The organism is Leptospira ainazelensis, assembly GCF_016918785.1.
Taxonomy (GTDB): domain Bacteria; phylum Spirochaetota; class Leptospiria; order Leptospirales; family Leptospiraceae; genus Leptospira; species Leptospira ainazelensis.
In genome coordinates, this window is sequence record NZ_JAFFPT010000038.1 from 57672 (window position 1) to 115342 (window position 57671).

Genomic DNA, 57671 nt, shown 5'->3' on the forward strand with positions numbered 1-57671 from the left:
TGGGCTCTTATATCGCAGGACAACTTCTAATCCAGATGAACGAACCCGGCAAATTGATTTTGGTGGAAAAATCACAATTGAATCGTTTGATCGACGAGCAGACGTTTCAAAAATCGGGTCTTGTACTTTCCGATAAGTCTTTGGAAATCGGAAAAATTTCCGGCGCGGATTTGATTCTTCTGGGATCCGTTCAGTTTAGCGACCAGACGTTTGTTTTACAACTTCGGGTAGTCTCTTTGCAATCCGGCGAAATACTGGCGTTAGGCGAGGGAGTTTTCGATTCGAACGACGCGCTCTATGATCAGTATCGTATCGTTCAAAACCCTAAAAAATAAAAGTCGACGTTAGGCGGGATTTGGCTCGATCAACAATTGTTCGAAAAACGATCCGAACTTTTTCTCCGTATTCACAAAATGAATTTCCAAAATCCAAAATCGCTCCTTTCCTTCGAATGGTTTCTTTAGATCGAGGAAATTCTCCTCGCAGATATAATTGATTTTGTTTTTAGAGTGATTCTTTTTGTGGGGAAATTCGTCGATGATATGTCCGGCAATCTCGCTCCCGAAAAGATAACCGTCTTCCAAGGCGATTTTTTTCGCGAAGTCGAAAAGTTCCTTACCCGTGACGGAATCTTTGGAAAAATAATAATCTCTGCACCGATTCCATGCGCTCTCAACGCAGGATCGAATGCGTAACTTTTCAGGATCGTTTCCCAGAACATAAGTCCTTCCAAAATCGGCTTCCATAGTTTCAAAAACCGGCCCCAGATCGATCCAGAGAATATCATCCTCTTGGATCAGAAGATCTTCCGGATCAAAATCATAAGGAAGAACCGTGTTTTTACCGGTGCGAACGATTTTTTTGTGCCAATATTTGGAGACTCCGAACTCCGACTTTGCCAGCTCATAGATGAGTGAGCTTGTTTCCTTTTCGGAATTGCCCGGTTGAAGGATCTTATTTTTTTCGATTTGTTGAAACAAATGCGAAGCTTTTTTCTCCGCCAATTTCAAATTCTTTAATATCTCCGATCCTTTCATGATGATTCTGTCGCCGCCTAAATTGTTTTCGGAAGAATGTCGTTTAACGTTTTGTTTTCTTTTTAACCGATTTTTTAGGGACCGGCTTCGGCTTTTTTTTCGGAGTTTTTGAAATCCGTTTTTTGGATGTAGGAGCTGTTACAATTTTCTTTTTAACCGCAGCCTGCGTTTTTTTCTGAGACACTAGTTTTTCGTGAAGAGCCGCCATGGCAACCCGTTCCGATTCTTTCGCGACGGCGCTCGGATAATGAAAGACCAGAAATTCTAAAATCGTACGAATGTTTTCGGCTTTACGAACCTGATTGTAATTTCCGGGAATATCAAACCAGAGATCTCTTTCCTCTCCGTAGATCGAAGAAGAAGCCGGAAGAAAAATAAATTCTTTCATCGGAGAAAGAGGATGAAAACGATCCATAAAAAGAAAGGTCTTAAAAAGTTCCTGAAGATACGAAGAACCGTAGCTCAGGCCGAAACCCGGAAGAATCGAAAACAGATAACTTCCCCGAAAAGGAGTTCCTAAAGTCACAAGACCTCGGATCTTTTGACGACTTCGATCCGGAAGCAGAAGTGTAAGAAGCCCTCCGGTATTGTGAGCGATCAAAACCGACTTCGAAGGAATCTGGTCCATCTGTTTTGCCAAAGTTTCCACCGCCTTCTTTGTATTCAAAAAAAACGGAGGGACTTTCAACACTCTCGGTTGATATCCTTTAGCCTCCAGGGCTCTACAAAGTTTCCAATAGAACAAAGGCCCCGAAAGAAAACCGGTCACGATATAGATATCACCTCGGGAAAGATTGGGATCTTTTCCCGAAGGAATCAAAGATGAAATTACGGAAAGAATAAATTCTAAAATTTCGGAAAGGAAATAGAAGAATGTTCTAAAAGCGGAGATGATTTTTTTCATGAGAATGGCTTGAAGTTATGGAGTGATAAGACAAGACTGTCAGAGTCTTTCATGAAAACAAAGAAGCTAATTGTTTCCCTTGGGATTTTTTTCATCCTTCCTTCGGCTGTCTATTCAAATATACCGACTCACGCGGGTATGGAGAAAATTTTCAAAGAGGTCTGGGGAAAATGGTTTCCGGTCGCCTATACGAAAATCCTAAAAAAAGATCTAACTGGAAAAGGAGTTCTGGTCTATAAAAAAACTCCGGAGCGAATCGTTTATATTTATACATATTTGGTTTTTCTTCCCCTTTATACGGAAAACGAAGAAATCCCAAAGGAAATCCCGGGCAAGGGAAGAGAGATCCGAGCAAAACTCATTTACGAACCGGCTCACCCGACTGAAAAATATTCGATTGAGTTTACCGAGTTCGACGAACAATACAATAACAAATCGGTGGTGCGATGGATTCGTTAAAATCTAAATCGGAAGAACAGATCAGACAAAAGATGATTTCGGAAGGAATGTCCGAAACGTTCATCGAAGATTTTTTAAAAAAAGTCGATCAGGTTCGAAACGGAGAAACGGGGATCGTTCGCTGGGAAGAAGTCGGCGATCTCGACCCAAAAAAAGACGAAATCGCACTCGAAGAAATCGAACGACAAACCTCTCCCGCTCCGGAAATTTTAAAAAATCTCGTCGTCATCAAATTGAACGGCGGACTCGGAACTTCGATGGGACTTTCCGGTCCCAAGTCTTTGATCGAACTTAAGGACGGAATGTCCTTTTTGGAGATCATCGCCAAACAATCCGAAATCATTTTAAAGAAGTATAACGTGTCCGTTCCGCTCATCCTCATGGACAGTTTCAATACGCAGGAAGAAAGCCAGGCCGAGCTCAAAAGAATCGGATTCCAACAAAAGTTTGCGACTTCCTTTTTACAACACAAGGTTCCCCGTCTTTTAAAGGAAAACCTAACGCCGATTACATGCAAGAATTCGGACGAAGAGTGGTGTCCACCCGGACACGGCGATATCTGGATCTCCCTTTTGGAAACCGGACTTTTAGATACTCTGATCGCGGACGGTTACAAAGTGGCCTTTGTTTCGAACGGAGACAACCTCGGAGCAACGGTTCATCCCGGAATTCTGGAATACCTTCTCAAAGAAAATCTCGAGTTCTGTATGGAAATGACCCCGAAAACATTGGCGGACAAAAAAGGGGGGGCAATCTACAAAAGAATCCTAAAGGGAAAACCCGAAAACTATCAGCTTTTGGAAACGGCTCAGGTTCCATCCGAACACATGCACGAATTCGAAGGACTGGGAAAGTTTAGAAGTTTTTCGACAAACAACCTGTGGATCAACCTCGTAGCCCTTAAGGAAAGATTACTCCAAGGAAATTTTGAACTCTCTCTCATCGTAAATCCGAAAAAAATCGACGGAAAAGAAGTGTTACAATTGGAAACTGCGATGGGTTCCGCGATCCGAAACTTCAGTCGTATCAAAGGAATCATCATTCCCAGGGATCGATTTGCGCCCGTAAAAAAATGCGAAGACTATCTCGTAAGGAGATCGGACGCATATCAGCTCTTAGGCGATTATTCGATTACGATGTCAGACGAAAGGAAAAAGTTAGGCCTTGGTGAAGTATTGATCACATTGGATGAACAATACTACAAAAAAATCCAGGACTTCAACCGATTGTTCCCGGAAATACCGTCTCTTGTGCGCTGCACTTCATTTGCAGTCCAAGGAGAAGTCCTCTTTGATCGCAAAATAGAAGTAAACGGAGACGTCGTAATCCAAAATAACGGCTCCACGTTGCGTAAAATTTCAGAATTAAAAATCACCAACTTCGAATCCGGAAAATACACCTTTTAGGCTTTACAAAGAGAATCCACAATCGAATCTTTTTATAAGAACGATTCGCAAGTGGTTCTAAATATCTCAACTGTTATGATGGACTCGGGGTCCGGAAACGGACTGATCTTTTGCAAACAAAGGCTGAAATGACAACTTCTAAAAGTCCGAAGATCCGCTCCTTTGACGAAGGAGAAATTGAACAATTTAAGAATGTTTTTATCAATGAGAATCGCGGTAAACCGATCGTCCTTCTCCGATTCCAAGATATCAAATCCCTTTCTTTTCTAGACTTTTTACAATTGGTTCCGATTAAAATTTCGGAACTGCATCCGGGCGCGGAAAATCACTATTCTTACTATTGTTACGGAGATAAGAAGAATCTTCTGATCGGAGTCGCTCCGGTTCAAATCAACGGGTCCAACGGATTCTTAAATTTTGATTCCGTATTGGGAAGATTCCGCGAGGTTTCGATCAAAAGCGGATCGATGAACTTCGACTTCGGAATCGCAAGAACTCAGTGCAATTATATCTCTTACGTGGACGAAATTTTTCACGAACTGGAAGTTTCTTCCCTTAAAAATCTCAAAGACAATCTCATCCGTTGGAGTTGGACCTATCTCAATCGGGTCAACGATTACTTTGCGGGAGAAAAGGCCGACGCGGTTATCCAACCGATCATTCATTTTAATCACAAAGCGCATACGTATTCGATGAAGGGTGGAGAGGTTTTTGTGGGCGGAGAAGCTTACGCCGGTTATGCGGATCTGATTCGGGACATTCCTCACGATCAGGATCTCAATCGGATCGAACTTTTGATTTTGGAAAAGCTCACGATGTGTTGTAACGGGGCTCCCGGACTTTTAAAATTCAATATTTCTCCGCAGACTCTCATCGATACGTTCGACACCGACGAAAAAGTAACTCGTTTTCACAATCTTCTTCTCAACCAAAATCTCAACCCGGCTCTCGTGAGAATGGAACTGATCGAAAAACCTTACGAAGAAGCTGAGATCACTCTCAAAAGTGTCTGCAAACGTTTTTGGAATTTCGGGATCAGTTTTGCGGCCGACGACTTCGGAGTCAAAAGTCAGAGTCACCAGATCGTATTGGATCTCGGGGAGATGATCAAAGAATTCAAACTCGATCCGATCAGCTTTAAGTTTAAAGCCGATCAAGACTTGACGAAGTTCTTAGACAACCTCGCCTTTATCGACTATTGTAGAAGACTCTCCGATAACAGAGAGGCGATCATCACCGCGGAAGCGTTGGAAGACATCGATTCTCTCAACTTTCTTATCGCTCACCAAGTCTATTACTTCCAAGCCAATCTTTTCTGTACGAAAATTTCCATCGAAGAATACAAAGAAATCTATGAGGAAATGCAGGATCTTCCGGAATCGGTGGTGAATAAAATTTTGAATTCGGAAGAACTGCTTCTGAAGTTGAAAGCAAAAGGAAATATCTTTAAACTTTCAAAAGAATTGGGTCTGATTTCCTAAGAGTTCAATTTTTCTCGCTCCTCAACCTTTTTTGAACGAACCTTCCCGACGCGACGCCGACTACGGACGATACGATCGCTACGAATAACGGAAGAATCCTAAAAAGGAAAGGGATAGGCATCATCCAAGAATAGAAACTAAGAAAAGCGATTCCAAATACGATCGTCCATTTTGAAACACCAAGCCAACTCGTTGTAAAAAAAGTCAGAAACGCGGAGATTCCCCAGATTCCGGATGTTAGAAGAATATTCGGAAGAGGAAATTTAAAATATACTCCGAGTGTATGGCGAAATCCAAAAGGGAAGCTACGACTTGTCAAACCGGGTAGTCGGATATCGGGGAACAACACAAAGGCAATCACGTCCAAGGCTTCGACGAGAATCAACTCAAGTAAAATCGTTCCGAGAATATATGATAAATTTCTCATGCGTCGTTTTGAAAGGCTTTCAAACGGACCTTCAAGAATTCGATCGAATTCACGGAAAGGTTCAGATTTCTAAAAAATCCGCTAAGAAAAGCGTAAGACGACTGGTTATCAAATCGGCCTTACGCTTTTTGTTTTAATCTTCTTTACTCTTTTAAGAACGAAAGATTGGATTTTTGACTGACGATCGTTTGATCCTTCATCGTCACCGAAAGCGCGTCTCCGGTCTTTTCGATCTCGATCTTAAACTTTCCGTCCTTGTCGATAATCGGAGATTCTTCCACGTATTTTCCTTCGAAGATTTTCTTCTTATTGAACTTTACTACGTAGTTTATGTTGTCCTGACTTTCGATTTCCAGAAGAACCTGACTGACTCCGTTGTTTCCATCCCAAGCCATCGCGGTCCAAGGCCCTTTGAATTTTTCAAGGCTGGAATCTCCTCCAAACGTTCTCTTTTTCGGAGCCACGACCGCGGAAGAAAGAACCGCAGACGCAGGAAGAGAATTTCCGCTTTCTCCTCCAAGATCCGATTTCGAAGTCACCGAATACAAAAAGATAGTTTCTTTTGCGGGAACATCGGCTACATAAGAATTCTTATCTCCCGAAGAACCCAAAAAAGTCCAAGAAGATTCCCCTCGTTTCTTGCGAAAAACGTAATATTCGGAAGCCTCTTTTACCTTGTCCCAAGTTAACGAAATTTTAGCGTTTTTCGCGTCCAAAACTCCTTTTACGTTTTCGGGAGCAGCAAGTTTCACACCTCTTTGTTTGTTCGGGTCCGTAAAACCGTAAGCAAAACTGGAAAAAGGACCGTTCTTTCCTTCTTGATTTACGGCGGTCACTGAGTAATACGCATAACGTGCGGGAAGATTCTCATCGATAAATTCTTCGGAGCCGGTTTCCGAAATTTTTTCCCAAGCGCCCCCGCCGATCCAGCCTGATTTCACATAACGGAAAACGAAATATTTCGAAGCCCCGGAAACTTTTTTCCATCGGAGCTCGATCTTGCTCTGATAAGCGCCTCTCGTCGCCACCAAACCCAGGGGTTTTGCCGGAGGAGTTTTCGGTTGTGCGGTGAAGCCGCTCGCTGCGTCCGAAGGTTCTCCCGTTTTACCGTTGAGTTTTGCGGACACGACATAGAATTCAACCACTCCTTTTCGAGCGGCGGAAGTATCGGTATAACTATTCAATTTAGAATTACCGATCGAATTGTATCTCTTCTGTGTTTTGTTGTATTTGAATACTTGATATTCTGCGGAAGCGTCAGCCGGTTCCCAAGCGAGTTCCACCTTATTGTCATACTGGCCTTGGGTCGCCTTGAGTCCTAAAACTTTCGGAGGAGGTTTGAGTTCTTCCGTTTTCGCAAAGCCGATCACTTCTCCGGGGGAAAGATCGGAAGAGGAAGAATCCGTAAGCGTAAGGATTCTATATTTATACGCGAGATTCGGTTGAACACCGTCGTCGTTAAAACTGTTAGTGGAAGAAAGACCGATCTTGGAAAAACCGGAATCTCCCGGGGCCTTTCTATGAACTTCGTAACCGACCGCTCCGGGAACAACTTCCCAGTTGATCGTAACCTTATCGCTAAAACTTCCTTGGGAAGCCGTGATCGAAGAAGGTGGAAGCGGATCGTTATCGCTCGTAACCGAAGCGGGGTCCGGTGTGTTGGAATCAGGTTTTCCTTGATCCGTTACGACTTCCACTTGATCCACCATCACAAAAGCTCCCTGGCAAATTCTTGTAAACCAACGGTAGTCGATATATCCGTAACCTTGATCTCCCCAGTCCTTTCCCCAAGAATTGATAAACTTCACCGCGTTTTTAGAATCATCATAACCGACGAGAGCAATTGCGTGACCGCCGTAGGTTTTGCCCACACCTTCTTTATAAACCGCGTTCCCCTTTAAGTTAAAGAAATTCTCATATACTAATATACCTGCGACAACCGGCTTCCCTTCAGCGAGTTGGGCCTTGACTTCGGAAAGATCGGTGGTTTTTACTCTTAAATATTCCTTTGCCTTAAATCGAGAGGCGGCGGCGATGGCGGCCTGCGAAGGACGAGCCCTGTAATCCGCGGGATTGTAAGGCATTTGATCCCAAGGCGCCGCGCCCATTTCCACCATTACCCGCATCGCATCGGAGATCAAAGAACCGTTGTCTCTTCCGCCGTTGATCTGATTGTAGATAAACGCGGGAGAAAATACCTTACCCAAGTTCGGACTTCCGTCCTGAGTACGAAGTGACCAATCCTTGGAACCCTTTCTTTCGATGTATTCCTGAAAACTTTTTGTAGCGTAAGCGGTCGACCAAGCGACACAACTTCCTTGTTCTCCCTGATTACCCACCGGAGGCATAGAATCCGAAAGATCCACTCTGGAAGAAAGCCCTCGATGAGAGATTCCGTACGGATTGGTTTCCTTTAAGGAAGAAAGAAGTTCGGTGGACTCTTGTTTCATTCCCAGAGATCTTGTAGAAGGTTGGGAAAAAATTGAAGTCTGAACCGATAAAAAAAGAAATAAAATTACTATAGAATATCTTGAAATTCTCATATACTTAGCTTAGTTTCCTTTTTGAGATTGGATAATTTCTTTGATCTGATCTTCGGTTTCTCTCGCGTATTCCTTGAAAGCGAACGGATGGGGCTCGTAAAGCGCGATCAATTTGGATTCGTTTCCTTTACTGTCTTTTACCGTTTTTTGAATTAAGAATAGAATGTAGTCCCCTTCCGGAGGAGCGGCTTTCAGCCATTTACCCAACAATTCCGGAAAGATCATAAATCCGATCTCGAATTTCACCGGCAATTTTTCAGCGCCCTTCCACGGTTTTAGAATTTCGACGGTTGCGGTAACCGACATCGTCGTTTCGGAGATTTTTTTTTCGCGAACGTTCGTGATCCGAGTAAGAGCGATATAATCCGAATTTCTAATTTGATTTTCAAGAGTCGGAGGAGTAGAAAGCGGCAAAAGCGGCAAGGTTAAAAAAAGAAAAGCGATAAAAGCAAATCCTTTGAATTTCATCTTTGTCTCCATCTGTGTCGTGTTACAGTCAAGGGTGCAGTTTAGGTCTTGGAATCGGATCCGCAAGAATTTTTTAATTTTTAAAAAGGGCGGCTTCCTGTCCCAGATCACCGGAGACTTCCTCGCAGGTTTTTGCGATCTCGGACGACTCGATCGCCAGTTTATGAATAAACTGCGTAGCGCCGACGATCGAAACCGAAGAATGTTTTACTTCTTGAATAACTCCGGCTTGTTCTCTGATTACGGCTTCCAAATCCCCCGAATTTCGAATCACACGATCGAAAATACCGCTCAACTTTTCTCTGACCTTTGTTTGATCCTTTAAGGTTTCAAAAAAGGATTCGGTCACTTTCATGATTTCGTTTACGTCTTCGATTACTTTGGAAACGGTTTGTGTTCCTTGTTGAACGATCTCCGTATTCTTATCCATCGCCTCGTTTCCGGTAAGAATCAAACGGTGAATCTCTTTGATCGTCTTCGCTGTTTGATCGGCGAGTTTTGAAATTTCATCGGCGACAACCGCAAAACCTCTTCCTTGTTCTCCGGCGCGGGCGGCTTCGATGGAAGCGTTGAGAGAAAGAAGATTCACTTTTTCGGCGATATCGTTGATTACCCTGAGCCTCTGAGACATTTCCTGATAACTCGCTGAAACTTTTCGAATCGAATCGTCCATCTTCTGTAAAGATTCCTCACTCTGTCTTGTGTGTTGTCCGGCCTTGTCCAGGATGGTTTTACTGTTGACGATCTCGTCTTCCAAAACCTGAAATTTTTCCTCAAAGGTTCCGTATAAGGACGCAAATTCTTTGTGGGAATCCGATTGTAGTTCCGCGGCTTTCGAAACTTTTTCCAAGTTTTCGAGAGCGTCGTCCATCGCCGCGTCGATCACTCCGATATTGGAAATTTGTTCATCCGAGTTTTGAACCACGCTGAGCGCGCTATTGGCCATAGAAGCCATATTCTCCCTTAAAAAATCAACCTTGGATTGAACCGATTTTTGGATGACGAGGTTTGCCGAATGAAATTCTTCCCTTTTAAAGTAGGTTTCCCAATATTCCAAATATTCGTTTTTGAGAAGAATCGAGTAATAGATAAGTATTCCCGCTTCAAATATTACAAAAACTGCATGCAGCAGGACGACCTGCAATCCGGAGCCGGTGCTGAAAACGACAATCGGTGTATCGTTCCATTTGATTCCGAACTCCTGACAGTAGTTTAGAATTCCGTGATGAACCGCGATATAACCCGCCGCAGGAACGACCGCTCTCCAATCCTTGTAGATAAGAAGAAAGGCTAAGGCGCCGAATATATGAAAGTGCATTTCGATTCTTCCGAACTCGGATTGGATAAAAATTCCGGAATAGAGCATCAACAATAAGGAATTCAGGATTCGACTAAAAAGGGTTCCGCGAAAGGAAATATAATTAAAAGTGCCCGCGACCCCAAGGGCCAAAGAAGAATACAAAGCGAACTCCCAGGTTCCAAAGCCGATGGAAAACAAAACGGCGGCGGGAATATGAGCCAGGAGCAGAATCCAAATAAAACGATCCGCCGCTTTCATCTCGGCCTTGAGTTTTTCGCGAGCGTTTTGTTGCGGAGAAATCCCGAATTGAATCCATTCTTCCGCGGAAGGGGAGTTTTCTAAATTTTGCTTTTTGTTTTCCGACATACTTTACAAACCTCTAATAAACCTTAACTTCTAAGTTTCGAAAAGACTCTTCCGAAAACGCTGTCAAGTCGGGATAAACGATCCGAATTCTCCCTTTATTATCCGTGATAAAAAGCGGATTCCGATGTAGAATCTCCTCATTGAGACCTTTGTTTACGCCGACCTGAAATAAACCCGCGATCTTTTCGGCTTCCTGCCGGTCCTCGGGTAAAAGAAGAATCGGGCGCCGTTTCCAATGAGAAAGATAATTCCTCATCCAAGACCGGTTTTTTCGATCTTCCTTAGGCGCCAGACTGATCAATACTAAGTTCCAGGATTTATATTCCTCCTTAGAAAGAAGGGTATTCAGTTTGGAGAGCCCGGTTCTGCAAACTGACATACAATCCCCGTAAGCAAAGTAAATAAGATATTTCCTATCTTGTAGATCCGATTCGGCAATAAAAACGTTTTCGTCGTTGCGAATTCTAAACTTTGGCAACTCTCGATCGACTCTCAAACCGGAATCAGGACGTTGTCGATCACCGATTACAAATGGATTGGCCGCGAGTACAAAATATAGACAAACAATGATAATCGAAGCGGAAAATAATTTGGAAATTATAGGATGAAAATTCAAGCTATAATTTTTTGACGAAAAGAAACGAAAAAAGACTGAGTAAATTCAGGAACTTTAGTCTTCGAGATTAAACGAAATCGGAACTCTGTGAGACATTCTTGTAGGCCGGCCTTGGACATAACCCGGACTCCAACGAGCCATCTTTACGATTTTGATCGCGGCCTCGTCGAATCCAAATCCCGCTTTCCCCGAAGCTACCTTGGCGCCCTGCAAATTTCCCTGTTCGTCGATCTGAACGATTACGACGACTTGTTTGGAAACGATTCCCGCAGACTTGGCCTGTGCAGGGAAAAAATCCCTTAGATCAAAGTCGATGATCGGAGTCGGAGTTTTGTCTCCGTTGTAAGAAAAAAGATATCCGTCCTTATCGGTTCCGTTTCCGGAAAGTGCGTTCGGGTTGAGATCCTCGTCGATCGGGTCGTCCGCGTTTTGGTTGGAACCTTCCACCCATTCCTGCTTTTCAACGGGAGCGGGCGAAGAAGTGCCGCCGATGAGTTCCGGTGGAATTTCTTCCAAATCCACTTCCACATCCTGCGCCTCCAAATCCTCCGAAGAAATTTCGGAATCGGGAATATAGGTCGCGATAAAATAAGCTCCGATCGTGACCGTATGCAAAACAAAAGACACAATCAGACAAAATTTGAATAGGCCAAACTTGAGAATCTTCTGTTTGATTTCGGGAACGCTTACCATTCTTATTACCTATTTCGCCTAACGTTTAACCGAAAGTGCGATTTTTGTGACTCCCGCTCTGCGGATCACTCCCATCGTCTCTGCGATCTTTCCATACGGCAAAGAAGAATCCGCAGAAAGGGTAAGACGCATATTCGGTCTTATCTTAGAATCTCTTTCCAACTGAGACTTCAATCTTTCGATCGTCGTGTCTGCCCCTTCCAAAAGAATTTTTCCGTCCTTGGTCAAAGCCACCTGAACCGATTGCGCGACGTTTGGATCCGCGGCCGCTACTTTCGGAAGATTGATATTGATGGATTCCTTTTTTAAAAAGTTCGCGGTTACCATAAAGATAACTAAAAGAACCAAAATCACGTCCACCATCGGAGTGATATTGATATTGCCTATTTCGTCTCCGTCGCCGGATGGAGTAGTTCCTGCCATAACCCGATCTCCTTTTAACTACTTCTTACGAGACAGGCTTGCGAGAAATTCTCTGGAAAGAATTTCTAAATTTGCCTGTATGATTTTCAACTTACGAGTAAAATAGTTATTGGCCATAACGACCGGGATCGCGACTCCCAAACCCGCCGCGGTCGCAAGAAGCGCCGTGGAGATACTTCTCATCACAAACTCGGCGCCTGTACTTCCTAACGTTCCCAAACCGTAGAACGCTTTGATCACACCGAGAACCGTTCCTAAAAGACCGATAAAAGGAGCGTTGTTTCCCAACGTGTTGAGAATGGAGAGATGGTTTTCCAGTTCGATCCTTTCTCCGATGATTCTTCCTTCCTGAAGTTCCGAAAGACTTTCATGTCCTCCGTTGAAGTTTTCGACGGAGAATTGAGAAAACTTAGCGTAGATGTTTCCGGGGTTTTCCGCAGCGAGAGATTTTACCGAATCCAGGTTTCCGTTTCTAATTTCAGAGGTAAGAACGGGGAGAATGGCTTCCGTATTTTTTAGATTCTTACGAAAGATTAGGATTCTTTCAGTTCCGACTGCGAGGGCGACGATACTTGCAATCAGCATAATAATAAAAATGAAAGTTTCGCCGTATTCAACTAAAAACATGGTCATGATGTGGATCCTCTAATATCTTTATTTTTTAAATCTGGCGACGAAGTCACTCAGTTTTCGATCGTTTATAAATCCTTATTCGCCCGAAATGCTCACGCAGGTTTTTGTACAAGCAAACGTTCCGGTGGAAAGTCCCGTTATCTGAGAAAGCCCGCTTTGGTTACAGGTTCCCGATGAATTTCGATTTGTCCAATAAGATCGGTTACAGTCCATAAGACAAGCCTTGGCACGATCCGTAAATTTTACGAAGGTCGCCGAGTTTACCAAGGAAGTACAGTAATTCTGATAAGTCCCGAGAGTAGCGCTCCCGCTAAACAAGGTTACGATCCCGATTTCCGAAAGTGGAGTGGGGAGATCGGGGGCTTGATCCAAACAAGATTTTGCGGCGTGTAATGACGCGATACAGGATTGGATCGGATCCGTGGGAGGCAACAAAAGGTATTGAAGAATCACACGCTTTTCGTTGTCTCGATTGAAACTGTCGTCGTCGTTTGGCAAGTTATTACAATTCAAAACCCAATTCATTACAAAAAGAATCACGATCAGATTTCCGATCCATTCTTTCCATTGCGAGAGCAGATTTTTTTTCATCAGAATTTCACCTCGATCCCCAGGTTGAAGAATGGAATCACCATACCACCCGGTAAAGTCAGGGTACCGAACGTTTGGTTCGGTTTCGGATTCGTAGCGGAGTAAGGGCGCGTAACGTCGAAGCTCTCGCCGGAAACGTTCTGTCTCATGTAGACGTTGATGACTTCGAAGAACGTGTTTACATAACCCCATTCGTAGTTTAAGAATCTATCAAAACGAATATCCAATCGATGATAATCCGAAAGACGTTTTGTGTTTGTGTGATCGGCGAGATAAGGATTGTTTGCGGATTGAGAAACCCAAATGATCTGTCCGTTTGCAGGATTTGAAAAAGCTCCGCCGTCGTCCCCTACGATCGGAGTGATCGGAGTGGAAGTCAGATAAGACCATCTCGCACCGAACTGCCATTCCTGACTGAATCTCCAACCGAAAACAACGTTCATGATATGAGTCCGATCGTAGTCATACAAAGTCTCTTTCGAGTTGTGATAGGATTGAGCGAGAAGTCTTTGTTCCGGCCCGGTGGCGACGGGAGCCATCAAACCGTCCGGTTTGTATAGATTCGGATTTCTGAATGTTTGGGACCAGGTGTAAGAGATCCAACCGAACCAATCTCTGGTTCCGGGGGCCGCGGTTTTACGGAGTACGAATTCGTAACCGTGGGAACGACCGCTTCCGTTATTGGAATAATTCAGAGGTTTGTTAAGAATGTAGGGTTGAGCGACTTTCCCGTACTGGTCGGGATTGGTTCCAATAAATTCCGTAATATAAGGATCGGATACGATCAAGTTGGAGAATTCCTGTTTGAAAACTTCCCCTTTGACCTGCCAATCGGAAGTGATCTGTTGATCGATCCCTCCGCCGTATTTTACCGCTTTTTGAAATTTTAGATGAGGATTCCCACTCTGTTCGGAAAATTGAGTGCTCAGAGGAAAGTTATAATGTTCACCTCCGCCTCCAAAGATCGTAGTTCCCTTTCCGAGTCCTTCAAACTTATAGGAGATTTGTGCTCTTGGACCCAAGGCCCCATTCTTAATATAAGGAATATAATCGTATCTGGCTCCGGGTTCTATGAGTAAACCGCCGAACTTGATTTTCAAAGTTGTATAAGCGTTATAGTTTTTGCTGCGGACGCGATTCGTATCGGGAACGGTTCTAAAATCAGGACTCGCCGTATCGTAAGGGTTCGGATCCGGATTGTTAGGATCGGATTGTTGAATCGTAGTTCCGGAGGTTTTGTAATTGAGAAAACGAACCTCGGAACCGAATTCGAGGGAAAGGTGTTTGTTCGGATCCCAATACGCGTCTTGTCGAATTCCGTTATAGGCTCCGCTTGCCCTTTGTTTTGCCTTGATAGAACCCAAAGCCACGTTAAAATCCGTAAACGGATCATAGCTGATCACTGTGATACGATTGGAGAATTTTTCGGAAGCTCTCCAAGTATAACGAAACGCCTGCGTTCTATAACCTTGACCCGCCGAAAGATTTCCACCGGCAAACGCGGCTAACTGATCTTTGGTGGGATCGTTCTGAGGTTTTGCCGGAGGATTTAAGGCAAAGTCGTCCTTTGCGGTCAAAGAATAGAATGAGATCTGGTGTTGATCGTTGAAGTTATAGACCATCTTTACTTGAGAATCGGTATAACGGGGAAGACGAACTCCGTCGGGGAGCAGACTCCCGCCGGAAAGATTGCCTAACGTTTCAAACGTTTTGTCGATATACCCGACCTTAACCGCGCCCAGGATATAACCTTTTCCGCCTGCAAATGTGGTTTGGTAGTTTGCGGAAGCCGCCCAAAGAGAAGTCAAAAAATTTCCGGAAGATTTTTGGACCTTATCGGGGGATTCGATTTCGATCACCCCGCCGAGTGCGTTGTTAAAATTCGAAGGAAGAACTCCGGTATAAACGTCCATGGACTTGATCAGGTTTCCGTTGATCGTAGCGGTCAAACCGTCGAAGTGAAACGGATAGAGAATCGGAAGATCGTCATACAAATAGAGATTTGTGTTAGGATCGGCTCCGCGGAATACGTAGTTGCTCGCGCCCCCGCCAAAGGCGGAAACGGGGACCACGCCGGGAATGGTTTCGATCGAACGAAGAGGTTCCCCAAACGTTCCGGGCATACGTTTGATTTCTTCAAAACGAAGTTTGGTCCGGGACATGAGTTGTTTTTCTCTTTCACCGGTGACGTTGATCCCGCCCTTACTGCTTACGCCGCTGAAGGAGGCCGGGTCCGTGTAGATCAAAACCGTGTCCGAAGATTCTCCGATTTCCTGACGAATCTCCTGCATTCCGGTATCTCTCAAGATCCGAAACGTGTAATTCCCGGAGGAAGGAACCACACCTTCAAAATAACCTTCCGCGTCCGTTTGGTAGAATTTTTTAGTTTCAGAAACACGGACGCTCACGTTCGCCTCTCCTGAATTTTTACTGCGAGAATAAATACGGGCGCGAAACGAGACTTCCGCAAAAAGTTCTCCGGCGGGGAAGGCAAGAAGAATGACCAATAAGTTTCTAATGAGTTTCATCATCTGCCTTTCTATAATTTAGTTTTTACGAAAGTTTCTTGGAAGTTGAGATACCAAGGAATATCGTCCAGAGGTTTATCAACATAGAGCAAAACGCAGGCAAAGGGATACGAAATAAAAGGGCATTCCGATCTTGTGATCGCAATCGTACAGAGATCGAGATTCTTTTGTTGGACGTCTTCGAAGACGAGCGGAAAAGGCGCAGGAATCGGAGTCCCGCATTTGTTGGCCAAATAATTCGCCGCCGCATAGATCTGACTCTGCGAATCGTTGGGATGAACCACTTCGGGTCGAACGCAGTTTTGCGAAAGGAAAATGATTCCCATCATCCAAACAAAGAAGAATGTTTTGAATTTCAGTTTTTTATTATATTCAAACATATTAATTCTTTTTACCACCAACCGAAATTCCGCCCGATTCCGGCGGAGGATTGGATGTTTTTTTTCCACCAACTGAGATCCCGCCCGATTCTTGGGAAGAATCCGAAGATTTCTTACTCCCAACGGAAATTCCTCCGGAGGAAGGGGAATCCGATTCCGCTCCGGCCGAGGATGGATTTTTCGCGGCTTCAGCGTCTTTCTTTTGTTGTTCAAGTTTCAGTTTTTCGGCTTCTTCCCGATTTCCGATGACGTTGCCTTTGACTTTCAAAACGGAAACGGTTCCCAAAGGAAACATAACGTGAGTTTCGTGCCAGACTTTGATGTTGACGATACTTCTTCCGCCCGGAACTTTTTGGACCGCTTGACTAAGGGCGTAGTCGATGCTGATCGGATTTGTGATCGGAATCATACCGAATACAAAAAATGTCGAGGATTCTCCGATGGATTCTTCCAAAACGTCGTAACCGGAAGTTCGAATGATCGTCGCGGAATCATAGATTCCCGGAGAACGTACTCGGCCGCCGGGAGAAAAAAGCGTGGCCCCCATACAATTCGCAAAAATCGTAAGAAGGAGAATTGAAAAGATTCCGTTTCCGAAAAAACGAAAGAGCTTTTTATTTGGTTCTCTTTTTACCGGATTCATTGAGTTGATCCTCGAATTTTATCGCTTCCGCATTGATATGCAGTCTGTTCACGGTAATAAAAAGAAGAATGTATTTATCAGTCCAGTAACGGATGTTTATCAGCGCGTCCGCTTCTTTTTCAGCTAACATCGAATTGACGAGCTTGTCGATCGGAGGTTCCGAAAGTGGAACTCCCACGATCGCCATGTCGAAGGTGTTCCAACTTTTATGACCCTCGACCGGACCGATGACCTTGTATTTGCGATCGGCGACTGGAATATTACTAGTAGCCATTCCTGCGGACGAAGTAGCGCAATTCGCAAGAATGAATAAACAAAGAATAAAAGCGAAAATCTGAAACGATCTCATGATACCTGCCTGCAACCGGGGTAAAATCAGTATCCCTTGAAAGACCGATTTTTATATAAAATCTTCCAATCGGACAATATATCTACCAGATACTATCTGCCAGATATACGAGCAAGAATAAATTCTTAACCGAAAATTACGAACCGAATTCCTTTGATAATTGTAATCTGCATTTTTGGGAAAGAATGACAAGCTCATAGAAAAAAAGTTTCGTTTCGCGAAAAAATACGGCTCAAAAAAAGAAAAATCAGATCGAATTCAGAGGGATTTTTGGGAACAAATTCGGAACTTGTTCGGTCCGGTGAGGGTCACTTTTGATTTCGTTTTCTATATTCTTGGATCAATTTTTCGGCGGCTTGGAAGGAACTGATTTTATGTTGGCTTACCTTGTCTTCCATTTCCTGATAGAGATTTTTCATCCGAGAATAAAAGTCTCCCATCAAATGTTCCGCAACGGTTTCTTCCAGCCAATATTTCGCCTGATCGGTTCTGCGGATCTCAAAGTATCCGTTGGACTTTAGAGTTTTCTCATATTCTAATATTTGTGTCCAGATTTCGGAGATTCCTTCCTTGGTTACGGCGGAACAGGAAAGCACCTTCGGGATCCAACCGTTTTCGTTCGAAGGAAAAAAATGAATCGCGGATTGTGTTTCGACTCGGGTGAGTTCCGCCCTTGTCCTGTTTTCTCCGTCGGCCTTGGTTACGGCGAAAAGATCCGCCATTTCCATAATTCCTCTTTTGATCCCTTGGAGTTCGTCTCCGGCGCCCGCGATCAATAAAAGCAAAAACAAATCGACCATGGAATGCACCGCTGTTTCGGATTGTCCGACTCCGACCGTTTCCACAAAGATCGTATCAAAACCCGCGGCTTCGCAGAGATAGATCGTTTCCCTTGTTTTACGCGCGACTCCTCCCAAAGAATCTCCGGAAGGAGAAGGGCGGATAAACGCGGATTCGTTTTTGGATAACTCAAACATTCTCGTTTTGTCTCCGAGAATACTTCCTCCCGAAATTTGACTCGAAGGATCGATCGTAAGAACCGCGAGTTTTTTTCCTTGAGAGAGTACGTGCATCCCGAAGGCTTCGATGAACGTACTCTTTCCGACTCCGGGAATTCCGGTGATCCCGATTCTTACTGAATTTCCGGAATGAGGAAGACAGGCGTCTACGATCTTTTCTGCGAGTTCCTTGTGGGCGGGTAGAGAGCTTTCGACGAGCGTGATCGCGCGAGCAAGAATCATCTTGTTTCCGGAAAGAATTCCCTTTACGAATTCTTCCGCCGAAGGAAGGGCCTTTCTTCGAATTCCGGTCGATCGGACTCCGCCGGAAGAAACTCCCGATGATTCTAACCCGCTCAAAAGATTCTTCCTAAACTTTTACTTTAGAAGATTCTAAATCTTTAATTAAAAGTTCTAAGATATCTGCGGCAGCCTTGGAAATTTTTGTTCCCGGTCCGAAGATTCCGGTAACTCCCGCTTTGTAAAGAGTATCGTAATCCTGTTGCGGAATGACTCCTCCGGCGATGACCATGATATCTTCTCTTCCGAGTTTTTTGAGTTCTCCGATGACTTGTGGTACGAGAGTTTTGTGACCCGCGGCTAAACTCGAAACTCCAAGGATGTGAACGTCGTTTTCCACGGCTTGTTTCGCGGCTTCCGCAGGCGTTTGGAAGAGAGGTCCTATATCGACGTCAAAGCCCATATCGGCAAAACTCGTGGAGATAACTTTGGCTCCTCGATCGTGTCCGTCCTGACCCATCTTCGCGACCATGATTCGAGGACGTCTTCCTTCGAGAGACGCGAACTTGTCCGAAAGTTCTTTGGCTCTTTTGAAATCGGGATCGTCTTCGATTTCGGAAGAATAAACTCCCGAGATCGAGCGGATCGTTGCTTGGTATCTTCCGAATACTTTTTCCATAGCATAGGAAATCTCCCCGAGGGTCGCTCGTTTTCGAGCGGCGTCCACCGCCAATGCGAGAAGATTTCCTTCTCCGCCTCCGGCGCATTTTGTGATCGCATCCAACGCGGCGGTCACATCGGCTCCGTTTCGATTCTTCTTTAACTCCGCGAGTCTGCGGAGTTGCGATTCTCTCACTGCTGTATTATCGATATCTAATATGTCTAAGGGTTTTTCCTCGACGGCCTTGTAACGGTTGACACCCACGATCACGTCTCGTCCTGAGTCGATCTTCGCTTGTTTGCGCGCGGCTGCTTCTTCGATTCTCATCTTAGGAATTCCGGTCTCGATCGCTTTTGCGATTCCGCCTAACTTCTCGACTTCTTCGATGAGTTCCCAAGCGCGGTGAGCGAGAGAATGGGTTAGAGATTCCACGTAGTAGGAACCTCCCCAAGGATCGACGACGCGGTGAATGTTAGTTTCTTCCTGCAAAAAGATCTGAGTGTTTCTCGCAATTCTCGCGGAGAAATCGGTGGGAAGCGCAATCGCTTCGTCGAGTGCGTTTGTGTGAAGGGATTGTGTATGTCCCAAAGAAGCGGCCAACGCTTCGATACAAGTCCTCGCAACGTTGTTAAACGGATCTTGTTCGGTCAAACTCCAACCGGATGTCTGACAGTGAGTTCGGAGCGCGAGCGACTTTAAATTCTTAGGATTGAATTGTTTTACAAGTTTGGCCCAAAGAAGACGTCCGGCTCTCATCTTTGCGATTTCCATAAAGTGATTCATTCCGATCGCCCAGAAAAAAGAAAGACGAGGCGCAAACGTATCCACGTCCATTCCCGCTTTGATTCCGGTTCGAAGATATTCGAGTCCGTCCGCAAGAGTGTAGGCAAGTTCTATGTCTGCGGTTGCTCCGGCTTCCTGCATGTGATAACCCGAGATCGAGATCGAGTTGAACTTGGGCATAAAGTCCGAAGTGTATTTGAAAATATCCGCGATGATTTTCATCGATGGAAGAGGAGGATAGATGTAAGTATTCCGAACCATAAACTCTTTCAGAATATCGTTCTGAATCGTTCCGGAAAGTTTGTCCGCGCTCACACCCTGTTCTTCCGCGGCTACAATATAAAACGCTAATATAGGAACTACGGCTCCGTTCATCGTCATCGAAACCGACATCTGATCCAGAGGAATCTGATCGAATAGAATCTTCATGTCGAGAATCGAATCGATCGCGACCCCGGCCTTACCGACGTCGCCGACGACACGTTCGTGATCGGAATCGTATCCTCTGTGAGTCGCCAAGTCGAATGCAACCGAAAGACCTTTTTGTCCGGCCGCCAAGTTTCTACGATAGAATGCGTTGGATTCTTCCGCCGTAGAAAATCCCGCGTATTGACGGATCGTCCAAGGTTGTTGGACATACATCGTGGAATAAGGCCCGCGCAAATAAGGAGGAATTCCCGCGCCGTAGTCGAGATGTTCCATTCCCGCCAGATCTTCCGCGGTATAAACCGGTTTTACGGGAATTTTTTCGGGAGTGTTCCAGATCTTCGGATCGATCGAGCCAAGACCTAACTCATCCAACGCGGCCTTTTCCCAAACGGATTTGGAAACGGTTTTGTTTCCCTGTGGCGTATAACGTTTTGAATTAAAACTCGGACGTTTCATTGGATGCCCAGCCTTTTCTGAATGGTTTTCAGAGTTTCTAAATGTTGGGATTTGACGTGGATAAACAATTCGATTCCTTTTGTTTTGATGGAATCGATCTGTTCCACGGGATTTCCCGCTACGATTCCCAATAGATTTGAGTTTTGTTTTTTGAGAACGCCAAAGACGGAATCCACAAGACCGGGAATTTCTTCGTCACTGGAACAAAAAACTACCACGTCCGCGTTGTGCTCTTTCAAACCTTGCAAGGCTTCTTCCGGTGTCGTATAACTTCCCGGATCGACGACTTTGTAACCCGCGCAGGCGAGAAAGTTTTGCGAGAAGATGGCTCTTGCCTTTTTCATCTTCAAGTCTCCCATCGGAAGCAGAAGCACCGTGGGAGTTTTCCCGTTCTTTTTTGCAAAACTTTCGGTCTTGATTCGAATCTCTTCGATTCCCGCTCCCGCTCTAAACTCCGGGATGACTTCACACGTGATTTCTCCGGCGACCGATTCGATCGTTCCCGGAAGCCCGTGCACGTTGAGTTCGCTTACGGGAATTCGATCTTCTCCATTCGGATATTGATTGGTTCCGAGAAGAATTTCTTTACGGATCGCGAGATTGTCTTCTTTCTTCTTTCTCGACTCGGAGATTTTCTTTTGGACAATCCCTTTTTTTACGGCTTCTAAGAATCCGCCGGCGGATTCGATTTCGCAGAAAATTTCCCAGGCTTTTTTTGTGATCGAATCGGTGAGCGATTCGATATAATACGAACCCGCAGATGGATCGACGACCTTGTCGACGTGCGATTCGTGTTTCATGAGGAGCTGGATGTTTCTCGCGATTCTCAGAGAAAAAGAATCAGAAGTTTTTAATATACTATCGTAAGGAGAAACGTTGATCACTTCACAACCGCCGATCGCCGCGGACATCGCTTCCGTAGTCGCACGAAGCATGTTTACATTCGGATCGTAAGCGCTGTAGTTGTAACGGCATGTGTGAGCGGATAAGAATGCGTGCAGGGAAGATTCTTCCTTTGGTTCAAATTCTTTCAGAATTTCCGCCCACAAAATTCTCGCGGCGCGAAACTTTGCGATCTCTAAAAAGTAATCGGGACCGATGGAGAATTCGAAGATCAACTGAGAAGCGATCGTATCCACGGACATTCCCGCTTCTCGAAGTTGTTGGACATACTCCGCGGCGGCGGATAACGTAAAGGCCAATTCTTCGGAGATCGTGGAACCCGCGTCTCGGAAACTGGAAGAATAGACGCTGAGTCCTCGGAAATGCGGCCAAGTCGAAGCAAAGGATTCTAAGATTTCCTTGAGCGCGGAAGTCGAATGTTTTCCCGATCGTCCGTGTTTGAGAAGAATCCGGAACGGATCATATCCGAGTCCGCCTACAAGAACCTTGCCTTTGGGAAGCCAGGAGAAAATCTCCGGAGATTTTTCTTCCGCGATGAAGTGAAGCGTTACTTGGTCCAAGGGAAGCCCTTCGATCAACGCTTCTAAGTCCTTGGAAGAATTTACCGGAATTCCCTTTTGTGGGGAAGTTTTGTTTTCGATGATAAATCCGATTGCGGTTACGCCGTTTTTCGCCGCGTCTTTTGCCAGACGATTCGCTTCCGCGACGGAAGAAGAATCAAAGTCCTGACGGATGCTCCAATCTTGGACGAGTTTTCTTGTGGATCTCGCAAAAGGGAACGTTCCGGGAAGATTGGAAGTCAGCCATTGTTTATCGTTGATGTCTTCTTTTGTATAAACGGGCTGGATCTTAAATCCTTCCGTAGTTTCCCAAACCAGTTTTTTCTCAAAGTCCGCGCCCTTGAGATCTTTTTGGATGACCGCCATCCACGCTTCCCGAGTGACCGGGGGGAAGTCGGTAAATAATTTCTCGTTTGCCATTTTGAATGTTTCTCTTTTTTGAAAAGGCCCTACAAAGTTCTCTTTCTAGGGAACCTTGCAAAACCCTGGTGTAAAGTCAAAAACCCCTTCTCAATTTCCATTTTTGGTTTTGAGATAGTGGGGAACGGACGCTAAAATCGAAAGTGTAAGAGTTCCTACGATCACTCCTAAAGAGACAAGGATTGGGATATGAATCTCGTGTCCGAAAACGTAAGGAGAAAAAAGAGGAAGAAGAAGTTTTACTCCGACGAACGCGAGCAGAACGCTCACCCCTTTTTTGAGAAATACAAAAAGTTCCATCACACCCGAGAGCATAAAGTAGAGGGAACGAAGCCCGAGAATCGCAAAGATATTCGAAGTATAAACGATAAAGGCGTCCGTCGTGATAGAAAAGATCGCAGGAATCGAATCCAAGGCGAACATGATATCGCTGAACTCGACGACGAGCAACGTGATAAAGGTGGAAGTAAAAAGATAATTCCCGTGTTCCTTAACTACGAACTTCTCCGGGTGATGCACGTGTGTCATAGGAAGAAATTTTTTCGCGAACTTGATGATCGGAGAAGATTCCGGATGAAAGTCTTCCTCTTCTTCCTTGTGAACATACATCTTCACGGCGGTATAAAGAAGAAGAATTCCGAAAAGATATAGGATCCAACTGAAAAGAGAAATGAGTTCGGCTCCGACAAAGATCATAAACGCGCGGAAGATCAAGGCTCCGATGATTCCCCATTTAAGAATCAGAGGTTGATACTGAGGTGTGATCCGAAACTTCTGAAAAACCATGATAAAAACAAAAAGGTTGTCCACGGAAAGAGAATATTCCAAAAGATAACCGGTGATAAATTCAAGAGCTTTTGTTTTTCCCGCTTCCGGATCGTTCGGACCGTGGTCCATGACAAGAATCAAAATACTGAATGAAATCGCGAGACTAAACCAGAAAAGAGACCAGTAAACCGATTCTCGGAGAGGAATTTTGTGAGCTCGTTTGTTGAGAACAAAGAGATCGAGATAGATGAGCAGTCCCAAAACCACCGTAAAAATTCCAATTAACGTCAATTCTCCGGAGTTTACTTGGTTCATTTATCCCTCTTGATTTTTCCGATTCTGGATGACAGAATCCAGGCTCTGTACAAAATTACAATCCCAATTCCCAAGAAGAAGGTTCAGATGATTCTACTGTTATTTTCCGTCGCTTCCATCGCACACTTGCTCGCACTCTACTTTGCTCCGGGAGAGATCGCGCTTAAAATAGGAACCAAAGTTATTCCCATTTTGATCTTATTACTTTTCTCTTTTTTGGAAGGGAACTGGAAAGATCGTTCCGGAAAATACATTTTTATCGGTTTGATCTTCTCGCTTTTTGGAGATACATTCTTAGCGCTCCCGGGAAATTATTTTGTCTTCGGGCTCGGTTCTTTTCTTGTCGCACAGATTTTATATTCGGTCGGATTTTCGGCGGGGAATCCGGTGCATCTCGTCCGACTGATTCCTTACGCTCTATTCGGAATTTCATTCTACATTTGGATTCTTCCGGGAATGGGAGCGTCTTTGTATATTCCCGTAGCCGTCTATGTAAGCGCGATCTGTGTGATGGGCTGGAGGGCCGCTTCCAGAGAATGTCCAAGACCCGAGTATTGGAAATCGTTTTTCGGATCTTTGATCTTCATCTCTTCGGACAGTTTGATCGCTATGGGAAAATTTTTGTCCCTTCCGATTCCTTGGATCGGAGTTTGGATCATGATCACTTATTACGCGGCTCAGTTTCTGATCTATGAATCCGTGGAAGAAAATTAAATAATTATTGATTCAGTCTGTAACTTCACTAAGATAGCAAAGAAATCGGGAGAATCTTTATTATGAATATTAAACCCTTAAAAGAAACTACATTTTTAGAAGCGGTCGCCGCCGCGATTCAACACGAAAAGGATTACTTCGAGTTTTATATGAGCACGTATGAAAAGCTTCCTCCCGGAAATACGAAAGAGCTTTTCGAAAGACTCGCCGAAGAAGTGGACGATCATATCAAATTTATTACGGAATTGTACGAACAAGCCGAAGGTTCCGAACTTCCGAATTTAAAACAGCTCACCGCGATTCATAAGTTTCACGATTCTACTCTTCAGAGAATGATGAACAAGGTGGAGAGAACGATCTCCGGTCCGGGAAGTAAGGACGCTCACGAAGCTCTGGAACTCGCGATCCGGGAAGCGGAAAACAGCGTTTCTTTTTATGAAAAACTCGCGAACAAGTTCGAAGACGTAAATATCAAATCCCTTTTCACAAAACTTAAGGATTACAATCATAACTACCAGTCGCTTCTCGAAACTGAATTGAACGGCCTGGATCAATCCGGGTCCGGACAACAAGGAACCTTCTTCTGGGATGAACAGGCGGAAGAGGTCGCAAAAGCTGAAACAAAACCTGCGAAAAGTTCTGCGGACCCGGCTCCAAAAAAACCAAAGGCTCCCGTTGCAAAACCAACCCCGGTCGTAAAACCGGCTGCAACTGCGAAAAAAACGGCAACTCCCGCTCCCAAAAAAGCGGAGAGTAAACCCGTAGCCAAAAAGGCCGCGCCTAAGAAAAAAGCCGCCGTGAAAAAGTCTTCACCGAAACCGAAAAAGACGGTTAAGAAGTCCGTTCCTAAAAAAGCGGCTCCGAAAAAAAAGGTAGCTCCCAAAAAGAAAGCGGCGACGAAGGCTAAGAAAAAAAGGTAACCGTAAGAATGCAGTCCGCCGCGATCACCGATTGGAAGGAAATCCAAGATCTTTATCCCGTGAACCAGGAAATGATCTGGTTGAACAATTGTGGAACCACTCCTTGCAATTCCGACACGATAGATACGGTTCAAGAATATTTGGAAGGTTACGCCAAAAAAGGGGTATTGACCGAAGTTCGCAAGTATTCAAACGTAAAACATTCGATTCGAAAGATCGTGGCCGGACTGATCAACAGTGATCCGGAAGAACTCTGCGTCATTCACAACACAAATGAAGGAATGAACTTTCTTTCCCTCGGGTTTCGTCTCAAGACAGGGGACGAAATTCTTCTCTTAGAAAACGAATACCCGAGCAATATCTATCCTTGGGAACACTGGAAGGAAAAAGGTGTGAAGATCGGAACCATTCCGATGGCGACCACACCGGATCAATTTCTGGATAACCTCAAAGCTGCGGTTTCTTCGCAGACAAAGATCGTAGCGCTTTCCGCCGTACATTGGTGTACGGGAATGCCGTTCCCGCTCGAAGAGATTGGAAACTTCCTGGATTCCAAAGGAATCGACTTTGTCCTAGATGGCGCGCAGGGAGTTGGCCTCGTTCCGATCGACGTAAAAAAGATGAAGCTGAAATACATCGCCTTTCCCGCGTGGAAATGGTTACTCGGTCCTTTAGGACTCGGGATGTTGTACATCCAACAAGATAAGATCGATACACTTGCGTTTCCGTTTAAGGGGACCGGTTCCGTGACAAACGACGAGATTTATCTGCCGTATCGTGCGGAAATCAAACCCGGCGCGGATCGTTACGAAATTTCTACGGGGAATTTTATAGACTGGGTTTACTTTCAGTCGACTCTGGAGATGCTTCAGAAAATCGGATTTCATTCCGTGATGGAAAGAATCTACGAACTCGCCGATTATCTTTCGGAAGGAATGAGAGGAATCGGATTCCAGATGGAACTTGACCACTTTCCGGATTATAGAACCGGAATCGTAGTCGGTTATAAAGAAGGAATTTCGATGGAAGAACTCGTTTCTTATCTCAAGAAGAATGGAGTGATGTGCGCCCTTCGTCTGGGAAAAGTTCGATTCTCACCGCATATCTACAACCGAAAAGATCAATTGGATCGGGTGGTGGAATTGCTTGGAAATTTTCCTCAGTAAAAATAAAAGTTTGTCCAGAGACCTAAAATGTAGGAGCTGTAACAAAAAATTCCTATCAGCGCTTAATTTCGAACTCTGAAATAAAAAGACCTTTTTATCTCGTAGAACTTCAAACAAAAAGAAAACGGAATTCTTCGGAAGTTACAATTTCATTGGCGACAAACAAATTTCAAAAAATCAGCGAGGTAGGAACTTTACTGTTCCCGGTCTGGGTATTGACCGGTTCGACTCTTTCCTTCTTTTATCCGCATTGGTTTACCTGGTTCACGGGCCCGTGGATCACATACGGACTCGGAGCGACGATGCTCGGAATGGGAATCACACTTTTACCCCAGGATTTCAAAGACGTTTTCAAAACCCCGATTCCGGTCTTTGCAGGGGTTATCCTTCAATATACGGTGATGCCATTGTCCGGGTGGGGAATCGGAATTCTTCTCGACTTGCCTTTGCCTCTCGCAACCGGTCTCGTCGTGGTATCCTGTTGTCCCGGAGGTGTTGCGTCTAACGTGATCACATATCTCGCAAAAGGAGATCTGGCTCTTTCCGTTTCCATGACGGCGACCTCCACAGTTCTTTCCGTCTTTATGACTCCCTTGCTTACCTTGTTTTTGATCGGGCAGGGAGTAAAAACTTCCGCGGGCGGCCTTTTTTTTGATACGTTTCAAGTCGTGATTTTTCCGGTCGCTTTGGGAGTATTTCTGAATTCTTATCTGCCTAAAATATCTAAAAAAATCCAAGTTGTTTCCCCCTTGGTAGCGGTCATTTTGATTACGATGATCGTGTCCTCGATCCTCGGATCCGGAAGAGAAAAAATTCTTCAGTCTGCGGGAATTTTGATCTTGGGGGTTGTGAGTTTGCACGTTTCCGGATTTTTCTTTGGTTATTTGTTTTCTTGGATTCTTATCAAAAATCGAAAATCCGCAAGAACCATTTCCATCGAAGTCGGAATGCAAAACTCCGGTTTAGGAGTGGTTCTTTCGCGGAATAACTTTTCGGATCCGTTAGTCGCCATTCCGGCGGCTATTTCGAGTTTGGTCCATTCCCTTATCGGAAGTATACTCGCGGCTTACTGGAGAAGATCGAATCCGGAAGAAAAGAAATGATTGTCTTGTCTCAAGGAATCGATCGGATCGACTGCTTCGGATGAGGGTCCTCTTTTAAAATCAAATTCTCAACCTAAGAAGAATTCAGCTCGTTTGAAGTCGAACGATCAACGATCGAGAAGAATATCTTTTACTAAGGACTTCGCTTAACAAAAAACTGAGTTCTTTCTCCGTGACTTGCAGTTCATTCTCACCCGTTCCACAAACTGTCGTCTTCTCGGCGTCGGGAACTTCGCTTCCTTCTTTATAAACTAAAAAAACATTACAAATGTCATGAAATACAATTCCGATCTATGACAGATGAGAGTTGAAAATGCTCCCGTAAAAAGGTTATAATGATGTTAGATAGGACATTGAAAAAGCCATGAATAGAATGAGCCAAATCGCGGTTCTACTGCTGTTTGCTGGATTCAATACAAACGCGGGCAGCCCGGAAATCAAAAAACGTTCGATCGAGAATCAAATTAAAACCGCTCCGCAAAATCCGACAAACGGTTTTTTTTCCGCAAACGAAGACGTTCTCCGAATCGTACGAACGCAGTCGAACAACGACTCGCGATCCGAAAAAAGAAACTGTGTTTTCTGTCATTCCGGATCGGAGAAAATTTGAAACCAAATTCCGTCAAAACTCGCACTACGTTTCAAAGTAAAAATCACAGGGAATCCAGTTCTCGTTTTAAAATCCGTTCGAACCGGCTTCTCCGGATTAAAGTATTTTCCCGTTTTCTATCCGCTTTGAAAGAAAGATGGTCAACCTTTGCAGCTGATCCTTGGAAGTGGATTTGGATTCCGGTAAAACTTTGGCGTAAATATTCTTCAGGTGATTTCTCAAAGTACCGTTTGAAACGTTCAGAATCAGTTGGATGAAAGTTCGACTGTGACCCGCCTCTATGAGTTCGCAGATTCGAATCTCCTGTTTAGAAAGCCCGTAACCATCCAAACCCAAATTCGGAACCGATATGAGTTCTTCGGTTTTGTAAGAATGGAAAAGAAGAAATGCCATAAACGAACACGCGCTAAACGATGATATCGCAGCGACGTAAATCTCCCGGAACGGAACGGATTTAAGAATCGACCAAAAAAACATTCCGATCGTAACTCCGATCGCGATCGAGATAAGAATGTTTGCGCCGATTCTAAACAGACTTGGTCTTCCCGCGTTGTATCGATTCAAATAAACGGAAAGAATCACCGAAAGAGCGGCGTCCGCCACCGGATGCAGGGGAGGAAAATCCATTCCATACAAGGGCAGAAAATTCGTAAAAAGTGCGGACCACCAGAAAAGAAACACACCCACAAAAAACCGCTTTTCAAAGAAGACGTTCCACTGCACGGGTCTTAGAAAAAAGTAGATACAAACACACATCGAAAGGACGTGAATCCCGATCCCGATTGTGCCGCCGATCGGAGAAACGAGCGGCGCCAAACCGAACGAAAACGATTTAAAACCCGCAATAAAAACCCGGGGAAAAGAGGCGCAGAGAAAATCGAAAACGAGAGCGATCACAAAAACAAAAATCGTAAACCGATTTAGAATTTTTCTCCCCGTACAAAAACTTGCCATCCCGACAAGCACCGGGGAAAGGATAAAAAAAGAATGGCACTGAAAAATCCACCAAGCCAATCCTAACTCTTCCGTGGAAGCGGTACACAGCGCGGCGGTTGAAGCATTCTGAACCCCGATCGCGAGATAAAAAACCGTCATCAGTTTGTGAAATCGGTGATCCCGACCGATATTTTCGATCAAACAGCTCACGTTCGCAAGAGCTGCCATAATCGGTACTATGAAAAAAATTTCCAAAACAAGTCCATTTTGAGCCCCTGAGAATTTGGGCAAACGAAATCGAAAAAAACTACGTCTCGATTCTAATCTTCATTTTACAACAAATTTCTCGTCCTTTTTCGAGAATTTAATCTAATCCTCCTTGATTTTTAAGCCCTTTCTCTTTTTCTAGCAGAATACAACCTCCAGTACGACATTTTCAGGACTTAAGAACCAAATTTTAAATCAAATTGGACTGATCATCCGGGATTTTCCGTCTTACTATGAGGAATTTATTGAAATCGAGACAGTAGCGCCATGAGAGAAATTATCAAGCTCGTTTGTCAGGAACCGGGTTGTTCAAAGGGAAAGAGTACTTATCTCCTTACTAAGAACAAAAAGGCTAAAACCGAAAAACTGGTAACTAAAAAATTCTGCAAATTTTGCAGAAAACACACCGAATACAAGGAAACTAAGGTCTAAGATTTCCAGGAAATAGGTATGACTGCAAAAAAACCAGCACCCGCGTACGACAAAAAAGCTCTTCAAGAAATCAAAGAGCTTCTCCTAGAGAAAAAAAATACTCTCTTGGAAAAGTACGCCCACTGGGAAGATAACAGTAAACCTTCCGGCCTAAAAGAAATGGGAGATATAGCCGATATCGCTTCCGAGATCAACGAAGAGACCCTGAGTTCGGTTCTTTCCGAAGCGGAAATCGAAACGATCCGTGAAATTGACGTCGCTTTAGACAAAATCGAAGACGGAACCTACGGAATCTGCGAAGGAACCGGAAAAAAAATTCCAATCGCACGTCTCAAAGCAATTCCTTGGACTCGTTATACCGTTGAATTTGCAGAAACTCTTTCCAGAGGGAAGGGTGGTTTTATGCGCAAAAGCAACGCCGGCAGCCTCACTGGCGCCTATAAAATTCCTACCGACATGGATTCGATGGACGACTGATTCGTCTCTCGTTCTTTCCATTTTCACTCTTTATACTTTCCCAAACCTTATTTTTTTATAAAAGAAGAATTCCATCCGTCCGAACCGGCAAATGTAGCTCTTTAGGAATTCTTCTCTTATCAATTTCTTTCCAAAAATCGGAAAGCTTTTTCAAAAACGTTTTTTAGATTGAAATCTGACTCTTTTTACAAAATCCTCTTTATTCGTGCCCGGATTATTCAATAAACTCAAGCCTCTTCGGACTCCTACTTTTTTCGGACTCATCCTTTGTTCCATTCTCTCTTATATTCTTTTTCGAAGTTTTCTTTTTGTTCGAGAAACGGAAGGGTCCGGGATCGTAGCGATCGGTTTGATCCAATTTTTGTTCGGACTCATTCCCAATCTTTATCACCGCAAACCGGGAAGACTGTTCACGATGGCGGGAGCTCTCATCCTTCCTGGACTTCTGTATGAAAAGGAGGCTGTTTTCGGTTCTTTGAGCGGTTTGTTCGCGGGCGCGACTTTTGGAATTTTTTTGAGGCAATATATTTCCACGTTTCATTCTCAAACCGTAAACGAAGAGGATCCTATATTCCGTTTTTTTTATATCAATCGTCCTTATAAGTCTTCTCTTCCTTTTTATCAAAATCCGAAAACCGGAATTCTCGCGTTTATCGCGCTTCTTCTTTTGGAACGTTTTTTTGTCTATTTCAACGCTCCTCCATTTAAGGGTTTTGGAATCTTAGATACCGTATTTCTTCCGGGTGTGAGTTCGAGATACGCGTTCGGTTTGAGTTTGGATTTTTTCGGATCCTGGATGCTCGCGATTCTTTATTTTTTAGCGGAAGAATCCTCGTCCCACGAAAGCGATTCTCCGATTAAGTATTGGAGACAGGGGATTTTTGCCGGAGTATTTTTGAATATTCTAATGTTCTTAATCCAAGGATTAACCCGTAGTTCGGCGCTTCCCTTTACTCCTATGATCGGAGATTCTTATCTTGTCTCGGGGCTTTTGGGAGAAGTAGGTTCTCTCAACTGGTTTTTTCCTCTTTTGATCTCTTATTTCTTCTATTATCTCCATTCCAGAAGCTGGCGAACTCCGACAACGATTCTTCTCGGTTTTGGTCTCATTCTTCCCTTTGTCGTCTTAGGAAAACATTTTAGCGCGGGAGCTTGGATCTTACTCTTTAGTTCCTTACTCTACGCTTTTTCTATAAGTTATTTTCCTAAAATCCGAAACAAATGGTGGAGATGGTCTTACATTCCTACCTGCGTAGTCCTCTGGTTTGGATGGATCGTTTTTCTAATCTGGCTCGGCTCCTTCTCTTGGTCTTACGAACCTTGGCAAGAATTCCATTTGGCTTGGAGTAAAGGTTATCGCGGCCCCGCAGGCAATCTCGGTCGTTTTCTGGATCTTTTTTGGGGGGAGGGTTGGATTCAGACAAGGGCGGCTTGGAACTGGGCTAAACCGTCTCTCTGGTTTGGAAACGGAATCGGAAGTTTTGCTCTCAACTGGATCGATTCCAGATCGGTGAACTTGGTTCCTCCGGGCGGAATCCGGGAATTCTTTCTTTCCTCTTTTGTCTTTTTGTTTCACGACGGCGGAATTCTTTTCTCCCTTGTTTTTTTGGTCTGGATCGGTTTAGAGATCGCGTATCGAAACCACTGGAAAGTCCTGATTCTTCTTTTGCCGATCGTATTTTTCTTTATGCCTTGGACCGGAAGTTCGGGAGCCGCGGCCTTCTTCTGTCTTTGGTTGATTACTTCTTCCGCACCTCTGAGTCGACAACTTCATCGAGGATTTGGGGGAGGCTTCAATCTGTTAGCCCTGATTTTGGGTTCCGTCTTTTTATTCTATTCCCTGATTCAGATCGCTCCGAATTTGAGAGGTCCGGAGTTCCGTTATGCGGAATTGAAAACCTATCAATTGATGGCAAAAAAACAAAATCAAAATCAGAATGGAATCCGCTTTCATGAATTTTCTTCCGGCGCTACTTGGGTTTTGGGCGGAAAGGCTCCGATCAATTTGCGCGCCTTTGTCCCCGCTTCGCAAAAAATTTCGAAGGAAGATAAAACCTATGTTCGTTGGTCCTTCTTGGATCCGAACTGGATCGAGATCCAATCTAAAACTTTACCGCTTTTTCTGAATCCGAGTGCGGTCGGCCTAATTGTTCCCGATAGAGCGAAGTATTTGAGAGCGGAAATTCTTTCCGGATCCGTTTTTGAATCTCAGATAGAAACGTTCGGAATTTTCGCGGAGGATTTTGACGGCTTAAATCGAGTGCGTTGATCCGTTTCGCTGGTGTCGTATCTGAGCTGCTATATTCTGTAATTGTTGTTTGACCCTTATAAACAATCTCCAGAAAAGAAGTTTCCAAGGCGGGCTTACAAAAATAAATACGGCGCCCGATTCAAACTCGGGGTCGTCTTCCCTTACGTTCATCCAGACGGGAATCGCTAATATATTCTGAAATTCTTTTCCCGCGACGTAAAAGGTCACATAGACTCGATCTCCGATCCGCAAAGATTGATCCACCGGAGAATAAAACCCTTTTTTGGAAAGCGAATAGGCCAACGAATGATACTCTCTCTCCTCCTGAACGATAGAAACCGCGATAAACAAGGGAATCCTCAAAATTCTTTCGCGAAAAAATCTAGGATTCAGAATACCTCTGGATAAGATCAAAATACAAAGCCAAATCGGATAAACCAGAAAAAGCCCGATAAATTCGGAAATTCTAATTCCCCCCAAAAGGACCGGAATTTTTTCAGGAAACATTAAATAAATAGAATATAGAACCGCCGGAATCGAAAACAAAATCGAAGATACTACGATTTTTCCCGTGGATAAATTTCTAAAAAAAGGAATCGATATTTTCTTTTGTTCCAGACTTTGACTTGCCCGCAGCCAAGAATCGTATCTGGTGAATTTGGAAACAACCCTGTAGTCGTCCTTAAAAAGCCCGATCGACTGTAAAACTTCTATGGGAAGAATGTTCTGTGAAATCGTTAACAAATATTCCAAGATAAAAAATCCGGATGCGAGAATCAAAGGTAAAAGAAGGATCGAGTCTCCGTCTATCAGCAAAACGTAATTGAAGATTCCGTGTAAAAGAAAACAACCTGCGAGACTGTAAAAAAGCCCTAAAAAATTAAAGGAAGAAGGTCGGGATTGATAGTATTCCAAAACTGCGTAACCGTAAATTCCGCCGGTAAACGTATGAATCGGAAGCGAAGTGACCGCGCGCAAAAACAGGGGCCAAAAATCCAAGATCGGAGAATAAAAAAGATTTTCCAGAAGACCGAATGTTACGCCTAACGTAAGTCCGAAGTAAATTCCGTCGGAAGTGTTGTAGACCTTTTTTAAACCCTTAAAATACCAGAGGATCACGAGAAGTTTCGGAACTTCCTCCAAAAAGGAACTTCCGAAAAAGGCTCTTTCGAGATAAGAGGTTTCATTCAAATATTTCTGAGAGAGGATTTCCGGAAAGATAGCGAGCCCAACGGTGAAAACTCCGGAAAATACGGCGGAAAGATCAAAGCTGATTCGTTCCGGGTGATAGTAAGTGTTGCGATAAAAAAGCCAGTAGAACACGGTCGCGAAAATCGCAGTCCCGAATTTGAGAAAGGTGAGAAGGAATTCTTCGATTCCAAAAAAGAGGAACATATTCCTTTTGATTATCGGAATATGTTCCTCTTCTGTTGAAGTTTAGGCTCTGGAAAGAGTTCTTCTTTTTAAAAGAAATGCGGCGGTAGCGCCCGCGGCCATCAGAAGAATTGCTACAAAAATTCCATTCTCCTTTACTCCCAAAAACAAAAATCCTAACAATCCGGAATCGTCTTCAGGTACCGGGAAAACCTTGGCTTGGTTTGTGATGTGTTTGTACCAATCCTTATAAGAAGTTCCGTTCGAAGCGACCCAGAGATTGAACTCGCTATATCCGCTCTGAGAATCCTTTCGGATATCCAGACCTTCGTAAGGATATTTCCAAGCGCCAGGAACCAAAATCGCCCAAGGAAACTGATTCGAGTCGAGATACAGATCCGTTCCGTTCGAATTTTTATAAAGACCCGAAAAGTGAATTTCTTTTCCGGTGTTGATCACCTTGATAAAAATATCGTAAGGATAGTTTCCAAGCGAGATTTTTTTAACGGGAGAATCAAAGACGATTTCTATCGTCGCGATATGACCCGGTTTGAAAACGCCGCCCGGATTTACGTTCGGATTGGAAACGGTTTTGTTCGATTCTTCATGGATTTGAATTCCTTGATTTAGATCCGAAGCGGTAACTTTTTTTGTATTCAGAGTAGTGACTTCTTTTCCGTCTTCACGAACCACTTTTCTGGAAAAGGAAGCTCCTACTGCGACCGGAAGTTTGAGATGAAAGGTATGTCTGTAACCGGCTCCTCTCGCAACGTGCTGATAGGTTCCTCTCAGACGAATCACATCACCCGCCGCATTGAGGTCTTCCTCGTTGTGGATGTGAAGAACGTAGTCGTTTAAGTCTGCGTCTCCCGCACTCGGATAAAGATCTTCATAGGCAACCGTACTCACACCTTCGGAGGGAATACGAATGAGAGAAGCGCGGGTCGGATCTTGAGGATAAGAATCCAGAGTATCGGGAATCCCGTCTCCGTCCGAATCCGTAGGAGCTGCAACAACCGGTAAAAGGATCTCATACTTGATTTCACGATTGATACCGATCACGTTGATCAGATTGATGACATTGGAAATCGATTCTCCACCAGCGCTGATTTCGAGTGTGATCTGACCGACCGAAGTTTCTACGGTAATCGTTCCGGAAACTTTGCCGACGCTATCGGAAACTCCTTGGAACAGAATGTTTCCGTTATTGTCGGAGACGATTACTGTCGCTCCGGGAATCGGTTGTGATTGGTTGTCCACGACGATAAGATTGAGCGGAATCGTCTGAACTGTATTGTAATTGAATACGGGAGTTCCCACTTGATCGCCAACGGTAATCACACCCGTGATCGGCGGTGTATTATTTCCAGTCCCGGAATTGTCCCCCGTCGGCGGAGTTGTACTTCCTACATCGGATGAACTCGAATTTCCTCCGGAAGCAGAATTTCCGTTGGAGGCAGAATCGGATTCTGAACTTCCCGCGCCTTGCGTTGTAGTTGTATTGTCCGAGGAAATACTAGGCGCGGCGTTGTTACCAGGAACGGAAACAATCACCACCGAACCGCCGTTCGAAGCGGTTGCTGTTTCCGAGCTCGCAGGAGCGCTCGTCGAATTCGTGTTTAACAAAAACAACAAAGGCCATAGCGCACCTTTCTTTTTATTACTACAATCCACCAACATGCCCGAAACAAGTAGCAGAAGAATTAATTTTTTCATAATCCCTATATCTCTTTTTATCAGTTTGATTTAAAATGAGACGAAACGTTAAGTAGTAATTACTACAAAAAAGTAATCATTTTAGCGGATTCCTGCAAATTGCAAAGAATGTAAGAAGTCGAATCCTTGTTTTTCATCGGTATTTCAAACAAAAACAAGACAATTGAAAACGGTTTTGTCCCGTTTTTCCCAAGAAGTCGCAAAACTTTGAATCTGCCCCTAAACCTTGAAAGGTGGGAACTCTCACATCTTTTCTTTGAGGTTTTGGGACAAACTTCTTAAACAATCTCAGAATTTCGAGACACTTCCTAAACAACTCAACGATTCGATACGGCCTTTAAAAATTTTTAGCGACGAATTTTAAACAAGAACATTATGATTTTTGAATATTTCTTTGATGGAAGAAAGGACTAAATTCGGTATGAAATTCCGATTTTAAAAAATCCTCTTTCTCGAAAGAAAACGATCGGATTCTAAGATTTTTTCTTTGCGATGTGTAAAACGGCGTTTCCAAAAACGAAGTTTTGAAATCGTACCTCGGAAAATCCGTTTTCCTCCAGGATCGATTGGAGTTTTTCCTGACTCGGATAGGAAAGGGAAGAAACGGGAAGATAGTCGAACATCTCATTCTTACCTCCCCAGAGAATATAACCGAGAATCGGAACGATCTTGAAAAAATAAAAATCAGCCGCCCAACGAATGAGAGGATTTTTCACCTTTCCCACATCGAGGTTGAGAAAAAGGCCGCCGGGTTTCAAAATCCGATAAATCTCTTGAATCGCTTTGGGAAGGTTGTCCACGTTTCTCAAACCAAAGCCGATCGAAACTGCGTCGAACTGAGAGTTGTTAAAATTCTTGAGTTGTGTCGCGTCTCCAACTTGAAAATCTACTCTTCCTTCTTTCCCTTTTTTTTGAAGACGGGTCTTCGCGATTTCGAGCATATTTTCGGAGAAGTCGACACAAGTCACATGATCGACCGAAGGAGAGTTTTCCAGACGGACCGAAATGTCGCCGGTACCACAACAAAGATCCATAACCTTTAGATGAGAATCCAGATTCTTCTCGACTTCCTTTACCAGACGATTTTTCCAAACACGATGAAGTAAAAAACTGTTCCAGTCGTTGAAACGATCGTATTTTTCCGCGATCCTGTTAAAGTTTTCCCGGACAAAACCCGCTTTCTGCTCGGTCTCTGGCATCTTAAATTCTGACATAGGACTAATGAAATGTTTTCAAAATGTTTCGGCTTGGCAAGAAGAGTTTTTTCGACGATTCTTTTGGGAAAAACTTTTTGCCCGGTTCAATCGATTTCAAGATTAGAATGACAAAGGAAGACGAAGTGGCAATCTGTTCCTAAGTTTGGGGGTTCTTACGTGGACGTTTTGTTTGCAAAGGGAGGATGGGTCACGGTTCTCATCTTAGTTGTGAGCTTTATCAATCTCGGACTTTTTTTAAGAGTTTGGTCTTATCTTCCGATTCTCAAAAGAAGAATTTTATTTCGTCTTCAAGAAGAAGCTCAAAACGGAAATCAAAATCATTCCCGTTCTTATCTCCGATCGATTCTGGAAAATTCGGAAGAATTTTTTACCGGAGAATTTTTTGTTCCGGAAGCGATGACCGCTTGGATTCGAAATCTCGCGGGAATTGCGACCATGCTCGGGCTTCTCGGAACCGTGATCGGTATTTCCGTCGCCTTTGAGGAAATGAAAAACGCAGGAACGGTAAGTCTGGAAATTTTTTCGGAAGGGATTCGTCTCGCTCTCAACACGACCATCCAAGGTCTTTGTGCGGCCATTCCCTCCATCTTAGGGTTTCAATATCTGAAGATGCTCTTACATAAAACCGAAATCGAAATCAAACAAACGATTCAAAACGGAACCGAAGAACGTTTCGAATGAAGGGCGGAACAAAAAAAAGAAAAAACCTTCTCGAAGGGGAGGATTCTCCACTCGACATGACGAGCATGTTGGACGTGGTTTTTATTCTTCTCATTTTTGCGATGGTCGCAATGAGTTTTCAAAAGGAAGTTCATTCCCTTCCGGTCCGTCTTCCGAAATCGAACGCCGCAACCGGCGGAGTCGGTTCCAAAAAGGAAATTTTTCTTTTGAAAGAAGGAAATCTCCGTTACGAAGGAAATGAGTTTTCGGAAGAAGAATGGAAACGAATCGTTTCCAAAGGAGAATTCAAAGAGGCCGTTCTTTGGATCTACGGCGATCAGGAAGCCGACTACGGAAGATTTGTATTCGTGGTAAACAGTCTCAAAGACGCAGGTTTAAAAGAATTACACTTAGCCGTCAAAAAAGAATGATCAAGACCGAAGTTTCGGATTTTCTTTATGACGATCCTTGTCTCTTTCCGTATTTTTCCGTAAGGCGGCCTTGAGCGCATCTTCCAATGAAATCCCCATCTGATTGGCGAGACAGATCAAAACAAAAAGAATATCACCCATCTCTTTCGGGATTCCGTCCGGATCTTCTCCTTTTTTAAAAGACTGGTCTCCGTATTTTCTCGCCATTAATCTTGAGAATTCTCCGACTTCCTCCACCAAGATAGCAAGATTTGTGAGTTCGGAAAAATAACGAACTCCGAAATTTTGAATCCACTCGTCGACCTTCGCCTGTGCTGCGTTGAGTGAAAGTTCGTCTTCTTTCAACGTCTATTATCCAAATGATCGATTAGAATTTCAGTCGGTTCGGGATAACATCCCCCGCTTAGATGATGAGGATCGATAAACTTCTGACATTTCACCCGATCGCGGAATTCGTTCATATCCAAAGGAAACACATTCTTAAATTCTAATGTTTCTTTGCGGATTTTTTCCCAAGAAGGATAGAATTCCGCGGACTTAACGCGGGATTCAAGCCCCGAATACAATAGCGGGGACCAGAGAATCACTTTGATCCCGTTTTTTTCCGCGGTTTCCAAAAAGTGAAATAAGAATTGTTTTTGGACGTTTGATATTTTGACGTATCGATAGATATCGTTGTAATATTTCGCCGCTTCTTCTTCGAGTTTTTCGGGTGGAGTGTTCGCGAGCAATACGTTCGGAATTCCTCCGTTGAACTTATCGGATTCGTTCATCAGAAGATTTTTGATCGCGAGCATCATTTCTTTCGAACTTGGGTCCTTGATTCTTTGTATCGCCTCCTTAAATCGGGGAGGAAACACCGTGGTTCTAAAAACTCTCGACCTTAAAAACGTATCCCAGTCGTTCGTAGAAAATTCGTCCGCATAACGCAAGAAATACGGAAGATCATAAGAATATCGCAGCGGATAACGATTGCAAAAATCGGTCATCGAATCCGGATAAAATTCTATAACCGCGTAATCGGGTTTGACTCCGGCGGACAAAATCTTTTCGAGATTGTAGTTGTGATACGAAAAGGGAGCGGAAGGCGCCGAAAAATTATAAACTATCAGTTCCTTTCTTTTTTTATGGATCGTCTCTAAGGAAAATTCTCCCATGTGAGAGGTTCCAAAAAAGATCAAAGTTTTTTCTTCCGGCGTAGCGGATTCTTTTCGTTTTACAAGCGCCGATAATACGCGGTCCTTCATCTCATAAAAGTAATATTCAGCGCCGGCTTCCGTATAAGGCCGGATTAGATCCGAAGAAAGAAATCGATCCAGAAAAAATGCAAGGGCAAAAAATAAAAGAGGAACCCATAACAGCTTACTATGAAAAAAGGGAAGGATATATTTGGGTTTTTCTTTACTCATGATTCTTCCTCAAAACTGAAAGTAGATAAAGTCCTGTCCTTTCCCCGCATAATTGGAAAGAAGAAGAACGAGGATGATCAGAAAGACCGCGACGATCGTTTTTTTATATCGATAATAAAACCTCGGAGTTTTTTCGAAATATTCGAGCGTGTGTAAAAGAAAACCTCCGATTAAAAAGGGTGCAACCAGATCGGTTCTTAACACGTGTTTGGCGGGTTCGGCGATCCAAAAGAGTCCGTTTTTTAGAATATACCAAGTATCTCCTAAATTCTGAGAACGGAAAAAAATCGCTCCGATCACAAAAATCGAATAAATAAACGAAGCTCGGATCACAAACCAAAAGATTCCCTTTTCAGGGAGTTTTGGTATTCCGAATCGATCCATCAGACGGTCGATCACCAAACAAACCCCGTGCCAAAAGCCCCAGATCACGTAGGTCCAGCTCGCCCCGTGCCAAAAGCCGCCTAACGTGAATGTGGCGATGAGATTTAGATACACTCTCGGCTCCGAAGTTCTTGATCCCCCCAAAGGAATGTAGATATAATCTCGAAGCCAGGTTGCGAGAGTGATATGCCAACGTCTCCAGAGATCCTGGATGTTCTGACTGAAAAAAGGCGCTCTGAAGTTTACGGGAATATTGAATCCCATCAAAAAGGCGCAACCTCTTGCAATGTCCGTATAACCGCTGAAGTCGCAATAGACCTGCCAAGTAAATCCTTGTACGGCTAAAAAAAGAGAATAATTGTCGTATTCGCTCGGGTTTCGAAAAACGGGATCCACCAACGAAGCGATGTTATCCGCGACCAGGATTTTTTTTGCGATTCCGAGTCCCAAAAGATAAAGCCCCGCATATACAAAGGAAGGTTTGATTCTTACCTTATCCAAGATCGGAAAAAAATCCTGATGTCTCATGATCGGCCCGGCGACCAGTTGAGGGAAGAATAGGATAAACAATACAAATCGAAAAAACCCGGTGTCTTCCGCAATTTTTCCCCGATAAACGTCCACTACAAAGGCGATGATCTGAAACGTATAAAAGCTGATCGCAAGCGGAAGTATAATCTGAAAACCGAAAGTCTTCTGATCCAAAAATCCCCAGTGTGTCCACGCGTAAAAATTCTCGGTAAAGAAGTAGAAGTATTTGAAAACCGCGAGGTTGATCAGATCGAGAATGACGATCCCGCGCAAGACGGTTAGACTTTTGTTTTTAAAAAGACTTCGAACCGCAAGATAATTTACATAAAGAATCGCTAATAAATGAACCAGAAACGGAACGCTCCAAGTCGCGTAAAACACGAGAGAGGCGATCACGATCACCCATTCTCTGTATTTTCTTCCGTTGTAAGCCCAGTAAAAAAGATATACGACTAAAAAGAAAAGAAGGAAGAGTGTGGAAGTAAAGATCATTTCTTTTCCTTTACAAGAGTCTCTTTCAAATCTTTCACAAAGGCATAACTCAACTTTTCCATTCCCCATTTGTTAAGATGAATCAAGTCGTAGTAATAATCTCCGTTGTCGGCTCCGTCCAGAAGAGTCTGATAATCGAACAAGGGAACCGGTTTGGAAGGATGGATTCTTTGTAATTCCCGTTTCCAGACTCGGTTGCGTTCTTCGAGTCTCCATTCTTGGATGAGCTGACTGTAAGGCGCGACCACTCCGATGATTTCGATCTCTTGTCCGTTTTCTTTTCCGATTTTTCGAATCTCATCGTGCAAAATTTTCAGTCGATCGAAGTATTGTCTCGTGACGTCGTCCTCCACGGCGTTATTGAGAGGATTGCTCGACAAAACGCAAGTATCATAGATCGCTTTTTTGTGAAATCGATCCGAACCTTCCGGGATCGTCTGTCCGTTCGCAGGATCGGTCTTTGCGACGCAGTCCGGGACGTCTGTGATCGGATACATGCTGATCTTTTCTTTATAAGAATTCTCGTAATCCCAGGGTTCTAGATTCTCTTTTTTAAAACGTTTTCCGATATCTTTGATTCGTTTGGAAGGACTCAGGATCAAATCCTGAATGTCTCTTCGATAAGCGATCGACTTCAACGTGATATAAGCGAGATCGTCGGCTTTGACTTCGTAACCGAAATCGTAAATCCTCGGATAAACTTGCAAACGATCAAACTCGGAGATCATCGCAAGAGTGTGAAGGTTGAGAATTTTCTGACCGACCCAAGGAGTTGTAATTTCAAAAACGTGCACGACCGTTTTTACTTTTTTAAAGTGGGGAAGCGTTTTTAGTACGGCGAGATCTTGAACGATCAACTCGGTTCCCGGAATTGCGATGGACTGAATTCTTTTTCCGATGGGTTCCAATTCTTTGTTTAGAATCGGAAGAGATAATCCCTGATAGGCGACCGAAGTTCCTACAATGAGAATGTCCGGATCGAATTCCTTTTGTTTATCGATAACATGATTCGTGATTCTGGAAACGTTCGCGGCGTATGAATTTTTTTTCAAGAATGGACGGTAACAACCAAACTGCATTCCGGTTTCCAAAAATGTAAGGATCAAAACTGGAATCCAAAATTTGGAATCTTTCAAAAATGCAAGATATTCTTTCATAACGGATATGGGTTCCTAAAATGCAAAGTAGAGAAAACTCTGGCTTTCCGTGATTCCAAAGATCAAAAGCATAAATACGTTAGCAAGGAAGAATAAAATAAACTTCCAACGGCTTTCTACGATCTTCTCTATATTATTTTTAGCAAAAAGATAAGAAGCCACAAAACAAACCAAGAGTAAAAGTCCGTATGTGTAATTGGTGTATCCTTTTACGGAAGAGAATCCGCCCGGAACCCAAAATACGAGGGCCTTCATCATCGGAATCGCCTTTTCCATCGTCTCCGCGCGGAACATGATAAATCCAAACGTTAGGCAAAACATCGTAAAAATTCTTGCGGCGATATCGTAAACTCGACCGCCTTTTTCATTCAAAAACGTTGCGACCTTGGTTCTTCCGTATTCTCTATTGATAAGAATCATAATTCCCTGCCATAAACCCCAGCCTATGTAGTGATACGCCGCGCCGTGCCAGACTCCGGCAAAAAACCAGGTGATAAAAATATTCCGATACGTTAAAAATACCGAACCTCTGGACCCGCCTAACGGAATGAAGATGTAGTCCCGGATCCAAGTTGAAAAGGAGATATGCCAGCGAGACCAGTGATCCGTTATGTTTCTTGCAACCATCGGAAAGTTGAAGTTTGAATCGAACTTATAACCGAACAATCTCGCGACGCCGATCGCGATGTCCGTATAACCCGCGAAATCGAAGTAGATCTGCCAGCCAAAAGCCAAAGCCCCCGTCCAAATTTCGATCGGATTGAGGGTCGCGTGGTTCTTAAACGTGAAATCGACAACTTTCGCGAGGTTGTCGGCGAATACGATCTTTCTCGTAAAGCCGATGAGAATCTGACAGAACGCGATTTGAATGTCTACCTTGTTGACCGGAAGAGGAATATCCAAATCTCGAAAGAACGTCTGGGCGCGAACGATCGGCCCCGCGACAAGCTGAGGAAAGAATGAAACATACAAAGCAAAATCGAGAAACGATTTTTTTGCCTCGATCTGTCCGCGATAGACGTCGATCGTATAACTCATCGATTGAAACGTATAGAATGAAATTCCAACCGGAAGAATGATATCGTAATACGCGAATTTAAAACCTGCGATCGGAGTCAGATCGTTTACGACTCCCAAGAGGAAGTTCGTATACTTAAAGTAGGCGAGTAAACCGAGATTCGTGACGAGTGAAAGAACGAGCCAAACCTTTCTTGTTTTGGAACCTTGAGGAGACGCCGAAATTTTTAGAGAAGCGAAGTAATCGATGACGATCGAATAGAGCAAAAGAAGGATGAATTCTTTTCTCCAAGACATGTAAAAATAAAAGCTCGCACCCAAGAGAAAAATTCTTTGGATCCTGCCTTTGAGCAGATGATTGAGAATGAGGACTATGGGAAAAAAAAATAAAAAGTGAAGAGAATTAAAGAGCATGGTTCGTCTTGATTCAGTATTTTAAAAGACCTGAAGAGCAGTTTTTCAAAATAGAATATCCTTACAACATCAATTTAGGGGTTTCAAACCTTTGATTTACCGCGCAAAAAGACCGGTTTTAGGAGATTCGGGAGGATAAACTTTTTCGGGAAGAATGGCTTCCAATTTAAATTCGATTCCCTCGATATAACTCACCGATTTTTTCGAGGAACGAGGATAAGTGGAATAGGAAAAATTCACAAGAAATAAAAGAAGAACCCAGATGATAAGAAAGGAATGAAAGACCGCGCGGCTTCCGAAAAGAAAGGGGCGAAATTCCAAAGACTTTAAGGTAAGACCGGCAAGAAGAATCATACCGATCGACGTCCCCACCCAAAATTCGAAAAAGTATCCTTCCCACCAAGTATAAAATAAGATCGAAGGGATTAACCAGAAGGAAAGAAGAATCGTCTCGTTTCGAAAACGTTTCCAAAGATTCTTAAGATTCAAAAGAAAAAGAAAAAGAATCGAGATCCAAAACGTTAGATTGAGATTGTAAGGAAGAATTTCCCGATTCTCCCATGAATTCAACCGCACTCTGAGTCCGTTTTTCACTCCTTCGAAGTTTAGAAACGCGTCTCCGATCCCGCGATAGAAGTTCATAACGTAGTTTTTGGATTCCGGAGAATTTCCCCATTTGTCCTTGGTCGCATACAAGAAGAGCCAGTTTGCAAAATTTTTCTCGCTGTCCAGAGGAGCCGAAAGATTTCTGTTGAGTAGGATAAATCCTACGTAGAGATAGGAAAGTGTAAGAGCTCCTACAAGAGCGAAACAATACACAAATGCAAAACGAAGTTTCCAAGAAAGTTCGAATTCTTTTCCTTTCCAGGTCTTAGAAAGAAGAATCGAAATCGGAACCAAAGGCAAAAATAGAATATCCGACTGATGAAAGTAAACGCTCCAGAGTTGAATCCCGAACAAGACAAAAAGCGAAATCGGAGAATGACCCTTTCTCGCAAAATAGACGCAGGAAAGATACAAAAGGGCCGTAAGACAAGAATGAATCAGAGGAGTGTCGTTGTGTTGCGCGTAAAACCAGAATCCTTGCGAAAAATGGATCGCCAAACCCAGGATAATCGCGCCTAACGTGTCCGCGTAGATTTTTCGATACAACCAAATAAAACAAAACAAAAATAAGAGCGCCGAAACCAAAATCCGAAGACGAAGCCCGAACATCACCGAGTCTTTTCCCCAGAATTCTCTCCAGAGTTTGAGATAGAGATAACCCGCACTTTCAAAACCGAGATGATGAGGGTTATAAAAAATTCTCCAGATAAGATCCGAATTGATATTGTAGGCGTAGACGATCGCGTCCCAGTCGTAGTGTCTGGAAAGGAATCTAAGATCGAACAAAAAAACACAAAAGATAAAAAGAATCAGAAAGGAAAAAAAGATCCTATCCTGAGACGTATTTTTAGTTCCGGAAAAAAAATACATTCTATAATTCTAATGTAATAAAAGAGAAGAGACGAAATTTCGGTTTTGGCCTCGAAAAAAAAACGGAGAAAGGATTCCCGACTGAGACGTTACGTTTTCCGATCTCAGATCGGGAGCTACGATCCGGATTCTTTCCAAACCCAGGAGTCTTCGCAAAACACCCGTTTTGTGAATGATCCGCACCCCGCTCTGTTTTCGATTCCAATGAGATACGTCCTTTCCGAAAAAACCGCGCGTTTCCACGGATAAAAGATCTCCTTTGAGCGAAACTCTCGTTAAACAAGTCCTGTTGATAAAACGAATCCAGTCGAGAATAAAAGCGAGGCCGATATAGCCGAATGTAAGATATCCTACACTCTGATACAAAAGAGGATTCTGGAGGATCGGAAGATTCAAAACCTTAGGAATCAATAAAAAGTCTGTGAACTTCTGAAGATACAAAGCCGACAAACCGCCGAGAAGATAACAAACGTAGAGAATTCCTCCTACCAAAATTGTCATCAAAATCGGAGGAATCGGATTGATCTTTAAATAGACGGGGACTCCAAAAGTCGCGTCTTTCGCGTTCAAAGAATCCCAGCCGGAATAAATTCTTTTTTCGTTTTGTTTCATACTTTTTGAGGATGTAATTCCTTTCTGTGTTTCCAGAGATCGATCAAACCTTCTTCGATTTTTTTTGCGGTCCGATCCCAAGTCCATTCCGATGCATTCCATACTTCAGGTCGTTCCAACTTTTTCCCTTTGAGTTGGGATAAAGCAAAAACCCAAGAATCCACGCTCAGAGGTTCCGCAAACAGATCCACCTTTTGATCCAAAATTTCGTGAAAGACCGGGATATCCGAGGCGACACAGAGTTTACCTTCTCGGAGCGCTTCCAAAAGAGGAAGTCCGAATCCTTCGTGAATCGAAGGGAACAAAAAGGAAACGCAGTTCCGATACAACCAAGCGAGAACTTCATCCGCAGGATTTTCTACGAAATAAATTCCTTCCGATTCCAACGTTCCTTCCTTTAATAACTCGGTCAGACCTTCCGACTTCCATCCAAGACGACCCGCGATCACAAGCGGATACGGAAACAAAGGATCTTCTTTTTTAAGCCTGCGATAAGCGGAAACGAGAGTTCCCAAATTCTTTCGAGGTTCGAGGGTTCCTATGGTAAATAAAAAATTTTCAGGAAGTTTACGAAGAGGTTCCCTGAGAATCGGAAACGAATCCACTCCGGGATAAACCACTTTCAACTTGGAGTCCAACGAAGGCTTGAACTTAAGAATATCGTTGCGCGTATTTTCGGAAAGACAAAACACAAGATCCGCTTTTTTTAAGGTTCTCGGAGAAAGAATCCGGTGTTGCCAGTAGTTCGCGTTCGTCATCGTTTCCGGAGCGGAACGAAAGTTGAGATCGTGATAGTTGACCGCGGTCAACGCGCTTCCGCAGGAGAAGGGCAACAGTTGAAGCGTCCCCCAAAAAAGATCGAGACGATCTTTTTTGATTCTTCTTGGAATCGTCCAATTCAACCACGCGACCCCGGGAAGTTTTCCGGTTAGAAAAAATCTCGAGTGTTGGTTTGAAAGAATATCATAAAATACTGTATGAATCGGTTTGTTGGAATAGAGATAGTATTCGAGCGGGGACTCGCTCGTGATCAGCCTTCGTAAAACTTCCGCGAGATATCTTGAATTTCCGGTGATTCCGTAGGCGAGGGGGCGCACGTCCACACCCACCCTAGGTTTGTATTTGAGTTCGTTCGTTCGGATCGTCATCTTTGTAAGAATTCTTTTTTATTTTTCCGTTAGCGGGTCTTTGTCTGGAATCAACAAAAGAAGGACATACTGAAAGATCGCAAAGTAAAGAAGATACGACGCCATCATCCACTTTTCTTCCGTTCCTCCGCCGATTACAGATCGATTACAGAGAAGAATTAAAAACGATCCGATCAGAAAGAAAAAACTCACTTTATCATTTGCAAACAAGATTTTGAGCGAGGCCAAACATTTTTTCCAGAAAGAATCGGTCAAGGTTTTCCAAACCGGCAAAACCTCCGCTTCCACAAAAGTCCAAAGACGATGGAGAAGAATCGCGGACGGATACAAAAGAAAAACAAACGCGTGGACCCAAGAGATTCCGCTGAAGAGGATCGAAAAAATAAACAGACAACCGAGGGTCAATTCTTCCTTTCGTTTAACAAAAACTTTCCAAAAGAAAGGAATCACAAGACCCAAGGAAAGTATATAATAAATTCCTTTTACTGCCTTTTCCGGAAGTTCCACAAGGGGATAACCGAGTTGGGATTGGTTGAGAACGTCCGCGTAATTGAGAAAGTATTTTGCGAGAGTCGCGTTCAAACTTTGGTTATTCTTCCAAGCGCGGAACAAAGGAGACTTGAGATAATTGTCCAAGATCAACTGTTTCCAAGTCAAGGTCATCTCGATCGTAAAACTCGGAGCATAAATACAAGGAAGAAGAATCCAAAAAACCGAAAATACAAACGTGTAAAAAACGGCCCAGTATCTTCTCTGCATCAAAAAGAAAAGGACAAAGGCTCCCGGAGTCAACTTGATTACGATCGCAAGACCGAGCAACAAACCGGACAACCAATCCTTTTTCGTATGTACGGAAGCCAAAATCAAAAACATCAAAAGAAAACCGACTTGGTTGTTGTTCTGATGATTTTCCAAAAAACGAAGATTGAGAAGACAAAGAACTATGATAAAAACCAAATTCCCTTGGATGGAAAGCCGGATCGAAAGGATGTATAAAAAACCGAGAAGGGCTAAAAAGTTCAGACTCAAAAAAACTGCGGAAGCGACTTGATACGGAAGAATAGAAATCGGAATCAACAAAAACGCAAACGTTGGAGGATAGATATAAGAACCCAATCCTTCCATCATTTCTTTGAGCTGTATAAAGACTTTTGGAGTAAACGTGTCTTCGACTTTGATTTCTCCCGTTTGGAGTTTTTCGAGAATCTCATCGATCTGTTCTAAGTTGTATAAATTATTTCCTTCGGTAAAACGGACGGACGCGTTGTAGTAATCTCTGAAATCGGAACGATTTCCCGATTTGGAAATCCCATTGAGGAAGAGGAGCGAGAAAAATAAAATCGTTCCCGCAAGAATCCAGGTTTTCCGGTCTCTCAATTGCATTCTGAAACACTTTTTGATCGCACTCGAAAAGCCAACCAATAAAATTCTCCTACATTTCCGCTTACGATTTAAAGAAGGAATCCTTCTCTTGTTAGAAAAAAGATTCACCCGTGAGCATTCTCCAAATCCACTGCAAATAGAATGTTGTTTTCCGATCTTGAAGAATTTGAATTTGAACTGCCCGAAGAAAGAATCGCGCGTTATCCGGCAAAGAATCGGGACGAGAGCCGACTCATGGTTGTAGAAGTCGCCAGAGGCGAAATCCGAATCGAAGAAACGTTCAAAAACATAACCTCTTATCTGAGAGAAGGCGACGTGTTGATCGGGAATCACACCAAAGTAAGCAAACGCCGCGTCTATCTGAAGAATCCGTTTCGAACCCATGAGGTCATGTTCCTCGAAACCAAGGACGGACTTTGGAGATGTAAGATTCGAAATTCTAAAAAACTAAAAACGGGGGATCGACTTCAAGACGTTAAGACCGGACTTCGTTTTTTTCAAGTCGAAGGAAAAGAAGAAGAATTCGTTTTTTTAAAACCGGATAAAGAATTGCAGGAAGAGGACTTTCAAGAAATCGGAGAGATTCCGATTCCTCCGTATTTAAAAAGAGAAGCGAACTCGGAAGATGAAATTCGTTATCAGACCCTTTTTGCAAAAACCCCCGGATCTGTTGCAGCTCCTACAGCCGGTCTTCATTTTTCAGAATCCTTGTTTCAAACTCTAAGAGAAAAAAAAATTCAAATCTGCACCTTGGAACTCACGGTCGGTTACGGAACCTTTCAACCACTCACGGAAGAAAATTTTCAAAATAAAAAATTGCATCGTGAAGAATTTTTTTTGGAAGAATCGAGCGCTTCCATTCTCAACCTTGCAAAAAAAGAAGGAAGAAGAATTCTTTCCATCGGAACCACGACGCTTCGAGCCTTGGAATCCACATACGATCCTCTTACAAAAACATTTCGCTCAGGCGCCGGTACGACCGAACTTTTTTTACAACCGGAAGATAAACTGCAAAGCTGCGAAGGTCTGATCACAAATTTTCATTTACCCGGTTCAAGCCTTCTTTTACTCGTCTCCGCATTTGCGGGAAAAGAACTGATCCTGCGCGCTTACCAAAAAGCGATCCAAGAAGAATTTCGATTTTATTCCTACGGAGACGCGATGCTGATTCTATCTTAGATTATGATTGATAACCGAGGGGAACTAGGGAACAATCGTCTTCAGTGATAAAAAGAATAACCGCCGCTCAGGCAGAAATCAAACTTCACGCGGGAAAACAAAGACCCAAAAACGGCCTTCCCGATTTTTTGGCGTTCCACAGAGAAGAACTGAGTTCCTTACCGAAGGCTCTGGAAAATCCGGGTATCCTCTCCAATATTCTCATAACCGGTCCTTCTTTAGAATCGAATCTTACCTTACTCCAAGAATACGTCTCCAATTTGAAAAAAGGAATCAAAGTGGTCTGCGATCCCCATCCGGGATTCTTAACACTCGCGGGTTTTCCCGGAAACTCGGAATACCGTGCCGGCAAAATGGTGGAGGCCGACGGAGGTTATTTACTTTTACCGATGCGGGCTCTCACCGAAGACCCAAACTTATACTTTCTTGTAAAAGGAGTTTTGCAAACCGGAAGCATAGACTTTCTGACTCTCCCCGAAATGACCGGCTCCAAAGAGATGAACCGTTTTCATCCTTCGATCAACACCCGCTTTCGTTTGATTCTCGCGGGGGAAGAAGGAGAAGTGGATTTTATCTCCGGAGTCGATCCCGACTTCTACGAAAGTTTCTCTTTTAAGATTCATCTTCCGTATGAAGCGGTGATGAAAAGTAAGAAGAATCTTCAGCTTTTCGGGGGACTCATTCATTCCTGGGAAAAACCGGGTTATCCAAGTTTTGATTCTTCCGCCGTCGACGCGTTACTCGAAATCGCTCTTCGTTGGAATGACAGCAGGGCGAGGCTTTCTCTTTCTTTCGCTGAACTTCGTACCTTTGTGGGAGAACTTCTTGTTCTTTTTAAAAAGGAAAAAAAAACGATCACCCGCGCTCAGGTAGAATCCGCAATTCCTACGATCGAAAAAAGAATCGCGGTTCACAAAAGAAGATATCAGGAAAGTATACGGGAAGGTCTGACTTCGATTCAACTCAAAGGGAAAAAGACGGGAAGAATCAACGGTTTGTCAGTCATTCTTCTGCATTCTTCTTTGTCGGATTTCGGTCAGGTCAACCAAGTCTCCGCGCGCGTCGCTCTGGGTTCCGGAAATTTTATCAACATCGAAAGGGAAGTGAATCTTTCGGGGGACTTACACGATAAGGGAGTATTCATATTACAATCTTATATTAAAGGAATGTTCTCCCATATCCAGTCCTTCGGTTTGGACGCTTCGATTTTGTTTGAACAAAACTATTCTCCGATCGACGGAGACTCCGCGAGTTGTGCGGAGTTGCTCGCGATTCTTTCGGCGCTTTCCGGTTTGGAAATTCCATGTAGCATCGCCGTGACGGGAGCCCTTTCTCAGTATGGAGAAATTCTTCCAGTAGGCTCGGTAAACACGAAGATTGCGGCTTGGTATGACATGATTCAAATAGTTGGGAATACAAAAGATAAATACAGGGTTTACATTCCAACTTCGAATCTTCGAGACTTAAATCTTCCCGCCCATATTCGCAAGGCGATCGAGAAAGGAAAGTTCCAAATCTACACCTGTTCTCACGTGGAAGAGTTGATTCCGGAAGTTTTTGGAATCCCCGCGGGAAAATTCGGTAAAAACGGAAAATATCCTCAGGGAAGCCTGTTCCACATGATAGAGGAAAGAATCGATCGGAAAAAAGAAGAAGAGCACGAATGAGAAATAGGCCTTGAGTGTCGATGAGACAGAATTCTATAAAAAATTTCTTTCCTGCTACCCCCTTGGTTTTGAAACTGGATGGAAGGAATCAATCTCGTTTTTTTTGAATTATTTCTGCTCTGTCTCTCCGCAAAAGGCGCTTTCAAACCGTGGATAGCTCAAATAGATACCCAAATGCTCTGAGAAAAAGAGTCCTAGTTTCTTTGGATTCTTTAAAAACTCTTCGTCTTATACCAGACTTGCATTTGTAGGTGATCCTTCGATTCTGATTACCGATACTAAATAAAGATAAGAAAATGAGACTCATCGGGGCGATCAATATTCAATCCTCCTTGCTGGTCAGCGGCCTATCCGCACTGGGACTTGGGGTTCTCATTTCTATCGCTCAGGTCAAAACGCCCGACAATCTTCCCAAAATCGACTCCCTGCCGATGGAAGAAAACGAAAGTCCTTCCAAATTCCAGCCGACTCTAAAAATAAAAGAGGAAGAAAGACAAAAAGATATCCAGGTTTTCCGTATTCTTGGTTCTCGCAGAATCGACCTCTTAGGAGAAGGGGAAAAATCCTTTGGGATCCAAGAAGACCGAGGCTCTTATTTTGCAAAATCGGGTAACGGCTGGAGTCCTTTTCCTTTTAAGGATTCTCTCGCATCCAATCAACCGGATTCTCTTTTTAACGATCAGAATACAAACTGGACCGGGGCGCGCTTTTTTGGCGGAAAACAAGGGAAGGTGCAACTGAATTCTTCGATTCGTCCTTTGTCTCCTTTTTCGGAATTGGCTCCTTCTCTTCGCGGAAGAAAATCCGATCCGTTCGGAAGCGGAGATAAGACCGGTATCAATCAATCCACGTTAGACAACTTTGAACTGAGTTATTCCGTCGCACCCGGAGTGGACGCGATTCTTAAAACCGGAAACTCACTTCCTTATACCGCCGATCAAAAAGATCAGGGTTATTCGATGGCTGGTTTTTCTTTTAAACCTAACGATTACATCAATACAAAGATCGTCTCCGGAAGTTCTTTCGGAAATTCTAGCATGGCTTCGAGCCGTTTTCTTTATTCTTCTCCCGTATCCAATTCTCAAGCGCTCAATGCGGATCCGAATATGGGAAACAATCCCGTTCTTAGAAATCAGGCAATGGGTAACAGCAGCGGACGTGTGATCGAATGGCAGGCGAATATCCAGCCGATCCGACGTCTTTCGTTTCAAACTTCGGTTTTGAATAAGGAAAAAGACAAGGGTCTTTACAATCCGGAAGCCGCGCGTTTTTCGATGTTTATCGATTTTACAAAAATCATTCTCAATATCCGTTATAGTTATACCGCCGATCCGACTACAAGAAACAACGGTCTTTATATGACTCCGGAATCCGACGCGACTACCTTGGGTTTTACGATGCTCTTAGATCCTGCAGGAAGATATTCTCTGTTTCTCGGGAACAACTACTACAACCTGATCTCCCAGAGAAACACGGGAATCAACACGCAGATCGACGAACCGCTTCGTTCTTTTTCCGCCGGCTTTCGAGGAAAGACGAGTTTTCAGAACGCGATCTTTTTTATGAACTTTCGAAACAATCTTTCAAAGGGTGTGATCTACACAGACGTAGGTCCGTTCCGTCTTCCCGCTTATTCACAATACTATTCCGAATACTTCACTTCTTTGGGAATGGAGTTATCCTTCTGATTTTCTTTTCTGGTTGCCGGTTTTTTTAACGTTCGGAAATTTGATCGGGTGAGGAGCTCCTACGCGAAAAAAAATCGCGGAGTGAAATTCATCCTAAAATAAAATAGATTCAAAAGGAATCAAAGAATGTTTGGAAACAAGTTAGAATCCCTAAAGCAGATGAATCAGATGCGCGTGAGAATGAAAAAAGTGGAAAAAGATCTCATGTCTCTCTCTTTCGAAGCAAAGTCGAAAAACGATCTCGTAACTTGTATCTCGGACGGAAAACTGAACATCAAAGACATCCTCATCGAAGACGAACTTCTCGCGAAAAACGATAAAAAACTTTTACAAAAAAGTATCAAACAGGCCGTCACACGCTCTCTGGAACTCGCTCAAAAAGCCGCCGAAGAAAGAATGGGCGAATTCCGCGGCATGATCCCCGGAATGGAATGATTCTTTTCTTTTTGAAAAAAGATTCTTCCGAAAATTTTATCCCCTACGCGCTTTAAGTCCGATTGCAAGAATTTTTTAAAGAGAGACTTTGTCGGAACAATCGTTTCGAATGAAATGAATTCTTAGATTGTAAGAAATTCCTTACAGAGTTGTCCAAAAATCGGAAAGAAAATTTGTAATAGCTCCTACGAAGAACTTACAATGCGATATCTTTCCCTTTTCGAGAGAAGGTTTGTTCGATTGAAAACGGAGGAGTTCCCACAAATTACGTTGCTTTAGAGGTTTACTAACTTTTTAACCGGCATCTTTTTGTTAGAATTTGATGGAGTTCCTACATTCCTCAGTTTTGGGGCAAACTCTTATTCCGTTCTATTTCGATCGGAAGAATGAAAGTATTCAAGAGGACAGATGATCTCCGGACCGTCCGTCTCCGGAAGAAAAAAAACCTCCCCCTCGTCGTTCGTTTTGGTTACGGATTGGGAAACCTGACCGAGACGATACGGATCCGCATTGACTTGTAAAATTTTTAAACTTGGAGCCGTCTTTTTCAAAAGAACAACCGCCGGTTGAGTTCCGGTGTTGCTCCGATTCTGATCGATAAAATGAAACTGCCCCGGCTTGAGATTGGAAAGGGGAAGAATAAAAGGAAGAGGTTGTGTGTCATACAACTTTCGTAACTCTCCTCCGTCTTGATTCGCTGGAGGAAAGGGAAGAGCCGATAGAACGGATTCCATTCCTGTTTTAAAACCGGCCGCTCCCGCAGAATCCACACCCAACTGAGCTTCCGAAAGAGTAGTTTCTCCCGTCGACAACCAGAGAAAGGCCGCGAACAAACGGACAAAGGATGTTTCACCTGAAATTCCGAGATCGTTTTTCTGAGACGCCGAAAGAGAGGTCACTGCGGGAGAAGTAAGAAAAATCTCGGCTAAACTCTGCGCGTCTTTTGCTCTTATCGACGGACCCGCGACCGTTTTCTTAAAGAAAGAATTTCTTTCCTGAAGATTCGTTCCGGAAACGGTGTAAAGATATTTTATAAAGGCGTAAGCAAAAGAATAATCCACGATCGATGAAAAATTCGCCGACCCGAAAATGGTGGAACCGTTCACTCCTCTCGCACATACTCCGGAAACGTTTCCTCGATAACACTGGATACGATTTGTCTGAGGAGAATAACCGGCGATATCGCTCGCGACCTCGCTTGTTCCCTCGTTCAACCACGTTTCATCCCGAACCTTTTGAGAAAGATAATCGGGAAGTTCGTATTGAAATCGGATGAGATGTTGAAATTCGTGAGCGATCGTGGAAAGCATCGTATCCGACTTTCCTAAAGCGAGATCCTTTTCGGCCAATTCTTTCAACTGCACGGAATCTATATAAAGAATTTCTTTTGTATTGGAACGGACATTCGACCGGGGATCGTCGGAAAGAAAATCGAAAGGATCGAAAAAACCCGCGACGAAGGAACTTCCGGGTTTGCTTCCGTCGCGAATATCCAAAAAAAGGATGTGAACCTTTCCGTTTTGGTCCATATCGGAAGGAGTTCCGAAGGCGGCGCTGAGTTTTGGAAAAATTTTCTGATCGAATTCTCGAACAATATTTTTGTAATCCAGATTCTGCTCTTGTCCGAATTCTGCGTAGACGGAAACCGTATCTCCTTCTCCCACGAGACTCGCTTGAAGACAATAAGATGAGTTTTTTGTAATGTCCCTTACCCAGAATTTACCGGGACCGCTACAACTGATCGCGGTGAGAATCAAAGCCTGGACATACTGAGCGCCTAACTTCTGTTTTTCGGAAGGAAAAAGAGAAGGGAAAACACCCTCCAAAGAACAAGCGTCGAGAAAAAAAAGACAGATAAAGATCCCCGAAAAAATTCCAAAATTGTTTCGAAAATTTCGCTTCATCGAAATGATTCGACGAAAAAAGACATACAATCTAGAACGTTGACTCGATGAGAGCGGTCCATAGAATGTAAAAAAGGATCCCGACATGTTTTTTTGTAACGAAGGGAGAGCGGAAACTTGATTGAGATTCTCTCTTGCCCCCGTAACTTGTCAGGATCTTTCTCCCTCAAATCAGGAGCAATCAACATTGGATAAAATATTTCCTATCGATCCTTTTATAAGATGTGCAAAACACTCGATTCTGATAGGAATCTGGATCCTAACTACGGCATCTTGTTCCTCAAGGGAGGAAAGGATCGAACAACATCCAACCGCATTCTTAAAAATCGCCTCCGGGGAATACTATTCTAAAATTGAAAAATTAGAAGAGGGTTATTTCGTAAGACAGTTGTTTTTGGATACAAACCCGGCAAAGAAGAATTCGAAATTTATCTTTACTCAATTGAGCGTAACCTTGAGCAAAAATCGGGAAGAAACAAGAATCGAAGGAATTGCAAAACCCGCCAAAACCGGTTTTCAACTCGTTCCGGAATCTTGCAGAGTTTTTACAAACAGAGAGTCCGGAAATCGCTGGGCGCTCCTTCGAGCCTACGACTGCGATCATCTCATCTTTGAATTGGAATCAAGAAGACAAAACTTCATTTCGATACAACCGGATTTTATTCCCGGAACACCCTCCGGAGAATATAGAAAAGCGATCTCTTCCGATCCGAGTCGAATCAGCGCGCTCGTTCTGGAAAGCGGGGGAAAAATTCTCGAAGTCTGGGGTCTTCGATTGTCCCGGGTTCGTAAAAACGCATCCATCGTTTTGGAAAAAGAAAACGGGAAACGTTATCCGGTAAGAGCCTTGGAAACGATCGAAACGACCGGACAAGTCACCGCCGAAGGGATTCCCGTGGACAAAGGGGACATTCTTCTTTATTCAAATCCGGGAGAATCGAACCCTCTCTCTTATTGATTTTTAAGAATATTATAAATTACTGGAATAGATTGGAACCAATTTCAGATAAGGGAGTTGAATCCGAATCCAGTCCAATTCTTCTTTGGAAATATTCAGACCGGACCATTCCAAATAACGAAGGTCTTTTAGATCATAGATATATTTAATTTCTTTGATATTCGTATTTCCGATTCTCAGCTCGAGAAGATATTTACAGCCGGCGATCGGTTCCAATGACGCCACCTCGGTTCCTCGAATGTCCAACTGTCTGAGTTTGCATTCGGAACCGATAAAGGAAAGATTCTTGATTTTGGTTTTGTACAAACCCAGTTTTGTAAGAGCTCCTACATTCGGATAACGGGAAAGATCCTTTTCGTCCACTTGAGTCCCATTCAAATAGAGGCTATGGAGCAGGGGAAGTTTGGAAAGAGGACTCAAATCCTTTACCTTGGTTCCATTTACGTTGAGAAAACCTACAGTCTTCAAAGCGCTCAATTCTTCTAAGTTCTCAAACTCAGGATGTAGAATTTCCAGAGAAACCAAATTCCTAAAATCGCTCAATCTCGCCGTGTCCGGAAATTCGTCCTCGTTAAAACCGATCCAACGCACCTGATAAGGATAGTATCTTAGAGTTTTCCCTTCCCTGGAAAATACGGGAATCGCCCCGGAAATCGGCTCCCTCTCTAAAATTGAACAGGACAAAAGACAAAAAGGAAAAATCAAAAGAAAAATCTTTCTAAAAAAAGGAACCATCTCGCTCGGAATCATTCTACGAACGATTGAGAACCGGGTTCGAAGAAATAGAAACCAAATTCTAATTCGTTTCCGAAATGTAAAAAGACTTCCCTCCTGGATGGGTTTCACGAGATTCTCCTTGGAAGTACGCTTAAGATTCATTTTTCACTGATATTGAGTTTGACTCTCATATTCACATTTTGAGAATGGTTTTCAAATGGCAGAAGGAGAATTCATGAAAACTTTCCAAAAAATCGTAAAAACGACAGTTATTATCGGCCTCATCTTAGGCACCCTCAGTCACTGTAAAAAAGAGGATAAGGAAGAAATCGATCCTATCACTCTGCTTTTACTGGGACTTACCGCAAATAGCTACAATTGTTCCGCAACTGTAGGAGGAAGAGTGGCAGGGCTTCCGGCTATGACCGCAACCACTTCCGTTCAAACCCTCGTCTACGGCAAGGTTCCATTTGTAAATCACTCGATCGCCGCTGTAAAGTTTTCCGATGTAAAGGCTGGGGATCAGATTTCCTTTACCGGAAGAAACGTAGCGGACTTTGACGAAGGAACCGCGGGTAACGTAAACGCGCCGTTAGTCTACAATACCGCGTCTTGTCCTTTATTGGATTCTGCTTATGATTCTACAAGAGCCTCTTACGCGACTACCAGCGAAGGTCAATATGGAAGCGCGGCAGGAAACGGTCCTTACGTCTACACTCTCAACGCGACAAAAGGCGGAGACTACTACTTCGTTTTTTACTTAGCGAGTAGAACCGCGGAACCGCCAACAACGACGTTTCAAATCACTCTGAAAAACTAAATTTTCTTTTTGGCCTTTGTAATGAAACGAATCTCGAACTTCAAACCTCTTTGGAAACTAATTCGTCTGGGGTTCGGGATCGTAATCTTTTTATCCTGCGCGAGACAAAATCCGGCCGTGGACGAAACGGAACTCGCTATAAGACAATCCCTTCTCGCTCTTCAAAAACAATTGGAAGAAGCGGCGAGTTCTAAAATTCTTTCCACGGAATCCAACGGCGACGGTT

General features: G+C 43.6%; 54 protein-coding genes and 1 pseudogene (2 of these 55 cut by a window edge). 21 read left to right on the forward strand and 34 right to left on the reverse strand.

Translation table 11 applies throughout. The features are described 5' to 3' along the window. On the forward strand, window positions 1-335 hold the 3' portion of the coding sequence (locus JWG44_RS10380; protein WP_205274884.1) for a CsgG/HfaB family protein. 238 nt of this gene lie to the left of the window's left edge; the window shows 335 of its 573 coding nt (coding positions 239-573); the start codon falls outside the window, past its left edge; the stop codon is at window positions 333-335. A gap of 9 nt (window positions 336-344) precedes the next feature. On the opposite strand, the gene JWG44_RS10385 is transcribed toward JWG44_RS10380, so the two are convergent. Both JWG44_RS10385 and JWG44_RS10390 read right to left on the reverse strand, forming a co-directional pair. Beyond that, window positions 345-1037 (reverse strand): M24 family metallopeptidase, encoded by a 693-nt coding sequence (locus tag JWG44_RS10385; protein WP_205274885.1) that lies wholly within the window; start codon window positions 1035-1037, stop codon window positions 345-347. Between the two features lie 216 nt (window positions 1038-1253). Continuing rightward, window positions 1254-1941: pseudogene (locus JWG44_RS10390) on the reverse strand (alpha/beta hydrolase); the annotation flags it as partial. Window positions 1942-1992: 51 nt separating this feature from the next. On the opposite strand from JWG44_RS10390, the gene JWG44_RS10395 reads away from it, so the two are divergent. The 3 genes from JWG44_RS10395 to JWG44_RS10405 all read left to right on the forward strand — a co-directional run bounded on the left by JWG44_RS10395 (window position 1993) and on the right by JWG44_RS10405 (window position 5287). Then, entirely contained in the window at window positions 1993-2400 is a 408-nt protein-coding gene (locus JWG44_RS10395; protein WP_205274886.1) for a hypothetical protein, read from the forward strand. After that, window positions 2388-3806, forward strand: coding sequence for a UTP--glucose-1-phosphate uridylyltransferase (locus JWG44_RS10400; protein WP_205274887.1), 1419 nt, complete (start codon window positions 2388-2390; stop codon window positions 3804-3806). The genes JWG44_RS10395 and JWG44_RS10400 overlap by 13 nt, the downstream gene beginning before the upstream one ends. 128 nt (window positions 3807-3934) lie before the next feature. Continuing rightward, a complete protein-coding gene (locus JWG44_RS10405; RefSeq protein WP_205274888.1) occupies window positions 3935-5287 on the forward strand; it encodes an EAL domain-containing protein in 1353 nt (450 codons plus the stop codon). A gap of 4 nt (window positions 5288-5291) precedes the next feature. On the opposite strand, the gene JWG44_RS10410 is transcribed toward JWG44_RS10405, so the two are convergent. The 17 genes from JWG44_RS10410 to JWG44_RS10490 form a co-directional block, all read right to left on the reverse strand. After that, window positions 5292-5714, reverse strand: a complete 423-nt coding sequence (locus tag JWG44_RS10410; protein ID WP_205274889.1) for a hypothetical protein — start codon at window positions 5712-5714, stop codon at window positions 5292-5294. Window positions 5715-5857: 143 nt separating this feature from the next. Continuing rightward, window positions 5858-8257: a C1 family peptidase gene (locus tag JWG44_RS10415; RefSeq protein ID WP_205274890.1), complete on the reverse strand. Its 2400-nt coding sequence runs from the start codon at window positions 8255-8257 to the stop codon at window positions 5858-5860. Window positions 8258-8266: 9 nt separating this feature from the next. Beyond that, window positions 8267-8725 carry an LIC_20196 family exoprotein gene (locus JWG44_RS10420; protein WP_205274891.1) on the reverse strand — a complete coding sequence of 153 codons (459 nt, stop codon included), beginning with the start codon at window positions 8723-8725 and terminating at the stop codon, window positions 8267-8269. A 73-nt stretch (window positions 8726-8798) separates the two neighbouring features. Further along, window positions 8799-10391 carry a methyl-accepting chemotaxis protein gene (locus tag JWG44_RS10425; protein WP_205274892.1) on the reverse strand — a complete coding sequence of 531 codons (1593 nt, stop codon included), beginning with the start codon at window positions 10389-10391 and terminating at the stop codon, window positions 8799-8801. 13 nt (window positions 10392-10404) lie between these two features. Then, window positions 10405-11007 (reverse strand): SCO family protein, encoded by a 603-nt coding sequence (locus tag JWG44_RS10430; protein WP_205274893.1) that lies wholly within the window; start codon window positions 11005-11007, stop codon window positions 10405-10407. A 54-nt stretch (window positions 11008-11061) separates the two neighbouring features. Next, a complete protein-coding gene (locus tag JWG44_RS10435) occupies window positions 11062-11700 on the reverse strand; it encodes an energy transducer TonB (RefSeq protein WP_205274894.1) in 639 nt (212 codons plus the stop codon). Window positions 11701-11718: 18 nt separating this feature from the next. Beyond that, a complete protein-coding gene (locus tag JWG44_RS10440) occupies window positions 11719-12123 on the reverse strand; it encodes an ExbD/TolR family protein (protein WP_205274895.1) in 405 nt (134 codons plus the stop codon). 18 nt (window positions 12124-12141) lie between these two features. After that, window positions 12142-12756: a MotA/TolQ/ExbB proton channel family protein gene (locus JWG44_RS10445; RefSeq protein WP_205274896.1), complete on the reverse strand. Its 615-nt coding sequence runs from the start codon at window positions 12754-12756 to the stop codon at window positions 12142-12144. Window positions 12757-12831: 75 nt separating this feature from the next. Next, the gene (locus JWG44_RS10450) at window positions 12832-13347 is read right to left on the reverse strand and encodes a hypothetical protein (protein ID WP_205274897.1); all 516 of its coding nucleotides are present in this window, start codon (window positions 13345-13347) and stop codon (window positions 12832-12834) included. Then, complete coding sequence (locus JWG44_RS10455) at window positions 13347-15875, reverse strand: TonB-dependent receptor plug domain-containing protein (RefSeq protein WP_205274953.1); 2529 nt, start codon at window positions 15873-15875, stop codon at window positions 13347-13349. Before JWG44_RS10455 ends, JWG44_RS10450 begins: the two co-directional genes overlap by 1 nt. An 11-nt stretch (window positions 15876-15886) precedes the next feature. Continuing rightward, window positions 15887-16204 carry a hypothetical protein gene (locus JWG44_RS10460; protein ID WP_408611949.1) on the reverse strand — a complete coding sequence of 106 codons (318 nt, stop codon included), beginning with the start codon at window positions 16202-16204 and terminating at the stop codon, window positions 15887-15889. 52 nt (window positions 16205-16256) lie between these two features. Continuing rightward, window positions 16257-16898: a hypothetical protein gene (locus JWG44_RS10465; RefSeq protein ID WP_205274899.1), complete on the reverse strand. Its 642-nt coding sequence runs from the start codon at window positions 16896-16898 to the stop codon at window positions 16257-16259. After that, window positions 16870-17247 carry an LIC20211 family lipoprotein gene (locus JWG44_RS10470; RefSeq protein WP_205274900.1) on the reverse strand — a complete coding sequence of 126 codons (378 nt, stop codon included), beginning with the start codon at window positions 17245-17247 and terminating at the stop codon, window positions 16870-16872. Before JWG44_RS10470 ends, JWG44_RS10465 begins: the two co-directional genes overlap by 29 nt. Before the next feature lie 308 nt (window positions 17248-17555). Continuing rightward, complete coding sequence (gene meaB / locus JWG44_RS10475) at window positions 17556-18605, reverse strand: methylmalonyl Co-A mutase-associated GTPase MeaB (protein WP_205274901.1); 1050 nt, start codon at window positions 18603-18605, stop codon at window positions 17556-17558. 10 nt (window positions 18606-18615) lie between these two features. After that, window positions 18616-20814, reverse strand: coding sequence for a methylmalonyl-CoA mutase (scpA, locus tag JWG44_RS10480; protein ID WP_205274902.1), 2199 nt, complete (start codon window positions 20812-20814; stop codon window positions 18616-18618). Further along, window positions 20811-22697: a methylmalonyl-CoA mutase family protein gene (locus JWG44_RS10485; protein ID WP_205274903.1), complete on the reverse strand. Its 1887-nt coding sequence runs from the start codon at window positions 22695-22697 to the stop codon at window positions 20811-20813. The genes scpA and JWG44_RS10485 overlap by 4 nt, the downstream gene beginning before the upstream one ends. A 90-nt stretch (window positions 22698-22787) precedes the next feature. Next, window positions 22788-23780 (reverse strand): TerC family protein, encoded by a 993-nt coding sequence (locus JWG44_RS10490; RefSeq protein ID WP_205274904.1) that lies wholly within the window; start codon window positions 23778-23780, stop codon window positions 22788-22790. Between the two features lie 87 nt (window positions 23781-23867). On the opposite strand from JWG44_RS10490, the gene JWG44_RS10495 reads away from it, so the two are divergent. The 5 genes from JWG44_RS10495 (at window position 23868) to JWG44_RS10515 (ending at window position 28293) form a co-directional block, all read left to right on the forward strand. Next, a complete protein-coding gene (locus JWG44_RS10495; protein ID WP_205274905.1) occupies window positions 23868-24494 on the forward strand; it encodes a lysoplasmalogenase in 627 nt (208 codons plus the stop codon). 62 nt (window positions 24495-24556) lie between these two features. Next, window positions 24557-25414: a ferritin-like domain-containing protein gene (locus tag JWG44_RS10500; protein WP_205274906.1), complete on the forward strand. Its 858-nt coding sequence runs from the start codon at window positions 24557-24559 to the stop codon at window positions 25412-25414. A gap of 8 nt (window positions 25415-25422) precedes the next feature. Continuing rightward, window positions 25423-26580, forward strand: a complete 1158-nt coding sequence (locus JWG44_RS10505; protein ID WP_205274907.1) for an aminotransferase class V-fold PLP-dependent enzyme — start codon at window positions 25423-25425, stop codon at window positions 26578-26580. A 152-nt stretch (window positions 26581-26732) separates the two neighbouring features. Beyond that, window positions 26733-27683 carry a bile acid:sodium symporter family protein gene (locus JWG44_RS10510; RefSeq protein ID WP_205274908.1) on the forward strand — a complete coding sequence of 317 codons (951 nt, stop codon included), beginning with the start codon at window positions 26733-26735 and terminating at the stop codon, window positions 27681-27683. A gap of 373 nt (window positions 27684-28056) precedes the next feature. Further along, window positions 28057-28293 carry a hypothetical protein gene (locus JWG44_RS10515; protein WP_205274909.1) on the forward strand — a complete coding sequence of 79 codons (237 nt, stop codon included), beginning with the start codon at window positions 28057-28059 and terminating at the stop codon, window positions 28291-28293. 96 nt (window positions 28294-28389) lie between these two features. Here JWG44_RS10515 and JWG44_RS10520 read toward each other — a convergent pair whose 3' ends face one another. Next, complete coding sequence (locus JWG44_RS10520; RefSeq protein WP_232371591.1) at window positions 28390-29457, reverse strand: helix-turn-helix transcriptional regulator; 1068 nt, start codon at window positions 29455-29457, stop codon at window positions 28390-28392. Window positions 29458-29763: 306 nt separating this feature from the next. Here JWG44_RS10520 and rpmG point away from each other — a divergent pair, with 306 nt between their 5' ends. The 3 genes from rpmG to JWG44_RS10535 all read left to right on the forward strand — a co-directional run bounded on the left by rpmG (window position 29764) and on the right by JWG44_RS10535 (window position 32674). Continuing rightward, complete coding sequence (gene rpmG / locus JWG44_RS10525; RefSeq protein ID WP_001206796.1) at window positions 29764-29928, forward strand: 50S ribosomal protein L33; 165 nt, start codon at window positions 29764-29766, stop codon at window positions 29926-29928. A gap of 18 nt (window positions 29929-29946) precedes the next feature. Beyond that, entirely contained in the window at window positions 29947-30405 is a 459-nt protein-coding gene (locus JWG44_RS10530) for a TraR/DksA family transcriptional regulator (RefSeq protein ID WP_205274911.1), read from the forward strand. Between the two features lie 205 nt (window positions 30406-30610). Beyond that, window positions 30611-32674, forward strand: coding sequence for a hypothetical protein (locus JWG44_RS10535; protein WP_205274912.1), 2064 nt, complete (start codon window positions 30611-30613; stop codon window positions 32672-32674). On the opposite strand, the gene JWG44_RS10540 is transcribed toward JWG44_RS10535, so the two are convergent. The 3 genes from JWG44_RS10540 to ubiE all read right to left on the reverse strand — a co-directional run bounded on the left by JWG44_RS10540 (window position 32657) and on the right by ubiE (window position 36960). Further along, on the reverse strand, window positions 32657-34051 hold the full coding sequence (locus JWG44_RS10540; protein WP_205274913.1) for a PrsW family glutamic-type intramembrane protease: 1395 nt from the start codon (window positions 34049-34051) through the stop codon (window positions 32657-32659). The two genes, JWG44_RS10535 and JWG44_RS10540, sit on opposite strands and share 18 nt — an antisense overlap. A 42-nt stretch (window positions 34052-34093) precedes the next feature. Continuing rightward, entirely contained in the window at window positions 34094-35746 is a 1653-nt protein-coding gene (locus JWG44_RS10545) for an LruC domain-containing protein (RefSeq protein WP_205274914.1), read from the reverse strand. 473 nt (window positions 35747-36219) lie between these two features. Next, complete coding sequence (gene ubiE, locus JWG44_RS10550; RefSeq protein WP_205274915.1) at window positions 36220-36960, reverse strand: bifunctional demethylmenaquinone methyltransferase/2-methoxy-6-polyprenyl-1,4-benzoquinol methylase UbiE; 741 nt, start codon at window positions 36958-36960, stop codon at window positions 36220-36222. Between the two features lie 159 nt (window positions 36961-37119). On the opposite strand from ubiE, the gene JWG44_RS10555 reads away from it, so the two are divergent. Together JWG44_RS10555 and JWG44_RS10560 are read left to right on the forward strand one after the other, a co-directional pair. Continuing rightward, window positions 37120-37644: a MotA/TolQ/ExbB proton channel family protein gene (locus JWG44_RS10555; RefSeq protein WP_205274916.1), complete on the forward strand. Its 525-nt coding sequence runs from the start codon at window positions 37120-37122 to the stop codon at window positions 37642-37644. Further along, window positions 37641-38054, forward strand: coding sequence for an ExbD/TolR family protein (locus tag JWG44_RS10560; protein ID WP_205274917.1), 414 nt, complete (start codon window positions 37641-37643; stop codon window positions 38052-38054). The genes JWG44_RS10555 and JWG44_RS10560 overlap by 4 nt, the downstream gene beginning before the upstream one ends. Here JWG44_RS10560 and JWG44_RS10565 read toward each other — a convergent pair whose 3' ends face one another. From JWG44_RS10565 to JWG44_RS10605, 9 genes are all read right to left on the reverse strand, one after another. Continuing rightward, window positions 38055-38399: a nucleotide pyrophosphohydrolase gene (locus tag JWG44_RS10565; RefSeq protein ID WP_205274918.1), complete on the reverse strand. Its 345-nt coding sequence runs from the start codon at window positions 38397-38399 to the stop codon at window positions 38055-38057. Then, on the reverse strand, window positions 38396-39463 hold the full coding sequence (locus JWG44_RS10570; RefSeq protein WP_205274919.1) for a DUF1574 domain-containing protein: 1068 nt from the start codon (window positions 39461-39463) through the stop codon (window positions 38396-38398). The genes JWG44_RS10565 and JWG44_RS10570 overlap by 4 nt, the downstream gene beginning before the upstream one ends. A 9-nt stretch (window positions 39464-39472) precedes the next feature. Continuing rightward, window positions 39473-40870 (reverse strand): MBOAT family O-acyltransferase, encoded by a 1398-nt coding sequence (locus JWG44_RS10575; protein ID WP_205274920.1) that lies wholly within the window; start codon window positions 40868-40870, stop codon window positions 39473-39475. Next, window positions 40867-42027 carry an SGNH/GDSL hydrolase family protein gene (locus tag JWG44_RS10580; RefSeq protein WP_205274921.1) on the reverse strand — a complete coding sequence of 387 codons (1161 nt, stop codon included), beginning with the start codon at window positions 42025-42027 and terminating at the stop codon, window positions 40867-40869. Before JWG44_RS10580 ends, JWG44_RS10575 begins: the two co-directional genes overlap by 4 nt. 15 nt (window positions 42028-42042) lie before the next feature. After that, window positions 42043-43458, reverse strand: a complete 1416-nt coding sequence (locus JWG44_RS10585; protein WP_205274922.1) for an MBOAT family O-acyltransferase — start codon at window positions 43456-43458, stop codon at window positions 42043-42045. Window positions 43459-43554: 96 nt separating this feature from the next. Continuing rightward, complete coding sequence (locus JWG44_RS10590; RefSeq protein ID WP_205274923.1) at window positions 43555-44934, reverse strand: hypothetical protein; 1380 nt, start codon at window positions 44932-44934, stop codon at window positions 43555-43557. A gap of 9 nt (window positions 44935-44943) precedes the next feature. After that, window positions 44944-45546 carry an LIC20162 family protein gene (locus JWG44_RS10595; protein ID WP_205274924.1) on the reverse strand — a complete coding sequence of 201 codons (603 nt, stop codon included), beginning with the start codon at window positions 45544-45546 and terminating at the stop codon, window positions 44944-44946. Next, on the reverse strand, window positions 45543-46694 hold the full coding sequence (locus JWG44_RS10600; RefSeq protein ID WP_205274925.1) for a glycosyltransferase family 4 protein: 1152 nt from the start codon (window positions 46692-46694) through the stop codon (window positions 45543-45545). The genes JWG44_RS10595 and JWG44_RS10600 overlap by 4 nt, the downstream gene beginning before the upstream one ends. Before the next feature lie 18 nt (window positions 46695-46712). Next, window positions 46713-48077 (reverse strand): glycosyltransferase family 87 protein, encoded by a 1365-nt coding sequence (locus tag JWG44_RS10605; protein WP_205274926.1) that lies wholly within the window; start codon window positions 48075-48077, stop codon window positions 46713-46715. A 141-nt stretch (window positions 48078-48218) separates the two neighbouring features. Here JWG44_RS10605 and queA point away from each other — a divergent pair, with 141 nt between their 5' ends. The 4 genes from queA (at window position 48219) to JWG44_RS10625 (ending at window position 53046) form a co-directional block, all read left to right on the forward strand. After that, window positions 48219-49256 (forward strand): tRNA preQ1(34) S-adenosylmethionine ribosyltransferase-isomerase QueA, encoded by a 1038-nt coding sequence (queA, locus tag JWG44_RS10610; protein WP_205274927.1) that lies wholly within the window; start codon window positions 48219-48221, stop codon window positions 49254-49256. A 44-nt stretch (window positions 49257-49300) separates the two neighbouring features. Next, window positions 49301-50923 carry an AAA family ATPase gene (locus JWG44_RS10615; RefSeq protein WP_205274928.1) on the forward strand — a complete coding sequence of 541 codons (1623 nt, stop codon included), beginning with the start codon at window positions 49301-49303 and terminating at the stop codon, window positions 50921-50923. Window positions 50924-51219: 296 nt separating this feature from the next. Further along, window positions 51220-52611 (forward strand): hypothetical protein, encoded by a 1392-nt coding sequence (locus JWG44_RS10620; protein WP_205274929.1) that lies wholly within the window; start codon window positions 51220-51222, stop codon window positions 52609-52611. A gap of 126 nt (window positions 52612-52737) precedes the next feature. After that, window positions 52738-53046 carry a YbaB/EbfC family nucleoid-associated protein gene (locus tag JWG44_RS10625; RefSeq protein WP_205274930.1) on the forward strand — a complete coding sequence of 103 codons (309 nt, stop codon included), beginning with the start codon at window positions 52738-52740 and terminating at the stop codon, window positions 53044-53046. Between the two features lie 359 nt (window positions 53047-53405). On the opposite strand, the gene JWG44_RS10630 is transcribed toward JWG44_RS10625, so the two are convergent. After that, on the reverse strand, window positions 53406-54950 hold the full coding sequence (locus JWG44_RS10630; RefSeq protein WP_205274931.1) for a peptidase M30: 1545 nt from the start codon (window positions 54948-54950) through the stop codon (window positions 53406-53408). 217 nt (window positions 54951-55167) lie between these two features. On the opposite strand from JWG44_RS10630, the gene JWG44_RS10635 reads away from it, so the two are divergent. Then, a complete protein-coding gene (locus JWG44_RS10635) occupies window positions 55168-55908 on the forward strand; it encodes a hypothetical protein (RefSeq protein ID WP_408611950.1) in 741 nt (246 codons plus the stop codon). Window positions 55909-55920: 12 nt separating this feature from the next. Here JWG44_RS10635 and JWG44_RS10640 read toward each other — a convergent pair whose 3' ends face one another. Beyond that, window positions 55921-56643, reverse strand: a complete 723-nt coding sequence (locus tag JWG44_RS10640; protein WP_205274954.1) for a leucine-rich repeat domain-containing protein — start codon at window positions 56641-56643, stop codon at window positions 55921-55923. A gap of 217 nt (window positions 56644-56860) precedes the next feature. On the opposite strand from JWG44_RS10640, the gene JWG44_RS10645 reads away from it, so the two are divergent. Then, entirely contained in the window at window positions 56861-57445 is a 585-nt protein-coding gene (locus JWG44_RS10645) for an LIC20153 family lipoprotein (RefSeq protein WP_205274932.1), read from the forward strand. A gap of 21 nt (window positions 57446-57466) precedes the next feature. Then, window positions 57467-57671, forward strand: partial view of an HmuY family protein gene (locus tag JWG44_RS10650; RefSeq protein ID WP_205274933.1) — the start only. Its footprint extends 497 nt past the window's final position; only the first 205 of its 702 coding nucleotides appear in the window; its start codon is at window positions 57467-57469; its stop codon lies off the right edge, out of view.

Excerpts from the sequence above, each read along its gene's own strand:
- JWG44_RS10385 (WP_205274885.1), bottom strand. The coding sequence starts at position 1,037 with ATGAAAGGATCGGAGATATTAAAGAATTTGAAATTGGCGGAGAAAAAA.
- JWG44_RS10395 (WP_205274886.1), top strand. The coding sequence starts at position 1,993 with ATGAAAACAAAGAAGCTAATTGTTTCCCTTGGGATTTTTTTCATCCTT.
- JWG44_RS10400 (WP_205274887.1), top strand. The coding sequence starts at position 2,388 with ATGGATTCGTTAAAATCTAAATCGGAAGAACAGATCAGACAAAAGATG.
- JWG44_RS10405 (WP_205274888.1), top strand. The coding sequence starts at position 3,935 with ATGACAACTTCTAAAAGTCCGAAGATCCGCTCCTTTGACGAAGGAGAA.
- JWG44_RS10410 (WP_205274889.1), bottom strand. The coding sequence starts at position 5,714 with ATGAGAAATTTATCATATATTCTCGGAACGATTTTACTTGAGTTGATT.
- JWG44_RS10415 (WP_205274890.1), bottom strand. The coding sequence starts at position 8,257 with ATGAGAATTTCAAGATATTCTATAGTAATTTTATTTCTTTTTTTATCG.
- JWG44_RS10420 (WP_205274891.1), bottom strand. The coding sequence starts at position 8,725 with ATGAAATTCAAAGGATTTGCTTTTATCGCTTTTCTTTTTTTAACCTTG.
- JWG44_RS10425 (WP_205274892.1), bottom strand. The coding sequence starts at position 10,391 with ATGTCGGAAAACAAAAAGCAAAATTTAGAAAACTCCCCTTCCGCGGAA.
- JWG44_RS10435 (WP_205274894.1), bottom strand. The coding sequence starts at position 11,700 with ATGGTAAGCGTTCCCGAAATCAAACAGAAGATTCTCAAGTTTGGCCTA.
- JWG44_RS10440 (WP_205274895.1), bottom strand. The coding sequence starts at position 12,123 with ATGGCAGGAACTACTCCATCCGGCGACGGAGACGAAATAGGCAATATC.
- JWG44_RS10445 (WP_205274896.1), bottom strand. The coding sequence starts at position 12,756 with ATGACCATGTTTTTAGTTGAATACGGCGAAACTTTCATTTTTATTATT.
- JWG44_RS10450 (WP_205274897.1), bottom strand. The coding sequence starts at position 13,347 with ATGAAAAAAAATCTGCTCTCGCAATGGAAAGAATGGATCGGAAATCTG.
- JWG44_RS10455 (WP_205274953.1), bottom strand. The coding sequence starts at position 15,875 with ATGAAACTCATTAGAAACTTATTGGTCATTCTTCTTGCCTTCCCCGCC.
- JWG44_RS10460 (WP_408611949.1), bottom strand. The coding sequence starts at position 16,204 with ATGATGGGAATCATTTTCCTTTCGCAAAACTGCGTTCGACCCGAAGTG.
- JWG44_RS10465 (WP_205274899.1), bottom strand. The coding sequence starts at position 16,898 with ATGAATCCGGTAAAAAGAGAACCAAATAAAAAGCTCTTTCGTTTTTTC.
- JWG44_RS10470 (WP_205274900.1), bottom strand. The coding sequence starts at position 17,247 with ATGAGATCGTTTCAGATTTTCGCTTTTATTCTTTGTTTATTCATTCTT.
- scpA (WP_205274902.1), bottom strand. The coding sequence starts at position 20,814 with ATGAAACGTCCGAGTTTTAATTCAAAACGTTATACGCCACAGGGAAAC.
- JWG44_RS10485 (WP_205274903.1), bottom strand. The coding sequence starts at position 22,697 with ATGGCAAACGAGAAATTATTTACCGACTTCCCCCCGGTCACTCGGGAA.
- JWG44_RS10490 (WP_205274904.1), bottom strand. The coding sequence starts at position 23,780 with ATGAACCAAGTAAACTCCGGAGAATTGACGTTAATTGGAATTTTTACG.
- JWG44_RS10495 (WP_205274905.1), top strand. The coding sequence starts at position 23,868 with ATGATTCTACTGTTATTTTCCGTCGCTTCCATCGCACACTTGCTCGCA.
- JWG44_RS10500 (WP_205274906.1), top strand. The coding sequence starts at position 24,557 with ATGAATATTAAACCCTTAAAAGAAACTACATTTTTAGAAGCGGTCGCC.
- JWG44_RS10505 (WP_205274907.1), top strand. The coding sequence starts at position 25,423 with ATGCAGTCCGCCGCGATCACCGATTGGAAGGAAATCCAAGATCTTTAT.
- JWG44_RS10515 (WP_205274909.1), top strand. The coding sequence starts at position 28,057 with ATGAGCCAAATCGCGGTTCTACTGCTGTTTGCTGGATTCAATACAAAC.
- JWG44_RS10520 (WP_232371591.1), bottom strand. The coding sequence starts at position 29,457 with ATGGCAGCTCTTGCGAACGTGAGCTGTTTGATCGAAAATATCGGTCGG.
- rpmG (WP_001206796.1), top strand. The coding sequence starts at position 29,764 with ATGAGAGAAATTATCAAGCTCGTTTGTCAGGAACCGGGTTGTTCAAAG.
- JWG44_RS10530 (WP_205274911.1), top strand. The coding sequence starts at position 29,947 with ATGACTGCAAAAAAACCAGCACCCGCGTACGACAAAAAAGCTCTTCAA.
- JWG44_RS10540 (WP_205274913.1), bottom strand. The coding sequence starts at position 34,051 with ATGTTCCTCTTTTTTGGAATCGAAGAATTCCTTCTCACCTTTCTCAAA.
- JWG44_RS10545 (WP_205274914.1), bottom strand. The coding sequence starts at position 35,746 with ATGAAAAAATTAATTCTTCTGCTACTTGTTTCGGGCATGTTGGTGGAT.
- ubiE (WP_205274915.1), bottom strand. The coding sequence starts at position 36,960 with ATGTCAGAATTTAAGATGCCAGAGACCGAGCAGAAAGCGGGTTTTGTC.
- JWG44_RS10560 (WP_205274917.1), top strand. The coding sequence starts at position 37,641 with ATGAAGGGCGGAACAAAAAAAAGAAAAAACCTTCTCGAAGGGGAGGAT.
- JWG44_RS10570 (WP_205274919.1), bottom strand. The coding sequence starts at position 39,463 with ATGAGTAAAGAAAAACCCAAATATATCCTTCCCTTTTTTCATAGTAAG.
- JWG44_RS10575 (WP_205274920.1), bottom strand. The coding sequence starts at position 40,870 with ATGATCTTTACTTCCACACTCTTCCTTCTTTTCTTTTTAGTCGTATAT.
- JWG44_RS10580 (WP_205274921.1), bottom strand. The coding sequence starts at position 42,027 with ATGAAAGAATATCTTGCATTTTTGAAAGATTCCAAATTTTGGATTCCA.
- JWG44_RS10585 (WP_205274922.1), bottom strand. The coding sequence starts at position 43,458 with ATGCTCTTTAATTCTCTTCACTTTTTATTTTTTTTTCCCATAGTCCTC.
- JWG44_RS10590 (WP_205274923.1), bottom strand. The coding sequence starts at position 44,934 with ATGTATTTTTTTTCCGGAACTAAAAATACGTCTCAGGATAGGATCTTT.
- JWG44_RS10595 (WP_205274924.1), bottom strand. The coding sequence starts at position 45,546 with ATGAAACAAAACGAAAAAAGAATTTATTCCGGCTGGGATTCTTTGAAC.
- JWG44_RS10600 (WP_205274925.1), bottom strand. The coding sequence starts at position 46,694 with ATGACGATCCGAACGAACGAACTCAAATACAAACCTAGGGTGGGTGTG.
- JWG44_RS10605 (WP_205274926.1), bottom strand. The coding sequence starts at position 48,077 with ATGCAATTGAGAGACCGGAAAACCTGGATTCTTGCGGGAACGATTTTA.
- queA (WP_205274927.1), top strand. The coding sequence starts at position 48,219 with ATGTTGTTTTCCGATCTTGAAGAATTTGAATTTGAACTGCCCGAAGAA.
- JWG44_RS10620 (WP_205274929.1), top strand. The coding sequence starts at position 51,220 with ATGAGACTCATCGGGGCGATCAATATTCAATCCTCCTTGCTGGTCAGC.
- JWG44_RS10625 (WP_205274930.1), top strand. The coding sequence starts at position 52,738 with ATGTTTGGAAACAAGTTAGAATCCCTAAAGCAGATGAATCAGATGCGC.
- JWG44_RS10630 (WP_205274931.1), bottom strand. The coding sequence starts at position 54,950 with ATGAAGCGAAATTTTCGAAACAATTTTGGAATTTTTTCGGGGATCTTT.
- JWG44_RS10640 (WP_205274954.1), bottom strand. The coding sequence starts at position 56,643 with ATGGTTCCTTTTTTTAGAAAGATTTTTCTTTTGATTTTTCCTTTTTGT.
- JWG44_RS10645 (WP_205274932.1), top strand. The coding sequence starts at position 56,861 with ATGAAAACTTTCCAAAAAATCGTAAAAACGACAGTTATTATCGGCCTC.